Origin of the sequence: Flavobacterium soli DSM 19725 (assembly GCF_000422705.1) — a bacterium.
Taxonomy (GTDB): Bacteria; Bacteroidota; Bacteroidia; order Flavobacteriales; family Flavobacteriaceae; genus Flavobacterium; species Flavobacterium soli.
On sequence record NZ_KE383907.1, the window covers coordinates 1 to 57,671 of the forward strand.

Annotated in this window: 53 protein-coding genes (1 of these 53 running past the window's edge); 37 read left to right on the top strand and 16 right to left on the bottom strand. The window is 34.7% G+C overall.

Annotated features, from left to right (window positions below; translation table 11 throughout):
* Positions 1-455 precede the first annotated feature (455 nt).
* The 3 genes from G508_RS0115485 to G508_RS0115495 all read right to left on the bottom strand — a co-directional run bounded on the left by G508_RS0115485 (position 456) and on the right by G508_RS0115495 (position 2,586).
* Positions 456-812 carry a hypothetical protein gene (locus G508_RS0115485; protein ID WP_026706161.1) on the bottom strand — a complete coding sequence of 119 codons (357 nt, stop codon included), beginning with the start codon at positions 810-812 and terminating at the stop codon, positions 456-458.
* 113 nt (positions 813-925) lie between these two features.
* Positions 926-1,123: a YqaE/Pmp3 family membrane protein gene (locus G508_RS19880; protein ID WP_026706162.1), complete on the bottom strand. Its 198-nt coding sequence runs from the start codon at positions 1,121-1,123 to the stop codon at positions 926-928.
* Between the two features lie 29 nt (positions 1,124-1,152).
* Positions 1,153-2,586 carry a hypothetical protein gene (locus tag G508_RS0115495; RefSeq protein WP_026706163.1) on the bottom strand — a complete coding sequence of 478 codons (1,434 nt, stop codon included), beginning with the start codon at positions 2,584-2,586 and terminating at the stop codon, positions 1,153-1,155.
* Between the two features lie 812 nt (positions 2,587-3,398).
* On the opposite strand from G508_RS0115495, the gene G508_RS0115500 reads away from it, so the two are divergent.
* From G508_RS0115500 to G508_RS0115510, 3 genes are all read left to right on the top strand, one after another.
* On the top strand, positions 3,399-4,298 hold the full coding sequence (locus tag G508_RS0115500) for a carboxypeptidase-like regulatory domain-containing protein (protein ID WP_026706164.1): 900 nt from the start codon (positions 3,399-3,401) through the stop codon (positions 4,296-4,298).
* A gap of 331 nt (positions 4,299-4,629) precedes the next feature.
* On the top strand, positions 4,630-5,112 hold the full coding sequence (locus G508_RS0115505; protein WP_026706165.1) for a GNAT family N-acetyltransferase: 483 nt from the start codon (positions 4,630-4,632) through the stop codon (positions 5,110-5,112).
* Between the two features lie 64 nt (positions 5,113-5,176).
* The gene (locus G508_RS0115510; RefSeq protein WP_026706166.1) at positions 5,177-5,530 is read left to right on the top strand and encodes a bleomycin resistance protein; all 354 of its coding nucleotides are present in this window, start codon (positions 5,177-5,179) and stop codon (positions 5,528-5,530) included.
* A 40-nt stretch (positions 5,531-5,570) separates the two neighbouring features.
* Here the strand turns inward: G508_RS0115510 and G508_RS0115515 are convergent, their stop codons facing one another.
* Positions 5,571-6,563 carry an App1 family protein gene (locus G508_RS0115515; RefSeq protein ID WP_035695012.1) on the bottom strand — a complete coding sequence of 331 codons (993 nt, stop codon included), beginning with the start codon at positions 6,561-6,563 and terminating at the stop codon, positions 5,571-5,573.
* 58 nt (positions 6,564-6,621) lie between these two features.
* On the opposite strand from G508_RS0115515, the gene G508_RS0115520 reads away from it, so the two are divergent.
* Entirely contained in the window at positions 6,622-7,491 is an 870-nt protein-coding gene (locus G508_RS0115520; RefSeq protein ID WP_026706168.1) for a diacylglycerol/lipid kinase family protein, read from the top strand.
* Positions 7,492-7,566: 75 nt separating this feature from the next.
* On the opposite strand, the gene G508_RS0115525 is transcribed toward G508_RS0115520, so the two are convergent.
* Positions 7,567-8,007 (bottom strand): hypothetical protein, encoded by a 441-nt coding sequence (locus G508_RS0115525; RefSeq protein ID WP_026706169.1) that lies wholly within the window; start codon positions 8,005-8,007, stop codon positions 7,567-7,569.
* A 233-nt stretch (positions 8,008-8,240) separates the two neighbouring features.
* Between G508_RS0115525 and G508_RS0115530 the strand changes: the two genes are divergently transcribed.
* The gene (locus G508_RS0115530; protein WP_026706170.1) at positions 8,241-9,887 is read left to right on the top strand and encodes a tetratricopeptide repeat protein; all 1,647 of its coding nucleotides are present in this window, start codon (positions 8,241-8,243) and stop codon (positions 9,885-9,887) included.
* A 20-nt stretch (positions 9,888-9,907) separates the two neighbouring features.
* Here G508_RS0115530 and G508_RS0115535 read toward each other — a convergent pair whose 3' ends face one another.
* Together G508_RS0115535 and G508_RS0115540 are read right to left on the bottom strand one after the other, a co-directional pair.
* The gene (locus G508_RS0115535; protein WP_035695013.1) at positions 9,908-10,474 is read right to left on the bottom strand and encodes a hypothetical protein; all 567 of its coding nucleotides are present in this window, start codon (positions 10,472-10,474) and stop codon (positions 9,908-9,910) included.
* A 2-nt stretch (positions 10,475-10,476) separates the two neighbouring features.
* Positions 10,477-11,232 carry a DUF3667 domain-containing protein gene (locus G508_RS0115540; protein WP_026706172.1) on the bottom strand — a complete coding sequence of 252 codons (756 nt, stop codon included), beginning with the start codon at positions 11,230-11,232 and terminating at the stop codon, positions 10,477-10,479.
* A gap of 590 nt (positions 11,233-11,822) precedes the next feature.
* Here G508_RS0115540 and G508_RS0115555 point away from each other — a divergent pair.
* The 26 genes from G508_RS0115555 to G508_RS0115680 all read left to right on the top strand — a co-directional run bounded on the left by G508_RS0115555 (position 11,823) and on the right by G508_RS0115680 (position 41,337).
* Positions 11,823-12,233, top strand: a complete 411-nt coding sequence (locus G508_RS0115555) for a helix-turn-helix domain-containing protein (protein ID WP_026706173.1) — start codon at positions 11,823-11,825, stop codon at positions 12,231-12,233.
* A gap of 303 nt (positions 12,234-12,536) precedes the next feature.
* Positions 12,537-13,403: an ABC transporter permease gene (locus tag G508_RS0115560; RefSeq protein ID WP_026706174.1), complete on the top strand. Its 867-nt coding sequence runs from the start codon at positions 12,537-12,539 to the stop codon at positions 13,401-13,403.
* A gap of 74 nt (positions 13,404-13,477) precedes the next feature.
* Positions 13,478-14,749, top strand: a complete 1,272-nt coding sequence (locus G508_RS0115565) for an ABC transporter ATP-binding protein (protein WP_026706175.1) — start codon at positions 13,478-13,480, stop codon at positions 14,747-14,749.
* Positions 14,750-14,931: 182 nt separating this feature from the next.
* Entirely contained in the window at positions 14,932-15,870 is a 939-nt protein-coding gene (locus G508_RS19175) for a polysaccharide pyruvyl transferase family protein (protein WP_051197700.1), read from the top strand.
* 82 nt (positions 15,871-15,952) lie between these two features.
* Positions 15,953-16,918 carry a glycosyltransferase family 2 protein gene (locus tag G508_RS19660; protein ID WP_051197703.1) on the top strand — a complete coding sequence of 322 codons (966 nt, stop codon included), beginning with the start codon at positions 15,953-15,955 and terminating at the stop codon, positions 16,916-16,918.
* Positions 16,915-17,760 carry a glycosyltransferase family 2 protein gene (locus tag G508_RS0115580; RefSeq protein WP_026706176.1) on the top strand — a complete coding sequence of 282 codons (846 nt, stop codon included), beginning with the start codon at positions 16,915-16,917 and terminating at the stop codon, positions 17,758-17,760. The genes G508_RS19660 and G508_RS0115580 overlap by 4 nt, the downstream gene beginning before the upstream one ends.
* Positions 17,757-18,710, top strand: coding sequence for a glycosyltransferase family 2 protein (locus tag G508_RS0115585; RefSeq protein ID WP_026706177.1), 954 nt, complete (start codon positions 17,757-17,759; stop codon positions 18,708-18,710). Before G508_RS0115580 ends, G508_RS0115585 begins: the two co-directional genes overlap by 4 nt.
* 241 nt (positions 18,711-18,951) lie before the next feature.
* Complete coding sequence (locus G508_RS0115590) at positions 18,952-20,208, top strand: glycosyltransferase family protein (protein WP_157486066.1); 1,257 nt, start codon at positions 18,952-18,954, stop codon at positions 20,206-20,208.
* Positions 20,209-20,210: 2 nt separating this feature from the next.
* A complete protein-coding gene (locus G508_RS0115595) occupies positions 20,211-21,131 on the top strand; it encodes a glycosyltransferase family 2 protein (protein WP_026706179.1) in 921 nt (306 codons plus the stop codon).
* A gap of 304 nt (positions 21,132-21,435) precedes the next feature.
* The gene (locus tag G508_RS0115600; RefSeq protein WP_407918637.1) at positions 21,436-22,473 is read left to right on the top strand and encodes an N-acetylneuraminate synthase family protein; all 1,038 of its coding nucleotides are present in this window, start codon (positions 21,436-21,438) and stop codon (positions 22,471-22,473) included.
* Complete coding sequence (gene neuC / locus G508_RS0115605; protein ID WP_026706181.1) at positions 22,470-23,627, top strand: UDP-N-acetylglucosamine 2-epimerase; 1,158 nt, start codon at positions 22,470-22,472, stop codon at positions 23,625-23,627. Before G508_RS0115600 ends, neuC begins: the two co-directional genes overlap by 4 nt.
* Positions 23,627-24,328, top strand: a complete 702-nt coding sequence (locus G508_RS0115610) for an acylneuraminate cytidylyltransferase family protein (protein ID WP_026706182.1) — start codon at positions 23,627-23,629, stop codon at positions 24,326-24,328. Before neuC ends, G508_RS0115610 begins: the two co-directional genes overlap by 1 nt.
* Complete coding sequence (asnB, locus tag G508_RS0115615) at positions 24,328-26,034, top strand: asparagine synthase (glutamine-hydrolyzing) (protein ID WP_026706183.1); 1,707 nt, start codon at positions 24,328-24,330, stop codon at positions 26,032-26,034. The genes G508_RS0115610 and asnB overlap by 1 nt, the downstream gene beginning before the upstream one ends.
* Before the next feature lie 10 nt (positions 26,035-26,044).
* Entirely contained in the window at positions 26,045-27,436 is a 1,392-nt protein-coding gene (locus G508_RS0115620; RefSeq protein ID WP_026706184.1) for a hypothetical protein, read from the top strand.
* Positions 27,427-28,512, top strand: coding sequence for a glycosyltransferase family 4 protein (locus G508_RS0115625; protein ID WP_026706185.1), 1,086 nt, complete (start codon positions 27,427-27,429; stop codon positions 28,510-28,512). Before G508_RS0115620 ends, G508_RS0115625 begins: the two co-directional genes overlap by 10 nt.
* Positions 28,512-29,945, top strand: coding sequence for an MBOAT family O-acyltransferase (locus tag G508_RS0115630; protein ID WP_026706186.1), 1,434 nt, complete (start codon positions 28,512-28,514; stop codon positions 29,943-29,945). The genes G508_RS0115625 and G508_RS0115630 overlap by 1 nt, the downstream gene beginning before the upstream one ends.
* Positions 29,945-30,817 carry a hypothetical protein gene (locus tag G508_RS0115635; protein ID WP_026706187.1) on the top strand — a complete coding sequence of 291 codons (873 nt, stop codon included), beginning with the start codon at positions 29,945-29,947 and terminating at the stop codon, positions 30,815-30,817. Before G508_RS0115630 ends, G508_RS0115635 begins: the two co-directional genes overlap by 1 nt.
* On the top strand, positions 30,814-31,956 hold the full coding sequence (locus tag G508_RS0115640; protein ID WP_245569883.1) for a glycosyltransferase family 4 protein: 1,143 nt from the start codon (positions 30,814-30,816) through the stop codon (positions 31,954-31,956). The genes G508_RS0115635 and G508_RS0115640 overlap by 4 nt, the downstream gene beginning before the upstream one ends.
* Positions 31,953-33,491 carry a glycosyltransferase family 2 protein gene (locus G508_RS0115645; RefSeq protein ID WP_026706189.1) on the top strand — a complete coding sequence of 513 codons (1,539 nt, stop codon included), beginning with the start codon at positions 31,953-31,955 and terminating at the stop codon, positions 33,489-33,491. Before G508_RS0115640 ends, G508_RS0115645 begins: the two co-directional genes overlap by 4 nt.
* Before the next feature lie 151 nt (positions 33,492-33,642).
* Positions 33,643-34,650 carry a glycosyltransferase family 2 protein gene (locus G508_RS0115650; RefSeq protein ID WP_026706190.1) on the top strand — a complete coding sequence of 336 codons (1,008 nt, stop codon included), beginning with the start codon at positions 33,643-33,645 and terminating at the stop codon, positions 34,648-34,650.
* A gap of 161 nt (positions 34,651-34,811) precedes the next feature.
* Positions 34,812-35,363, top strand: coding sequence for a serine O-acetyltransferase (locus tag G508_RS0115655; protein WP_026706191.1), 552 nt, complete (start codon positions 34,812-34,814; stop codon positions 35,361-35,363).
* Positions 35,364-36,482: a glycosyltransferase gene (locus G508_RS0115660; protein WP_026706192.1), complete on the top strand. Its 1,119-nt coding sequence runs from the start codon at positions 35,364-35,366 to the stop codon at positions 36,480-36,482.
* Positions 36,479-37,552 (top strand): glycosyltransferase, encoded by a 1,074-nt coding sequence (locus tag G508_RS0115665; protein ID WP_026706193.1) that lies wholly within the window; start codon positions 36,479-36,481, stop codon positions 37,550-37,552. The genes G508_RS0115660 and G508_RS0115665 overlap by 4 nt, the downstream gene beginning before the upstream one ends.
* Entirely contained in the window at positions 37,553-38,896 is a 1,344-nt protein-coding gene (locus G508_RS0115670) for an O-antigen ligase family protein (protein ID WP_026706512.1), read from the top strand.
* Complete coding sequence (locus G508_RS0115675) at positions 38,868-39,875, top strand: glycosyltransferase family 4 protein (protein ID WP_035695016.1); 1,008 nt, start codon at positions 38,868-38,870, stop codon at positions 39,873-39,875. The genes G508_RS0115670 and G508_RS0115675 overlap by 29 nt, the downstream gene beginning before the upstream one ends.
* A gap of 85 nt (positions 39,876-39,960) precedes the next feature.
* Entirely contained in the window at positions 39,961-41,337 is a 1,377-nt protein-coding gene (locus G508_RS0115680) for an exopolysaccharide biosynthesis polyprenyl glycosylphosphotransferase (protein WP_407918638.1), read from the top strand.
* On the opposite strand, the gene G508_RS0115685 is transcribed toward G508_RS0115680, so the two are convergent.
* Positions 41,306-42,439, bottom strand: coding sequence for a lipoprotein N-acyltransferase Lnb domain-containing protein (locus G508_RS0115685; RefSeq protein ID WP_026706196.1), 1,134 nt, complete (start codon positions 42,437-42,439; stop codon positions 41,306-41,308). The two genes, G508_RS0115680 and G508_RS0115685, sit on opposite strands and share 32 nt — an antisense overlap.
* Positions 42,440-42,455: 16 nt before the next feature.
* Complete coding sequence (locus G508_RS0115690; protein WP_245569884.1) at positions 42,456-43,526, bottom strand: putative type IX sorting system protein PorV2; 1,071 nt, start codon at positions 43,524-43,526, stop codon at positions 42,456-42,458.
* Positions 43,527-43,621: 95 nt separating this feature from the next.
* Between G508_RS0115690 and G508_RS0115695 the strand changes: the two genes are divergently transcribed.
* Together G508_RS0115695 and G508_RS0115700 are read left to right on the top strand one after the other, a co-directional pair.
* Complete coding sequence (locus G508_RS0115695; protein ID WP_035695017.1) at positions 43,622-44,326, top strand: CDP-alcohol phosphatidyltransferase family protein; 705 nt, start codon at positions 43,622-43,624, stop codon at positions 44,324-44,326.
* Positions 44,327-44,664: 338 nt separating this feature from the next.
* Entirely contained in the window at positions 44,665-45,519 is an 855-nt protein-coding gene (locus G508_RS0115700; protein ID WP_026706199.1) for a glycoside hydrolase family 25 protein, read from the top strand.
* A gap of 132 nt (positions 45,520-45,651) precedes the next feature.
* Here G508_RS0115700 and lptB read toward each other — a convergent pair whose 3' ends face one another.
* The 4 genes from lptB to G508_RS0115725 all read right to left on the bottom strand — a co-directional run bounded on the left by lptB (position 45,652) and on the right by G508_RS0115725 (position 48,762).
* Positions 45,652-46,392 carry an LPS export ABC transporter ATP-binding protein gene (lptB, locus tag G508_RS0115710; protein ID WP_026706200.1) on the bottom strand — a complete coding sequence of 247 codons (741 nt, stop codon included), beginning with the start codon at positions 46,390-46,392 and terminating at the stop codon, positions 45,652-45,654.
* A 238-nt stretch (positions 46,393-46,630) separates the two neighbouring features.
* Complete coding sequence (locus G508_RS0115715) at positions 46,631-46,981, bottom strand: carboxymuconolactone decarboxylase family protein (protein WP_026706201.1); 351 nt, start codon at positions 46,979-46,981, stop codon at positions 46,631-46,633.
* A 12-nt stretch (positions 46,982-46,993) separates the two neighbouring features.
* Complete coding sequence (gene tatC, locus G508_RS0115720) at positions 46,994-47,797, bottom strand: twin-arginine translocase subunit TatC (protein WP_026706202.1); 804 nt, start codon at positions 47,795-47,797, stop codon at positions 46,994-46,996.
* Positions 47,797-48,762 (bottom strand): KpsF/GutQ family sugar-phosphate isomerase, encoded by a 966-nt coding sequence (locus G508_RS0115725; protein WP_026706203.1) that lies wholly within the window; start codon positions 48,760-48,762, stop codon positions 47,797-47,799. Before G508_RS0115725 ends, tatC begins: the two co-directional genes overlap by 1 nt.
* Positions 48,763-48,848: 86 nt before the next feature.
* Here G508_RS0115725 and recQ point away from each other — a divergent pair, with 86 nt between their 5' ends.
* Positions 48,849-51,044: a DNA helicase RecQ gene (gene recQ / locus G508_RS0115730; protein ID WP_026706204.1), complete on the top strand. Its 2,196-nt coding sequence runs from the start codon at positions 48,849-48,851 to the stop codon at positions 51,042-51,044.
* Between the two features lie 58 nt (positions 51,045-51,102).
* Here the strand turns inward: recQ and G508_RS0115735 are convergent, their stop codons facing one another.
* Complete coding sequence (locus G508_RS0115735) at positions 51,103-51,345, bottom strand: hypothetical protein (RefSeq protein ID WP_026706205.1); 243 nt, start codon at positions 51,343-51,345, stop codon at positions 51,103-51,105.
* Positions 51,346-51,473: 128 nt separating this feature from the next.
* On the opposite strand from G508_RS0115735, the gene G508_RS0115740 reads away from it, so the two are divergent.
* The 3 genes from G508_RS0115740 to G508_RS0115750 all read left to right on the top strand — a co-directional run bounded on the left by G508_RS0115740 (position 51,474) and on the right by G508_RS0115750 (position 55,774).
* Positions 51,474-52,526, top strand: coding sequence for a DUF2891 domain-containing protein (locus tag G508_RS0115740; protein WP_026706206.1), 1,053 nt, complete (start codon positions 51,474-51,476; stop codon positions 52,524-52,526).
* Between the two features lie 42 nt (positions 52,527-52,568).
* The gene (locus tag G508_RS19665; protein ID WP_026706207.1) at positions 52,569-54,113 is read left to right on the top strand and encodes a T9SS type A sorting domain-containing protein; all 1,545 of its coding nucleotides are present in this window, start codon (positions 52,569-52,571) and stop codon (positions 54,111-54,113) included.
* A gap of 101 nt (positions 54,114-54,214) precedes the next feature.
* Positions 54,215-55,774: an NAD(P)/FAD-dependent oxidoreductase gene (locus G508_RS0115750; RefSeq protein WP_026706208.1), complete on the top strand. Its 1,560-nt coding sequence runs from the start codon at positions 54,215-54,217 to the stop codon at positions 55,772-55,774.
* A gap of 3 nt (positions 55,775-55,777) precedes the next feature.
* On the opposite strand, the gene G508_RS0115755 is transcribed toward G508_RS0115750, so the two are convergent.
* Together G508_RS0115755 and G508_RS0115760 are read right to left on the bottom strand one after the other, a co-directional pair.
* A complete protein-coding gene (locus G508_RS0115755; protein WP_026706209.1) occupies positions 55,778-56,590 on the bottom strand; it encodes a hypothetical protein in 813 nt (270 codons plus the stop codon).
* Between the two features lie 45 nt (positions 56,591-56,635).
* Positions 56,636-57,671 carry the 3' portion of a hypothetical protein gene (locus G508_RS0115760; protein ID WP_026706210.1) on the bottom strand. 365 nt of this gene lie beyond the right edge of the window, so 1,036 of the gene's 1,401 nt are visible here — the last part of the coding sequence; the start codon falls outside the window, past its right edge — the gene reads right to left on this strand; its stop codon occupies positions 56,636-56,638.

Consider the following 57,671-nt stretch of genomic DNA (forward strand, 5'->3'; position numbering starts at 1 on the left):
TTTAGCGTAATTAACAGACAAACTCCATATGTAAATACATATAAATTTGCCTGTTAATTTTTAATATTTTATTTGTTTTTTATCATAGAATGCGCTAGCGGGGGAGGTAGAGGGGATATACTTTGGCGAAAGCCATTTTAAATATTCGGGTGTTTTCCATTATATTCTTAATTTAACAATTTGAAGATTGTGGTCTTGTGTGTCAAATAGTATTAAATTTCAATCGGTCAATAACTACTACAATAAATCTATACAATTCAATTTAAATATAATAGTATTTGCTTTATAATGTTTTCATATACCATTGTTAAAAAGTGAATATAAGTGTAAAAGACAAATGTAGTAGGAATATTTAAGTAACATTAATCGAAGGAAAATAAAAAGCGACAAATAAATTAATATTTGCCGCTTTTAGCATTATAACTTAAAATACTTAAACTAACAAATACTTAAAATCATGGACACAAACCAGGAATACTTGCCATTGCAATTATAGCATAGTTCCCGCCAGAAAGTGTTGAAAATGTTACAACTGATCCATTATTAGGAACATTCCATACACGACCTCCCGATCCAATTAACACACCATCAACATGCATGTAAACTGTAGATGGAATCAAAGGCTGATCATCAGTCTTTGTTATCCTAACCCTGATGTGTGTTGGCGAATAATTACAATCCATAGCTTCCACCATATACTGATCGGTAAAAGCAGTATTCTCTTTTTCAATAACCTGCTTTGTAGGTTGGTCAGCAGGACTTGTAAAAGCTAAAAACAAAAAAGGAACTGAAAACAAAAATAATTTTCTCATAATAAATAATTTTAAAAATTTAGGTGAAGCTAAAATACTACAACAGTATGAGAATTGCATATTTTTATTGTTAAAATTCTAAAGCAATACTATTATTATGTAAATACATTCTTTCACTTCCGTCTCAGTTCCCTAATCAATTCCCTGTTTCTACGTTCGGCACGAGCGTTTTGCAAAGAAAGAACCGCCCATATTGCAGCCGGAATCCATCCTATTAGCGTAATCTGCAGGATCAAACATAGAATTCCAGTCAGGATTCTGCCTCTAAGCATGAAGGAAAGGAATGGAAAGAAGATTGCAATTAGTGTCATCCTTGTTGTTTTAGTATATTAAATTCATTTTAATCCTTAAATAAAGTAACTTTATAGTAATTGTTGTTGTCGGATTCTAATAGCCATAAACCTTTTGAAGATATAAAACTATCAAAAATAACATCTTTTTTAGCTGTTACTTTATCTACATAATTTTTAACTTTTTCATTCAAGTGATAGGCCATTACAGTTATGTCACAACCATACTTGTTTTTACCGAGTTTGTTATTTTCAAAAATAGATGCATGTGACAAGGTCATGAAACCACCTCTAACATCCGATTCACTGACTTTATATACTTGCTTCTCAACTGCTCCATTTTCTTTATCCAATAAAAAATAATGATTGTAATGATCACCGCCCATCCCTCCATGGATTGTAAAATACAACGTTTTTTCATCCATGTAATTATTGGTAAATAATTCTACACTACTCCAAGTTTGTCTTTTATTATTTAACCCTTTTTTGTCTACAATTTCAAATTGTTTTTCCCAAATTTTTTCTCCTTCGTTACTATATCGAATCATATAAAAACCAGAAGGAAATTCATCAACATACAAACCATAGATGTAAATATCTTTCGTGATTGGGTCAATAAAATGCTCATTTATTCCTAAATCTAGCATAGGTCCAAATTGTCCAAACTCGCTTGATTTACTTATAGATTTATTTGGTTGCACAGAAATGGAGGTTTCTCCTTCTCGGGTAGTACATCTTACGAGTTGTCCTTTTGGAAGTTTATAGTCATATTTATAGTCATGAAGTATATTTCCTTCTAAATCATATATCGTTCGATACATAGTACTGCTAGTTAGATCTTTGCTAACACTCTTAGTGACAAGTTCAAAACTGTTGTTGTCAACCAAATTAGCATAGCACCCAATATCTTTAACCTTCAATAAATGCTCTCCTTTTAGACGTTGAACATTAGGCTTTTTTAGAGAGATTTTTTTTGATGTTTTCTTGGTAAAGTCAGTTTTATGTAGATAAAAACCGTCTTTGTCAAATTCAAATCCTGTTTTTCCACTAGCATCAAGAATTTTTAGCTGATATTGATCAGTAAATAAATGCCTATACAAATAAAAACCGCCAAAAAAGTTCTGCATTTCTCCAAAGTCATGTTTTTTAGAATTAGTATAATAGGTAATAACTCTTGGGCCTATTTTCTTTTTTAAATAGATAGTCAAAAAATCCACTCCATTTTCTGATAGTTCAAGGGAACTGAAGTTTTCTCCATCAACAATCATTTCTTTATTTCCATTCTCATCAAGCATAAAAGCTTTATTGAAAATACCTCCACCTATACTTTTTTCAAAAGCTTCACTGATAATAATTTTATTCATTTGGTGTGAATAATTATATGTGAATTTAGGTTTTTCTTTACTTAATGTTTCTTCAATAATAGTAGTTTGGGCACTCAATCCAAAGCTTGATAAAAAAAGTATTGATAAGATTTTTTTCATATTCTATGTCTTTAATTTAATGTGTTTTATTTGTTCTATTTCTCTTTTCTAGCGCCAGAATCATGTTCGTACCCACAAAGAATATACTCCTTCTATTCCCCAAACATATAAAAAATAACCCATTAAAAAATAAGGAAAACCGTGAACTCTCAAAATAATTACAAAAAAAACATAAAATCTATAATCTATAATACAACTACAATAATTAGCTTTTTTGAATGTCTCATTATGCAACCTGCATTTTTTAGTAGAAGTTATTAAACCCATTTATCCCAAAGCAATAATGGTTTCAGTCCAAAACAAACCCATTTAATCCATAATCAAACTCATTTGGTTCATAATGAAAACCATTTAACCCATACTACAAATCATTTCATCCGCAATCAATATCCAATCGTTCAAAAACAGATTCCATTTGGTTATTATAAAAGCCACTATTTTTTTTATAAATATTGATAAGTATATCGATAACGTCAATTCGTCTGTCATTAGAGTCGATTCGTTCAGCATGAGAGCCTATTCGTTCGGCATCAATGTGAATAAGCTCGTCATTAAGGCGAGAAAGTTTAACATGAGTCCTTATAAGTTAGAGTTAAATATTGATATGTTTTGAAACAATTGGAGTATGTTCAGTGATTTTATTTATAAGTACCTGTTTAATGCTATTGTTTCTATAAAAATGTTTTATAATATCATAATAATGTAAAAATAAATAATTAAATAAAAAATAATCAAAAAATTGTTTGTTTAATTAGTGTAATCTATTTAATTTGATGAAAAAATTAGCACAAAACAATTAAAACAAAATCGCTATGAACAAATTACAGGAACGAAAAGCAAGTATGCACATTGTGGTAGATAAGGGACTAGATGAAACCCCAGAAAAGATTATCGAGAAAATCCCGAAATTCAAATTCTATCATCAATCCCTTAAAGAGTGTATCGAAGAAATTGAAGATTTCCGTAAAAAACAGGAACGCAATAACACAGGTACAGCCCAGCTTAAAAACACACTAAAAGAAAAACTAGTAAACTCGTCGTTAAAAATGGGAAGGAAAATAACAGCCTTTGCAATTGATGAGGAACTTCAAGAATTACAGCAAATGGTGAACTATTCCAAAACAAAGCTTTCCGAAAGTGCTGATACAATCCTCATCGACAGGTGCAAAATCATTCACGATGCCAGCTTCACCAACTTTGAAGGTTTGGTGCCCTACGGTGTTACGGAGGTTATGATTAAAAACCTAAACATCGATATCGAAAACTTCAAGAAAATAATGCCTGAACCAAGGCTAAAAATAACCACTAAAAAAGATGCTACTGACGAGCTAGGGATGCTCTTTAAAGACACCGGAAAGCTCCTTAAAAAGATGGACAAGGTATTCGAGATGATCCGTGATGAACACCATGATTTTTACCGTAACTATAAAAATAACCGAATTCTAATCAATCCGGGTGCACATCCAGCTTCTGTAATAGGAACTGTGAAGAATGTGGCAAAGGAGGCAATGGCAAACGTAGTAATTCGTGAACCACAAACAGGATTGGAAATCACAACAGGTCCAAGAGGAATGTTTAGAATCAAGAAAATGAAACCGGGCAACTACGAAATGCTCTTTACAAAGAATGGCTTTAAAGAGGAACTTGTGAAAATTGCCATCAATGACAAGGAAATAACAGAAGTGCATGTAATCATGCAACCGATGGAATAGAAAAAGCAAGATATTTGTGAAGTTACCCGACATAGTAACTGATTGCTTTGATATTCAAAACAGTTTTTCAAATTTACATTCCATGTCCATAAACAAAAACCGTAAGCCAACTTACGGTTTTTTGTTTATATTAGCTTTGTGAATGGGTAGTGAAGTAGTGAAGAGAAAATCTTTAGTAATGGTGACCAGTTTGCAGGAAGTAAGCCATCAGCTATTGAAAATTTCCTCAACAATTTTAAATAGTATATAAATTGAATTTTTACTACTTGGAACGTTCCACTCGTAATGAGGTTAATTCCTTCAGATTATAAGCATTGCCCTGCAAACAACTATGAACAATAAAATTGAAATAATAGATTTTACCGATGCCCATAAAGAAGCAATCAAAGTGCTCAATTATGAATGGCTGAAGAAGTATTTTCGGGTGGAAGAAGGTGATGAGAAATCGCTTTCGAACCCAAAAGAATATATAATTGACAAGGGTGGCTTTATTTTTTATGCTCTGCTAGAAAGTGAAATTGTGGGAACAGCTTCACTCCTCAAGAAAAGCGATGGCATTTTCGAACTAGGAAAGATGGCGGTATCAGAGAAAGCCCGCGGACATGGAATTGGCACGATCCTACTGGAGCATTGCTTGAAAGTGGCAAAGCAAAAACAAATTGAGCGACTCGTTTTGTATTCGAACACACAGTTACTCTCGGCACTTCACCTGTATCGCAAATATGGTTTCAGGGAAATAGAACTGGAAAAGGGACTTTATGAAAGGGCGGATATTAAAATGGAGAAGGTGATGGGGGAAGTTTCTAACGGATGATGCGATTTATAAATTAAACTGAGGTTGATAAATCTTTTACATTATAACAAATACCACGTATACTATGCTAACAGCAATACACCCAAAGCTGCCAATGCGCGACAAGGCAGTTACACAAGACTATTATATAAACAAATTAGGGTTTAGTCGTGTTGGTGATCAAGACTTTGACGGTTACTTAATGTTGCAGAAAGACACTATTGAGATCCATTTCTTTGAGTTTGTAACTCTGTATCCAAAGGAAAACTATGGACAAGTTTATATTAGAACCAACGATATTGATGCCCTATATCAAACACTGTTGGACAACAAAGTACCTATACATCCCAATGGACATTTGGCAACAAAACCTTGGGGACAAAGGGAGTTCTCATTGCTAGATCCCGACCATAACTTGTTGACATTTGGGGCGAGCTAGAACGGATATTTATTTATGCTTGACATATTTTTAAAACTCGTTAAGAAAGTGTTGAACTGTCTTCATGTTTTATAAGTCCGATTCTCTTAGAATGTTCAATGGCTTCGCTGCTGTCGCGGAAATAGCATACTTGAACCCCCAGGCTTTCCATGTTTTTCATGGCTTCTTCTGTTTTTTGCTTTTTATGGTTTCCCGTCTGGCGGATGTAAACCGCTCGAACTGTTATGGGGAAAATCTTGCAGATGTTTTCATAGAGATAAGGGTCTTCCTGTGAGTCATCACCTAGAAGCGTGTATTGCAAGTTGGGATAGAATTCCAAGATATGTTTAATCTTTTCGAACTTATGGTTGTGGTCGCCACGTCCTGTGAAAAAGAAGTCGGTCAAACTGGTCTTGATGTCTTTTAGCAACATGACGGCACGTGGAAGTTGGTGCAACTCGGTGAACTGAACGATAAAACGGTAGAGGTTCCATTCGCTGCTGGAAACATAGAAGAAGGCATTTTGCTCGTCTTTTTTGTTTCGCCCAGCAGTACTCAAGGCTTGATAATGAGGAACGACTCCGTCAAATATCTTCCGGTCGTTGACATTTCGGAACAATAAGATATACATTTTCTTAAAGATATTCCGAGTATGTGATACTAGAAAAGTGTCATCGATATCCGATATAAACCCCAGATTTCCGTCATGCGGACGAACATAGCTTCCCTTGATGCTAATTTCTTCGCCTTCATGAAAGATGCTAACCCGATAGTCCATCCATCCATAGCCCAATATTTCCTGAATGGGGATGCAGAACTTGAAATAGCCATCATCGAGGGTTTTAGTATGTATCTTGATGCCTTGTCGTTCGAGATAAACGTCGGCATTGGCTTGGGTCTTGATACGAAACATTCGGATGACCGACTTGGCATTCTTAAATTTCCTCTTCTGGAAATCATAGTCTTCCTTGGTTGTAGGCTTGAAAACGTGACCCATAACGATGAGCTCCTGCTCGTTTGCATATCCGCGGTACAACTTTAAAATAGGCCTCATTTTTAATATTTTTTATACTACAAATTAGCTAAATTTACTCAATAAAAGAAATAAAGTTGTGAAAAAGAATATCTTGATGGTAGTGAACCCCATTTCGGGTGATATAGATAAAGCCGAATTGATCGACACAGCAAAGCTTTATGTAGAAAAGGAAGGTATGGATCTTTTTGTATATGAAACTACCGGACAAAACGATGGTGTCAAGATTAAAAAGGCTGTCGAGAAGCACGCTCCTTATCGAGTGTTGATTGCAGGTGGTGATGGCACAATCAAAATGGTGGCCGATGCCTTGCAGGATATTGATGTAGTGATGGGAATCTTGCCAGCGGGTTCGGCTAACGGATTGTCTGTAGATTTAAACCTGCCTTCTACTCTGGAGGAGAATCTCGCGATCGCCTTGCATCATAATTATATGGAGATGGACATGGTGGCGATCAACAATATGAAGAGCCTTCATTTGAGCGACCTCGGACTGAATGCTCAATTGGTGAAAAACTATGAAAATGGTTCTACACGTGGCATGATGGGATATGCCCTGCAAGCGATTACTACTTTGAGCGAACAAGAAGAACCTTTTGCCGCTACTATTATAGCTAATAATACTACGGTTGAAACGGTTGCCCGAATGATTGTGATTGCGAATTCACAGAAATATGGAACAGGAGTGACCATCAATCCCAATGGGAAGATGAACGACGGGAAGTTTGAGATTGTGATCCTGAAAAACTTGGATCTTATTGTTTTTGCCAAAATCATTTCGGGTAATATCCCGGTAGATTCAGAAGATGTGGAGATTATTTCTACAGATAAGGCAACAATTACGACAGGTTTTCCAGTTAGCTTTCAGATTGATGGAGAATATATTGGTACCGAGACTAAATTAGATATTCATATTTTGCATAAGCAGATGAAGGTAGCGATACCTTAGATTCGTTTTTAAAAATATAGACACAAATTGCACCAATTTTCACTAATTTATTTTAGGAAAATTGGTGCTTTCTACTTACTCCTTATTCAATCCAGTAAAGGGTCTGTATTCTTTTCCTAGTGGAACCATGCATTTCACATCCCTGTCCATATACCATTCTAGGCAATATCCATTGGGATCCACTTCGTGTTGTTCGAGTAGCAAGTCGAAGGCACGTTTGATTCCGTCCAGGTTTTCGGCATAGTTGGCGATAAAGAAGCTATTGTAAGGACCGTTTTTGATGGTGAAGGTTTCTAGATTTGAAAGTTCTGGACCATCGGTTTCCATGATATCGGCAGCAGCCTTGTAGATGATCGAACCGTCTTCGGCTTGCCATGAAACGCCATAATAGTTTCGGCGGTCATTTTGTGGCAACAAGGCATGCAATTGTTCATGTGCTGCTTGAATACCTTCGGGAAAACTGGTTGCAGTGACACAATAGGTCTGCACGTCATGCTGAAATGTAAAACTTTCCATTGGATTTTGATTTTGATTTACTCAAATTTAGTCAAATTTAAAGCGAGGAGTTATTAAAATTAAACTAAAATTGTATAGAAATTATAAAGTTGTTAGAAATATAATGCTTTCGGAAAAATTATAAGTTTAAAAACTGTTTTTACTCTCAACAATGATTAAATTCGCTACATAAAAATATTTTTTAATACGATACTCAAATTTGCAAACATTCGAAGTATAATAAGTAACATCAAATGACTGTAAAGCCCCAATCTTTTCCTTTATTTGTAATGCTGTTCCTTTTGTTAGGAACAAATGCATTAATCGCTCAAACTAAGAAATACTGCGATTCTATAATTGAGGTTGGAATTGATGCACTCTTCAAGCGGGATCACGTCAAATCGATTGAACTACTAACGGAAGCCCGAAGCCTTGCCGAACGAAACAATTGGCACGAACAATCTTTTCAGGCGATACACCATACAGGTTGGAATTATTATGTCATGCTCGACTATGGAGAGGCATTGGATTATTATCTGAAAGGGTATGAAATTGCGATTAAGCATTTGGGCTCGGAACAGGAGTTGCTAGTTTTGGCAAATATTGCTATTATTTATGCCAAAGAAAAGAAGTATATCAAAGGGGAGGAATATTTAACCAAGGCTTATGATATTGCAAAGAAGATAAATGATTCTACCAAAGTGGGGTATTGTGCCATCAATCTTGGGAGTTTTTATAATGAAACCAACAAGCTTCAACGCGCCAGAAAGTATCTGGATGAGGCAGCTCGTTATTTGAAGAACAAGCCTGAGGTTCAGGTTTTGGTTAAAATAGTGCAACTCGATAACGACTTGCTGATGGGCCATACTTTAAAGGCGAGGACAGGTGCTTTGGCTTTGGTCGAGACGGTGAAGAAGGATAAGAACAACGAAAACTTGGTGCACCTCTACAAGATGATCGGCAAAACTTTTAAAGCTGAAAAGAATCCGGAACTTGCTTTGGAATGGACGAAAAAAGCCTTGGCTGCAAAGCCCGACAAGGAAGTGAGGATGGAGATTTTCGATTTGCTATCTGGGATTTATTTCGACCTGCAGTATTATAAAGAGGCATTGCAATATAAAGATTCTGTGACGGCTGTAACCAATGAACTCAATGAGATCAAAAACATACAGTTGTTTAAAACAGGAGAAGTAAAGTTTCAAATCCAGAACTTTCAGAAGGAAATTGCGGCAAAAGATGCCAAGATCTTGTATGAACGGAAGTTCTTTTATAGTATTTTGACTCTGGGTGTGATCATTATCATTTTCCTTTCGATTACGTTTTGGAACATGCGAATCAAGAACAAGCAACAGAAACTTATTGCCGAACGGAATCAGGAGATCATCCAGTTTAAGCTGCAAAAGGAGATGGATGACAATTTGCTTTCGAAGAAAAAGGAGGAGATTGCGGTTCTAGAACAGGAACGTTTGAAGAAGGAAATTGAATTAAAGAACCAGAAAATTTCGGCGGAAGCCTTATATGTATCAGGACGGAACCAATTACTTCAGGAGATATTGGAATCACTGACCAGTGTGCCTGAGTTGTCCAAGAATAAAGTGCTGATTGACCATGTGAAAGCTTTGCAAAATCATTTGAAAACCGATAATGATTGGGATGATTTTATTCGTCATTTTGAAGAAGTAAACCAAGGATTTCTAAAAAAGCTTAAAACATTGCATCCCGAACTAACTTCTAATGATATCCGATTTATTTCCTATCTCTGCATGAATCTTACGGTCAAGGAAATTTCGATGATGCTTAATATTACCTACGAGGCTTGTCGTAAACGAAAGGAACGTATCTCGGCAAAACTCGGTTTAACTGATGATATGTCGCTCAATGATTATCTCGCCAGTATGTAGCAAAGGGCTTCTGGCTGGGGTTATTTTGCTTTAGCTATTTTTTGCAGTATCTCTTTTGCAGCAGCATGATAAGCAGGAGAATGTGAAATAAAATCTTTTGGAAGAATTTCTTTTAATTCTGTGTAAATCCATTGGTGGAGTTTTCCAAATTCGAAAAGTGTTCTCATGGCATACACCTTAGAAGCTACTTTTGTATCATTTATGAGCCAATCGAAACAGGTTTCAATAATGTATTGAACTTGCTTTTCGGTTAAAAAATCTTGATTTCTTTTTCTTAATTTTAGATGATGTTTTCCCGTGAACATGCAGATTTTCGAGATAGATCGGATGGCACCATCATGGGAAAAAGAGGGAAGCATTTTGCAAAAATCTTCCAAATAGTTTGCAAGCCAATCGATTTTTTGTTCCAAAACCAGTTCTAGAGTCCAGCAAGCTTTATAGTGGTTTTTATCAGTAGGGTCGAGTGCTTTTTTTATTAATACTATATATAATTCAGGATTTTGTAGGACTTCTGTAGATAATTGGTCGCGTACAGGTCGATGGGCAGTGCTGTTTTCTAAAGCCTTTATAAAATCCTGTGTTACCATTTTTATAAAAGATGGGGATTTGTTAGTAACATTACTATTACTGTTACCAGAATTGCGATTGCCATAAAAACACAGAGTATGAAATAGCTCAATAGTGTTTTTAGGATGTTTTTTAGTCTGGATTGTGTTTCGAAGAATTGATTGTAGGTCCAGAGAGTTAGCAAGAAGTCAATAAACATGGTGACACTAATGACGGATAACATTTCGGGAGTCTTGTTAGTAGCATAGAGGAAAGGAAATAGCAGCAAGGATACCACTAATTTCTGGGCGGTGATAAAGGAATTCATTACAAAGTGTTCTACCAAATTATAACCTGTCTTGTAAAAAGCCCAATAGGAGGAGATGGAAACAAAGGGAAGCATTAGCATTGTAGCTAAGGCATAATGTGAAGCCATCCAGTTGTTTACAAGGTTGTTTATTGCCACAGTTTTACTATCTGCATCGGCTGTAAACTGATGTGGAGTTCCGATGTCAAAGTAGTGGTAAAGTAAGCCATATATGGAACCCAAGAGGAAAACCATAGCCACTGGCTTGAAATGACTGACTCTTTTACCGTAAATGAACTCCCTGATGGCTTCGCCAGGTCTAACAAATAATTCCCTGATGGTAAAGAAAAGTCCCTTGTCGAAATGAAAGACGCCATGCTGTATATCGTGCCACAGATAATGGAAGTTTATAGGATGTGTCTCTGCTGATTGTCCGCAATTGTTGCAGAAGTTTCCACTGAAATTTGTCTTACAGTTTTTGCAAGCTGTCATGTTTGATGGGTTAGGATGGTGTAAATTTATTAAAAAAAAGTTAATTAGCGGAGTTTGTCAGATGGTGGTAGTTGGGAAAATTCCTTTCATGTCAGGATAACTATATCATATTAGCACCTCATTTTCTAGTTTTATATCCGTATTTTACACTACTTTCAGGGAATCAAGGGCGTGATTTCACTTTCATTTTTGTGTTTTTTACCACTCTATCTTGCCTAAATGTTTACTACACTTCCCATACTCTATCTATACAGTAAACCTACTTTAGATGGGGAGTATCTCGGGAGAGTGACCCGTCCTGACCCGTGCTAAAATGATATACATAAATCCTTTGACCCGTCCTTCCCATGAAATACCTGCCCTAAAGCAAGTGCTTCTTGCGACAACCTTTTTTCTCTTCCTTATCTTAGTTGTTACCCATTCTTCCTGAGAGGCTTACTCTTTGGCATGCTTTGCCATGTTGTCAATAAAAAGGGTACCATATATTTTGAGGAGCATACCCGTATTTTACAAGATATTTTTTATCTTTGGAGTGAAGACTTTTCATCTGATTGGTCTTCTTTTGATGCTTTAGAACTACATAACAAATCATGGAACAAAAAATACATCAGGGAAGAAACGTGAAGCGTTTCAGGGAAATGCTAGGCATCAAGCAGGAGGCATTGGCCTTTGACTTGGGCAGCGATTGGAACCAGAAAAAAATTTCGATGCTTGAACAGCGCGATGTGATCGAGGAAGATATGCTTCGGCAGATTTCTGCGGCTTTGCATATTCCTGTCGAGGCGTTTCAGAATTTTGATGAGGAGCAGGCAGTAAATATTATTTCGAATACTTTTACAAGTAATGATACATCAACATTAAATGCAGTTAATCCAAACTGTACCTTTAATCCAATTGATAAAATTATCCAATTGTATGATGATAAAATTGCCCTCTATGAGCGTATGCTTAAAGAGAAAGATGAAATGATGGCCCGGTTGGAAAAGCTGATTGCGAAGTAGGAAACTCCGGTTTTTACTATCTCTACGAGGCTCAACTGGAAGGTTGCGCCTTTTTTAGTGCATATGAATTCACATCGCTATTGAAGATGTCTATTTTTTACCGCATTGTCCTTTGGTCACCTCCCTACTGCAGTGAGGGACTTTCCAATATTGGGTGAATTTGTAAAAAAGTTCTTTACTTTCCTCTTGTTTGGCTGTATTCACATGAAATAGCAATTTAATAAAGTATCAAAAAAGCTAAAATGTGGCATAAATTATTATATTTGAGGCTTTGTAAAATGTTAAGCTATAGAAGGTATACTAATGAAGAGTGGGAATAACGATCAGGATTGGCTATTTGAAATTAAGCCTAAAAACCAATTTTTCAGGCTTCATTTGAGGGAAGTCTGGCAATACAGGGATTTGCTTTTTCTTTTTGTGAGAAGGGATGTTGTTACGGTTTATAAGCAAACCATTTTGGGGCCTTTGTGGTATTTGATACAGCCGTTGTTTACTTCCGTAATCTTTACCATCATCTTTAATACTGTTGCTGGAATTTCTACTGGAAATGTTCCTCCATTTTTGTTCAATCTCGGGGGGATAATGGTTTGGAATTATTTTACCTCCTGCCTGAATGATACTTCTGATACTTTTAAGAAGAATGCTTCTATTTTTGGAAAAGTTTATTTTCCTAGATTGATCGTACCGCTGTCAATCGTGATTTCTAACCTTGTGAAATTTGGCATACAGTTTTTTATCTTTATTGCCTTTTATATTTTCTACGCCTTTCAGGGAATGGAAGTGAAATTAGGCACTGCCACGTTATTTTTTCCTTTACTGATTGTATTGATGGGGATACTCGGATTGGGATTAGGAATGATAATTTCTTCGATGGTGACAAAATATAGGGATCTTACTTTTCTAGTAGGATTTGGAGTGCAACTGCTGATGTATGTTTCGGCGGTTATGTATCCTATGGCGTTATTGAAAGAAAAATTGCCTCAATTTGGTTGGCTGATTGAATACAATCCTTTGGCTTATGTTATTGAAACTGCTCGATATATGTTGTTGCATGAAGGATTAATTTCGATTGGAGGTATGTTTTATACGGTTGGAGTAACGATTGCTTTGTTCTTTATAGGGTTATTGATTTTTAACAAGACGGAGAAGAGTTTTATTGATACGGTTTAGGAGGGGAAGTTGGTATATCGAAGATATAGAGTATTAAGTAGTTCAAGCAATTGCTTTTGTGTTAAAAAATAAAAATGAGTACAGACGATATCATATTAAAAGCTGAAAATATTTCCAAACAATACCGTTTAGGGACTGTTGGCACCGGGACGTTGAGCCACGATTTAAATCGTTGGTGGCATCGTATTCGTGGCAAGGAAGATCCTTATTTGAAAGTTGGCGAAACTAACGATCGGAGTACCAAAGGAACGAGTGATTATGTTTGGGCTTTGCAGGATATTAACTTTGAGGTAAAGCGTGGCGAAGTGCTGGGGATTATTGGGAAGAATGGTGCGGGAAAATCCACTTTGTTAAAGATATTATCTAAAGTGACGGCTCCCACGACAGGAACTATTAAATCCAGAGGAAGGATTGCCTCACTGTTAGAAGTTGGAACGGGTTTTAATCCTGAATTGACTGGACGAGAAAATATTTTTCTAAATGGAGCCATTCTAGGTATGACGAAGAAAGAGATTAGCTCCAAGCTTGATGAAATTATTGCCTTTAGCGGCTGTGAACGTTATATCGATACTCCCACAAAAAGATACAGTTCGGGAATGACCGTTCGATTGGCTTTTGCTGTTGCCGCCTTTCTTGAGCCTGAAATTTTGGTAGTAGATGAGGTTTTGGCTGTTGGTGATGCTGAATTTCAGAAGAAGGCAATTGGGAAGATGCAGGATATTTCGCGAGAAGGAGGGAGGACTGTGCTTTTTGTGAGTCATAATATGGCGGCTGTGCAAAGTTTGTGCACTCGGGGAATTGTACTTCAAAATGGCTCTATACAGTTTGAGGGAGCCACAGAAGAAGCAGTGCAGTTTTATTTAAAGGAAAATTCTACCGCGCTATCTTTTCAAGATATTAAAGATCGAAAAGGTAGTGGAGTTGTACGGTTGAATCATGTATCTGTTTTTGGAAATGCACGTGATGTTCTACCTCAAACAGGGAAGAAGTTTGTAATGGAGTTTGAATTTGACAATCCACAAAATATTGATAATAGTAAATTAAAATTTGATTTAGGAATAGACGATTATGCTGGACAAAGAATTGTCTGGTTGAGTACTACTGTTTTTAAGCAATCTTTGAAAGGAAGCGGAAAAATAATCCGATTTGAAATAGAAAAGCTGAATTTAAATAAAGGAACCTACTATGTGACAACACATTTGGTCGCAAATCAAGAACTGAGTGATTGGATACAAAATGCTTTTAGTTTTGATGTTGCAGAGGGTGATTATTATGGAACAGGGAAGCTAGTGTCGTCAGTTCAAAGTAAAGTCTTAATGGATTATAATGTTTTAATAAAGGATTAAAAGTAAAATCTAGAAAAAAAATACTATTGTCAAAAGTAGAAATCAATAAGGAGAATGCAGATGTTGTATGTTTCTGTTTTTATGAGTATAGAATATACAAAAATGAATGATTTAGTTTTAAAGATTTGACGGAAACTAATTTTCATAAAGATTGAATAATCAAGAGTAGTGGAATTGGACAGATGAAGAAATTATTAAAAACAGCGATTTTTTTTTTAAGAAACCAAACAGTTAGAGGTAAAGATTTTTGGTGTAAACTTTTACAATATAAATTAACATCAAAACCATTAATCTATTGGTATTCTAGAGTAGATTTTGAGAATGAAGCTTTAGAAAATTTTGGCGACATTGTTACTCCGTATATCGTAAAGAAACTAACAGGTTTATCACCTGTTTTATTTAGACCATCCGATAAACTTTCCAAATATTGTAAACATTATATCATGGTTGGTAGTATTATAGGTGATGCTAGAACAAAGTCAACCGTTTGGGGAAGTGGTATAATAAAGCAAGATCAATATATAAGAGGAGGTAATTTTTTAGCAGTAAGAGGACCTAGAACTGCACTGAGAATAAGAGAATTAGGATTTAAAGAACCAAATGTTTACGGAGATCCTGCATTGTTGTTGCCGCTTCTATACAAGCCCAATTCTAGTTCGAAACGTTACAAAATAGGGATTATACCTCATTATATTGACTATATAGAGGTCCAAAATCTTTTAAGTAGGTCAAGTTTTAATGATATGAAGGTAATCAATTTGCTTAATAACAATGTTGAAAATGTAATTGAGCAAATAATTCTTTGTGACAAGATTATATCTACCTCCTTACACGGTATTATAGTTGCAAATGCATATGAAATTCCAGCAATGTGGTGGAAGTTTTCTGATAAACTAAGTGGGGATGATATAAAATTTCATGATTACTTTGAGTCCGTCGAGAAGTTTGATCTTACACCCATATATGGTAAAAACATTGAAGATGTAATTTATTCAAGTGATTATTTTATTCCGAAAAAAGAGCTAGTACTGAAATTACAAAAGGGACTATTAGCCTCTTTTCCGATTAAAAATGCTACTTATAAAGAGAATATTTTAAAATACGAATCCCTTAGAATGTAATTATTATATAATTTTGGTTGTCATGATATGCAATGAAGACAGCAATAGAAGTCAACATATGTTTCTAATAATTTAATTGAGAATGGTCACACCTAAAGTTTCGATAATTATACCAACTTATAATAGGGCTGAAATTATAACAGCAACTTTAAAAAGTGTAAAAGAACAAACCTTTGAGGATTGGGAATGTATTATTGTTGATGATGGAAGTAGTGATGATACTGCAAAAGTTGTTAATGTTTTTGTTAACGGGGACAAGAGATTTTTTTATTTTCCTAGACCTAGTAATTTTTTAAAAGGTCCATCAAGCTGCAGAAATATTGGTATTTCAAAAGCAAAAGGTCAATTTATTCAATTTTTGGACTCAGATGATTTATTAGCTTCATACTGTTTAGAAAAAAGGTTAGGATTGTCAATCAAAATGCCACACTTTGATCTGTATATTTTTAAGACTCAAATTTTTTATGGTAATATTAAAAATTTAGGACCAATTTTCAATCTAATACTAGATGATTATTCCGAAAAAAAATATCTAGATTTATTCATCAAGGATAATTACCCGTTTTGTGTAATGAGTGTCTTATGGGTAACTGAAAAAATAAGAAGTATTGGCGGCTTCGATGAAAATTTACAGGTTCTAGAAGATCCAGATCTACACATAAATGCATTTCTTAAGGGATTACAATCTTTCACTGAGACTGAATGCTTACCTGATAGTTTTTATAGAAAAGAAATCAATAAGTCCTCACCTACTCTTGATGATAAGTTGAAACATATAAGGTCGAAATTATTCTTTTATAAAAAATATTTACCCTTATTCAAAAAGGAAATTGGAAATCTTCCACTAACTTTTTTTAGAGTGCATGTTTTAGATTATGGTAGTTTTTTTGACCTATATAGGTACTATTGGGTATTTTTGCAAAATAATATATTTTCTATACGACAGGCTATTTCGGTTCCCATTTTACTGCTTTATAAATTGTTACGTTTAGATAAAATCCGTGGTTTGGGTTTCTATAAACTTTCGCTAATACTTATAAAAAAATGATGGTGCCTCTTGTATCCATAATTGTTCCCTGCTATAATCATTCTCGTTATTTGAAAGAATGTGTAAAATCAGTTTTATTACAGACTTACAACAATTGGGAGTGTTTAATTGTTGACGATGGAAGTACTGATGATACTTACAATATATCAAAAGAATTACAAGAAATCGACAATCGAATACGATATTTAAACAAAGAGAATGGCGGTTTGAGTAGTGCCAGAAATTTTGGAATAAGACAGTCAAGAGGGACACTAATTCTAACATTAGATGCTGATGATATGTTTCAAAAAACTTTTCTTCAAAAAGCTACAACTATTTTAGAAAAAAATCCACTAGTTGGCGTGGTCAGCTGTTGGGGACAAAGGTTTTATGATAGCGACTATAAGTTAGATGTTTTTAAACCTAAAGGAGGTACTATTGAAGACTTTTTGTTTGAAAACTCAGCTATTGGTAATTCTCTTTTCAGAAAAAAATGTTGGGAAGATGCTGGTGGTTACGATGAAAATATGAGACAAGGTTATGAAGATTGGGAATTTTACATAAGTGTTTCCAAAAATGGGTGGAAAGTTGAAGTAATAAACGAAGTTTTGTTTTACTATCGGCAGCATAAAACATCCATGCGAACGGTTGCACTTAATGAATATGATACTACAATTCGGAATAATATCATGACAAAGCACAAGGATTTATATCAAGATTATTTTCTAGAAACGCTCCATTATTATGTGCAGAAAGGGAATAATTATAGAAAAGATATGTTAAAACATCAAAACAAGTTGGAGTATAAAATAGGTTCTTTAATTTTAAAACCCATTCGTTTTATCAAATCTATTTTCAAATGACTCCAACAATAACCATCATCATGGCGACCTACAATAGAGCACATCTCATTCAAGAAACTCTACACTCCATACAGCAACAAACCTTCTTTGATTGGGAATGCTTGATTATTGATGATGGCGGAACCGATACCACCCAAGAAGTTATAACTCCGATTCTAGAAAAGGACAACAGAATGCAATTTTTAAAACGTCCAGACAGCTATCAAAAAGGATTACCAGGTTCAAGAAATTATGGCTTGGATGTAGCCCAAGGTGAATATATTATCTTTTTTGATGATGATGATATCGTACATCCTGATAATTTACAAATTAGCTTGGCAATTCTCAAAACTAATAATGTTGATTTCTGTCACTATCAAAAACAATCTTTTGGAAATAAGGTTCCTGATTATGAATTTTGTGAACCTAAATTGAAGCAGTTTCTAAACATATCTCATCTCTATGAAATCGTAACCCATAAGATTGGACTAGCTTCTTGCACGATTTTGTGGAACAAAAAATGTTTTGAAACCATCCGATTTAAAGAAGAGCTGCTCTATGCAGAAGAATGGGAGTGTTATTCCCGAATTATTGCAGAAGGTTTTGAGGGTCTTAGTATTCAAAATGTTCTTTATTATAACAGAAAGCATCCCAATTCAAATACAGGTGAGTTTTATTCCAATAATCCCATTCGTAAAAAGTCTAAAAGTGAAGCAACGGTATATATTGTTTCAAATTTAATAGAGAAAAATTTATTAACGGATAATTTGATGCGTTTTTTTGTTCAATTTTCCTTAAATTATAAGGACTATTTTTTATTTGAACACATTCTTGGACTAACAAAATTTCAAAGGCTAAAAAAAATTAGGTGGATAGTTTTCTTTACCTTGCTACCTGTAAAATTATATGTCCATAGATTTGTAAAGCAACTTAAAAAAAATATGTTAATTGATATTATTGCAGGAGCGTGACCAAATTTTATAAAAATTGCTCCAATAATAGTTGCTAATCGGAGTATCACATTCAGCAACCCTAAAAGAAGAACAGAAACTTTAATTAAAGAGACTGATTTATTGATTGAAAGAGTTTCACATTCATTTATAGCAGTTTTTAAGAGGCTATTTAATGGTGATTAAAAAAAGGTGAAATCCAGAAGTTATGGATTGATTTTGCCAGGATAAGAATTATTAATATCTGGAAAGTAATAATATAATGAAACGCATAATGGTAATTGTTGAGTCTTTAGACATAAACGACAGTAGTGGTACAAAAGGCAGAATTTCACTCATTAACAACTTGGATAAGTGTGGATTTCAACTTCTAGTATGTCATTATACTCAAAAACATGTCGATTTAAATTCAATAAACTTGGCTCATATAAATTGTATTCCAATTCCTGAAAAGAAATGGACTTTACTTTATTTCTTAAGCAGAACAGAGCGGATTTTTACAAGGATAACGAAGCTTAATCTAAATCCCTATTTGGAAAACTGGTTTGGATTTTCCTTCACCTTTTTTAATGATTCTAATAGCATCGCTACAGCTGTTAAAAAACAATTTGATTTCAGCCCTGATTTTGTTATTACCTTAAGCAAAGGAGCAAGTTTTCGACCGCATCATGCTTTATTAAAATTACCTGAATTACACGATAAGTGGATTGCTTATATTCATGATCCATTTCCCTATCATTTTTATCCACGACCCTATAATTGGATACAGCCCGGTTATGCCCAAAAGGAATTTTTTTTCAATAATGTATCAAAAAAAGCAAAGTATAGTGCTTTTCCAAGCTTGTTACTAAAAGATTGGATGGGGAGTTATTTTATTAATTTTGATAAAACGGGGATCGTAATACCACACCAAATAAAAAATATGAACGTAGTTTCTACAAATTTACCATCTTATTTTAAGTCTGACAAATTTACTTTGCTCCATGCAGGTAATTTGATGAGACAAAGGAACCCTGTCGCCCTTATTGAAGCTTATAAAAATTTTATAAATAGCAATCCTGAGGCAGCAGCTGAAAGTCAGTTATTGATTCTCGGTAAAAGTTCTTACTTTGAGAAAGAATTGAAATCATATCAGAAAGAACTAGAAAATTTAATAGTTATAAATAAAAATATAGCATTCGATGAGGTTTTGCAATTACAATTTGCGGTTAGTGTTAATATAATTCTAGAATCTATATCTGAAATTAGCCCTTTTTTACCTGGAAAATTCCCACACTGCATTGCTGCAAACAAACCAATACTACTATTGAGCCCCTATTATAGCGAAACAAAACGCTTGCTTGGTGATAATTATGAGTTTTGGTCTGAAGCTAGTGATGTCAAAAAAATAACGAAGCACATTCAAATAATGTTTCAAAATTGGAAAAACAATTCAAATATTAAACTCAATAGGCCTGACTTAGAGTATTATCTAGATATTGATAATCTTAAAATTATTATTCAAAACTTGAGTGCGTAATTATGAAAGATAAAATATTTACGATCATTATCCCTACAAAAAATAGACAAAAGGATTTAGAGTTTACTTTAAAAAAAATGAACGTTTTATTAGTTAATGAAAATGTACATTGTATAATCTGCGATGATGGTTCTACGGATGGAACGTTTGAGTTTATTAAAAACAATTATCCAAATATTGACATAATTAGAAATGAGAAAACAAAAGGTATTCATTATACGCGAAATATTCTCTTAGATAGGGTGAATACGCCATATGTGTTGTGTGTTGATGATGATGTGCATTTTATTACCTTAGATATTTTAAATATTATAGAAGATTATTTTAACGAAAACAAACGTTGTGCGGTTATTGGGTTTAGAATTTTTTGGAGTTTATTAAATCCTGATTCAATCATTTCTGATGAAAGTAAGCAAAAGGTAAAAAGTTTTGGAGCTGGTGCATGTGCTTTTAGAATGCTGGCTATAAGAGAAATTCCAAAATTTCCAGAATGGTTTGTTTTTTATGGGGAAGAAGATTTCGCATCAATTCATTTAATAAAAAGAAAATGGGAAATACATTATAATCCGTCAATTTTAGTACATCATAGAGTAGATAATAAAGCTAGAAAAGCACATTCTGACTATACTACACGTTTAAGACGTTCTTTACGTTCGGGTTGGTACCTATATTTTCTTTTTTTTCCATTGTCAAAAATCTCAAGGAGATTTTTATACACATTAAGCATACAGATGAAAAATAAAGTTTTTAAAGGAGATTTAAGAGCGGTCATTGCTATATCATTGGCAATCTTTGATTTAATTGTCAATATGCCAAGGTTAATAAAATATTCAAATAGATTAACAAGTAAAGAATTTGAAAATTATATAAATTTACCCAATGCGAAATTGTATTGGAAACCTAAGAAACCTAATATAGAATGAATAAAATATCTCTATATCGATAGATTAGCTGTTAATGAGTTACATGATAGATAAATATTTTGAATTTTGTTTTTATAAAATTATAATTGATTAGGGATGGTCATATGCAGAAAAGAGTAGAGAAATCTGTAGTTACATAACAACCTTTTGATTATGTTAGAAAATTGATAGATTATCTGGAGCCTCAATAATCATTGTCAGAATTACTATTTTGATACTTAATAGAGGTTTTAGAATAGTATTTTTCAAGATGTTTGTAAAAAGCAAAGTGGAAGATTTTTATAGAATGTAAACAATTAAAGGAATGAGTCAAGGAATTGTTGCCAAAAAAAATATGAAATCAAACCCATATATAATTGCAGAAATAGGTCAGGCTCATGATGGAAGCCTAGGGATGGTTCATTCCTACATAGATGCTTTAGCTTCAACTGGAATAAATGCAATCAAGTTTCAAATGCATATTCCCGAAGCCGAAAGTAGCGAGTTTGAACCCTTTAGGGTTAATTTTTCTTATGAAGATAAGACCCGTTTCGATTATTGGAAACGCATGAGCTTCACATTACAGCAATGGGCTGAAATCAAAACCCATTGTGATGAAGTTGGGTTAGAATTTTTATGTTCACCTTTTAGTAATTTGGCTGTAGATTGGTTGGAAGAAATAGGGGTGAAACGCTATAAAATTGGTTCAGGTGAAGTCAATAACTTTCTGATATTAGAAAAAATTGCTACAACAGGAAAGCCTATTATTCTATCTTCAGGCATGAGTAGTTTTGATGAATTAGATAAAACGGTTGCTTTTTTAAAAGCAAAAAATGCCACTTATTCTATTTTGCAATGCACTACATCCTATCCTACTCAACCAGAACAATTTGGATTGAATGTTATTCAAGAACTAAAAGACAGATATAATGTAACTGTAGGTTTTTCAGATCATTCTGCTAAAATTGAAACTTGTATTGCAGCAACAGCTCTTGGTGCAGAGATTTTAGAATTTCACGTAGTTTTTGACAGAAAACAATTTGGCCCCGATTCTAAATCTTCATTAACTATTGACGAAACAGCACAATTAGTTACCGCTGTAAGAACTATTAAAACATCACTTGGCCATCCAATTGACAAATCCAACAATGAAAATTTTACAACTTTAAAGCAAATTTTTGAAAAATCATTGGCTATAAATAAACCCTTGGCCAGAGGCCATATTTTAACTTTTGAAGATTTAGAGGCCAAAAAACCTAAAGGATACGGAATTGATGCCTCGAAATTCAATGATGTTATTGGTAAAACACTTATTTTTGACAAAAATCAATGGGATTTTTTAAATGATGAAGATCTAGAATGAATAAAAGAAAAATAGCAGTTGTCATAACGGCACGGCCCTCTTACAGTCGCGTGAAAACTGTATTGTCAGCGATACAAGATCATCAAGATTTGGAGTTGCAATTAATTATTGCAGCATCGGCATTGTTAGACCGATATGGTTCTGCAATAAGTTTTATAGAGAAAGACGGCTTCACAATAGCTGCAAAAGTCTTTAATGTTCTTGAAGGTGAAAATTTGACTGCTGCTGCAAAAACTACAGGAATAGGAATTCTCGAACTGTCTACTGTTTTTGATAACCTGAAACCTGATCTAGTTGTTACTGTTGCCGACCGATTTGAAACCATGGCAACAGCCATTTCTGCTTCCTATATGAATATTCCTCTAGCACATATACAAGGAGGGGAGGTTACAGGAAATATAGACGAGAAAGTGCGTCATTCTATAACTAAATTGTCTGATTATCATTTTGTTGCATCTGAAAGTGCTAAAAAGCGTGTCATTAAATTAGGCGAGAATCCGCAGTTTGTTTTCAATACGGGGTGTCCTTCCATTGATATTGCTTCTGAAGTTGCAAAAATAGAAGGCTTGAATTTTGATCCGTATCAAAAATATGGCGGTGTTGGAGCAGAACCTGATTTGTCCAATGGTTATTTAGTTGTGATGCAACATCCTGTTACAACAGAATATCAAGATTCTAGAAAACATATTGAAGAAACTTTATATGCTATCAATGAGTTGAAAATTCCAACACTCTGGTTTTGGCCGAATGTAGATGCAGGAGCCGATGGGACATCAACAGGAATAAGAAGTTTTAGAGAAAAAAACAAACTGGAAAACGTTCATTTTTTCAAAAACATGGAGGGTAGTGATTTTCTTATTTTATTGAATAATTCACAAGGGCTGATTGGAAATTCAAGTGTTGGAATCAGAGAATGTGCCTATTTGGGTGTTCCTGTAATCAATATTGGTTCACGTCAAAACAGAAGGGATAGAGGAACAAATGTAGTAGATGTTGACTATGATAAGCAAGAAATAGTTAAAGCTATTCAAACTGTCATTTCTAACGGAAAATCAAATCAATCAACGATTTATGGTGGTGGAAATGCAGGAAAAGATATAGCCAATTTACTTTCAAAAGTGACGTTACAATTTCATAAAACCATAATGTATTAATGAGAATTCTTGCAATTATTCCAGCCCGTGGCGGATCAAAAGGAGTTCCTGGGAAGAACATAAAAATTCTTGGAGACAAACCTTTAATTGCATATTCTATTCTACAAGCAAAAAAAAGCCAGTTGATAACCAAAACCATTGTTTCTACTGATGATGATGCTATTATTAAAGTTTCAAAAGAATTTAATGCCGAAGTTCCCTTTGTCAGGCCAAGTGAGTTAGCTTCAGATACAGCTTCAAGTATAGCTGTTGTACAACATGCAATTACGTTTTTTGAAAATCAAAACGAATTTTTTGATGCTATCTGTTTACTTCAACCAACTTCACTTTTTAGAGAAAATGGATTTATAGACCTAGCCATTTCAACTTTCATAAATAACGATTGTGATGCCTTAGTAAGTGTTTTAAAGGTGCCAGATGAATATAATCCACACTGGGTTTTTGAATCCAATGAGAATGGATTTCTTGAAATTGCCACAGGCGAAAAAGAAATTATTAAAAGAAGACAAGATTTGCCCAACGCTTTTTTTAGAGATGGGTCTATTTATTTGACCAAAGTTGAAACCATTAAAAAAGGTTCTTTCTATGGTGAAAAATTAACTTATATCGAAAGTAATCCTGATCTATATATCAATATTGATACCCAAGAAGATTGGGAAAAGGCGGAACAGAAATTACCAACCCTTTTATCTAAAATCTAATGTGTGGCATTGCAGGAATTTTAGGTTCAAATCCAAAAAACAAAATGGATTTAGAAAAAATGCTTTTGGCACAGAAACATCGTGGACCAGATGCTACACAAATTTGGAACGATGAAAAAATAATTCTTGGACACAATCGTTTGAGCATTATTGATCTTTCTAATGATGCAAATCAGCCGATGTTGAGCAATTGTGGAAATTATATAATTGTGTTCAATGGAGAAATTTACAACTATCTGGAAATCAAATCGCAATTGCTTTCAGAATATAAATTTAAAACATCTTCCGATACCGAAGTCCTTCTTGCGGCTTATGTCATTTGGGGAAAACAAATGTTAGAAAAACTCAACGGAATGTTCAGTTTTGCCATTTGGAATAGAAAGGAAAATACTTTTTTTGCAGCAAGGGATCGATTTGGTGTAAAACCATTTTATTATACTTTTTATCAAAATCAATTTTATTTTTCAAGTGAAATAAAAACACTTTTTGCAGCCGAAATTCCAAAAATAAAAAGCAATAAAGTTTGGGCTAATTACTATTCTTTTGGAACGTATGGTTTACCCCACGAAACTTTCTATGAAAACATATATCAGCTAAAAGCAGGGCATTTTTTAGAAATAATTTTTTCTGAAACGATAAACTCCTATTCGATTAAAATTCAGAAATGGTATAATTTTTCAGAAAGAATTGCCCAAATAAAGCAATTGTCTAAATCAGAATTAAAAGAGCAATACGAATCACTTTTAATAGAGGCTGTCAAGCTTCGTTTTAGAGCCGATGTTCCATTGGGTATGAATGTTAGTGGTGGTTTAGATTCTTCGACCTTAATTAGTTTGGTATATCATAATTTGCCTTCTCAGAAAATAATAGAAGCCTTTACGTTTTATTCTAATAATGAAAATTATGATGAATTGCTATGGGTAAGTCAATTGATGCAAAAAACACCTTACCATTTGAATAAAGTGTTGCTAGATTATAACGAAATTCCAAAATTGATTGAAGAAGTTGGTTATTACCAAGACGAACCTTATGGCGGATTTCCCACTATTGCCTACAGTTTACTCTTCAAATCGGCACGTCAAAAAGGAATTAAAGTACTTCTAGATGGTCAAGGAATGGATGAAGCATGGGCGGGTTATGATTATTATCAGAACAACAGCAACAGTATCATTCAAGGAACAAATTCTTCTCCTGTTCGACCAGAGGCAATTGATTCGAAATTTTTGAAGTTTGCCTTAAAAGAAGAGTATGAACAGCCATTTGACAATGATCTTCAAAATTTGCAGTTTCGCGATTTGTTTTATACTAAAATCCCACGAGCTTTACGCTTCAATGATCGAGTTAGTATGATGCATAGTACCGAATTACGCGAACCTTTTTTAGATTACAGATTGGTTGAACTGGCTTTTGCACAATCAAAGGAAATGAAACTGCAAAACGGTCAAACGAAATGGATGTTACGTGATTTGGTTAAAAATCAATTAGGAACTACAATTGCTTTTGCACCAAAAAGACCTTTGCAAACACCCCAGAGGGAATGGATTTCAAATGAACTGAAGGATTACTTTTCAGACCAAGTAGAAGCGTTTTCCAAATTTGATTATGTGAATAAAGAAAAAGTTCAAACTATATGGAGCGAATATAAAAATGGAAAACAAGATAATAGTTTTTATATTTGGCAATGGATAAACAGTGTGGTTTTGTAACGATTTTAGCATGAAAAAATTAGGCGTTGTGATTACTGACGGAGTAGGTTTCAGAAACTTTATATTGAGTGATTTTTTGGCGGAAGCCGAAAAAACATTTGATGAGGTTGTTGTACTTTCCTGTTTGCCAGCCGAGGTTTATTCTGAATTTGTAAAAAAATCAAGAATAATTGAGTTAGATGTTTTTGAAGAAAATTTTAAGACTTGGTTTTTTAGGAAAGCCAAAGAAGTAGCCCATTTGCAGCTTCACCAAAAAAACAATTTTGGGATACTTGATAATTTAGAAACAAACCATTCTAAATCTAAAACAGCTAGGGGGTATGCAACGCGTTTTATTTTTAAAGTTACTACTTTATTACATTCGGAAAAATGGATTCAACGATACAATTCCTGGCAACAAAGGACCTTTAAGCACGATTCAATTACAGTTGGATATAAAACCATTTTAGAAAAAGAGAAGTTTGATTTATTATTTTTTACGCACCAACGTCCACCCTTTATTGCACCATTAGTTTATCAAGCTGAACAATTGAAGGTCAAAACAGCTTCCTTCATCTTTTCCTGGGATAATTTAGCTTCTAAAGGCAGAATGGCAGCCAACTTTGATTATTATTTGGTGTGGAGTGATTTAATGAAGACCGAGCTGCAACAATTTTATTCATCTGTAAAAATAGAAAATATAAGGGTGGTTGGAACACCACAATTCGAACCTTATGTATTGGATCGATATAAAGTTTCTAAAGAACAGTTTGTAGAGAAGTTTAATTTGAACAATTCCCTAAAAACCATTTGCTTTAGCTGTGGCGATATCTCCACCAGTAAGAATGATGAATTATATATTGAAACCATTGCCAATGCTATTTTGGAAGGCAAGATAGACCCCGTAAATGTTATTGTTAGAACTTCTCCAGCCGAGGATCCAGTTCGTTTTGCTTCATTCGTTGAGCGATTCTCTTTTTTAAAGTGGAACTATCCCCGATGGACCCTATCAAGGCAGGGCCATCAAGAAACGTGGTCACAACGAATACCTTCTATCGAAGATGTCAAAGACTTGAGGAGTTTATTAGAATATTCGGATTTGAATATCAATATGCTTTCTACCATGAGTCTGGATTTTATCCAATTCGACAAACCAGTAATTAATACTGTTTTTGGGAATCGTGAAAACGGTTTGTATGATGATCAGCGTTTCTTGAATTATGCCCATATTGTAAATGTTGTGAATAGCCATGCCACTAAAATTGTAAAGAATAAAGAGGAACTGATTACAGCCATAAATATATATCTGGAACATCCAAATTCGGATTCTGAAAACAGAAAGCAATTATTAGAATTGCAAGTCAGCAAACCCTTATCTGAAACTGGAAAAAGAATCGCACAAACCTTGGTACAATGGACCTAAAAAAAAAGAAAATAGCCGTCATCTGCAATTATGAATTGTTACCAACACGAGTAGGCGGAATGGACTATTTCTTTTGGGAATTTGACAAGCAATGCAAATTACAGGGTTTTGAAATCGATTGGTTTTTCCCTAATAGTTCAAATCATGGTGAATATTCTCAACTCCATATTTTTTCCAGTACTACATTATCGCTAGAACACTTTTTTCTTAATCATCTTATAAACGTTGCTAACGATTATACGCATGTGTTCACTCATTTTCTAGAATTGTGTACTTCCTTTTTCTCTAAAGTCAAGCAAAAATCAACTGCAACCGTCATAGCTGTTGATCATAATCCAAGACCACTCGATGGTTATAAGGGGCACAAGAAAATAAAAAAAAGAGTCAAGGGATTGCTTTTTAGCCGATATATTGATTTGTTTGTTGGTGTTTCAAATTATACAGTGCAAGAACTTATCAATGATTTTGGTTCGCAATTAAAAAATAAAACCATGACACTCTATAATGGAATTGACATAGAGGATATTCAAGTTAGGCAAGATAGAAACAAACGTCATCCTACATTTCTAACAGCCTCTCACTTGCGTTATTCCAAAGGTATCCAAGATTTGATTGATGCCGTTTATTTATTGCCTGATTCAATTAAAAGTGAAATAAGGATTGATGTTTATGGCGATGGGCCTTATCGCACAGGGCTTGAAATGCAAGTAAAACGATTAGCATTGGAGAAATGTTTTCAATTTATGGGAAGCAGTCCGAAACTAAAATCTATTTATTGCCATTATGATTATATGTTGCAACCCACCCATATGGAATGTTTCAGTTTATCTATTCTTGAAAGCTTGGCAGCAAATGTACCTGTGGTTACTACTAATGTTGGTGGTAATGAGGAAGCTATCGCAAACGATGAAAATGGATTTATTTTCCAGCCAAAAAATGTTGAGGTACTTAAAGATGTTTTATTGAGTTTATGGAAAGGTGAAATGAAGATTGAAAGGAACACCCGAATTTTAATTGAAGAAAAATTTACAATAAATAAAATGGTGTCTAATTATATGCAAATAATAAAAAAATAATGTTTTTTAATTCAACACCATTTGCTATATTTCTTCCAATAGTGTTTGTGCTGTATTGGTTTGTTTTTAATAGAAACAAAACTTCCCAAAACTCTTTATTAATAATTGCAAGTTATTTTTTTTATGCTTGTTGGGATTGGCGATTTTTATTTCTATTGTTATTTTCTACAGGGCTTGACTATATAACGGGTTTAAAAATGTATCAAGTTCAAACAATATCTCAAAAGAAGTTTTGGTTTTGGTTGTCGATCAGTATAAATCTAGGATTTTTAGGATTCTTTAAATATTATAATTTTTTTGTTTCCTCTTTTGCAGATTTTGTTCGGAATTTTGGTTTAACACCTCATTACGCTACCTTGCAGATCATTCTTCCAGTGGGAATTTCTTTTTATACCTTTCATGGGCTATCATATGTAATTGATATTTACAAGAACAGAATAACACCTGAAAAAAACATAATAGATTATTCTCTTTTTGTTAGTTATTTTCCCCTATTAGTTGCTGGTCCAATAGAAAGAGCTACCCATTTATTGCCTCAAGTGAAAATCCAGCGAAGGTTTAATTTTAAACAAGCAAAGGAAAGTGTATATCAAATATTGTGGGGACTTATAAAGAAAGTTGTAATTGCTGATAGTTGTGCACAATATGCAAACGCTATTTTTGATGACTACGAAAACATGAATACTTTTTCATTGATTCTGGGAGCTGTTTACTTCGCTTTTCAGATTTATGGTGATTTTTCCGGGTATTCTGATATTGCTTTGGGAACTTCTAAACTTTTTGGAATTAATCTTCTTAAGAATTTTGACTATCCTTATTTTTCAAGAGACATTGCTGAGTTTTGGAGACGATGGCATATTTCACTTTCCTCTTGGTTCAAAGATTATTTATATATTCCATTGGGCGGTAGTAAGGGCGGAGTTTGGATAAAAGTGAGGAATACATTTATCATTTTTTTAGTGAGTGGATTTTGGCATGGTTCTAATTGGACTTTTATAGTTTGGGGATTTTTGAATGCTCTTTACTTTTTACCTTTGCTTTTGAGTAATAAAAATAAATTGAATACTGAGAATATAGGAAAACTGTCTTTAAGAGCTGGAGTTAAAGTTTTTCTACAAATTATAGCTACTTTTTTACTGACATCTTTTGCTTGGATTTTTTTTAGATCTCGTTCGCTTTCTGAAGCTTTTGGGTACATAAAACGAATGCTTTTAAATATGAAATTTGATTTACAGTATTTAAATATAGAACGTTATAATTATGAATTATTAGTTTTACTGCTATTTTTTATCTTTGTAGAATGGATTCATCGTTACAAGAAAGAGCCTTTTACAGGCAAGTATTCCTATACTAAGGTCGTTATTGGGATTTTAGTTTTGATTCTTTTTGGAGTTTACACCGAATATAAAAGTTTTATTTACTTTCAATTTTAATGAAAAAGTTTCTATTTCATATAGCAGTTATTTGTATTACTATTATTGGTGTGCTTTTTCTTGCTGATTATTCTTATACGGAAATCTATAATAATTCTAAACCAAGAAATAAAATTGCATTAGCTTATTTAGGAGAGGCAAAAAAATATGATGTTATTTTTTTAGGTTCTTCAAGAGCTAATAATCATTTTGTGCCAAATATATTTATAGAAAGAGGATTTAAAGCCTACAATTATGGAATGAGCGGTTCTAGATTGGAGGAAAGTGCGTTATTGTTAGAACTCTTACTTGAAAAAGGAACAAAGATTAAGAATTTAGTTGTGGAAGTTGATTTAAATATTAATTCAAATGGTTATTCCGAAGGAACAAGAATACTTTTTTACCCTTTTTTGAGAAAGTCAAACACTATTAGAAGTTATTATAAAAATATACCAGAATTTGATCAACTATATTATTTTCCTTTTTACAAGTATATAAAAAATGATGCAAAAATAGGTGCTAGAGAATTATTTTTTACAGCAACCCAAAAACCCTCCCATAACATGGAGCTGTTTGGTTTTTCACCATTGGAAAAAACGGGTAAAAAAATGCAGTATGATCTGTCCCGATATCACCCAAAACGGAATAAAGGATATGAAAAAATAAAAGAACTTTGTAAAATATATAATGTCAATATTATAGCAGTTACCACTCCTATGTGTGAAAACACAAAGAATATAAAGTATTTTGATGATGTTGTCAAATTATATCCAGAAATCTATAATTTAGAAGATGTTATAACAGATGAAAGCTGTTTTTCTTCTTGTGGGCACATGAATGAAAAAGGGGCGAAAAAATTCACACTGTACTTATTAAATCGATTTTTTAAATGATAAAAATAGCCTTTCTTACCCCCGAATATCCCCATACAAAGTTTGGACCCTCAGGAGGTATCGGAACTAGTATTAAGAATCTTGCGAGTGGATTAATTTCTGCCGAGAATAAAGTTGTAATAGTTATTTATGGTCAAAAGCAAGATGAGGTATTTGAAGAAAATGGGATTGTTTTTTATTGTGTGAAAAACATAAAAATCAAAGGTTTGTCTTGGTATTTTACCCGTAAAAAAATAGAAAACTTAATCAATACACTTTATAGCGAAAAAAAAATCGACTTGGTTGAAGCTCCCGATTGGACAGGTATAACCTCTTTTATACAGCCCAAATGTCCAATAGTAATCAGACAACATGGAACGGACACTTATTTCTGTCATCTGGATAGAAGAAATGTGAGATATTTTAATCGCTTTCATGAAAAAAGGGCTCTTAAAAAAGCAGACGCTGTCATTTCGGTTAGTCAGTTTACGGGAAATCTCACTAATATATTATTTGAGCTAGATATTGAATTTACCGTAATTCCAAATTCTGTCGATACAGATTTCTTTAAAGACTTTAAAATAGATGCAACTAATGGATCCGAAATTCTGTATTTTGGAAGTCTTATCCGAAAGAAAGGATTACTTGAGTTACCTTATATCTTCAATAAAGTTATTGAACACTGTCCTGATGCAAAATTGACATTGATTGGCCAAGATGTCCCAGATGTTATATCAGTCAATTCCTCAACATGGAAAATGATGCAAGAAACCTTTACAGAAAAAACACTAGAAAGCGTTATTTATCTTGGTAGTGTGAATTATGATGTCATAAAAGAACACATTCTTAAAGCAGATGTTTGTGTTTTTCCATCCTTTGCCGAAGCCCTTCCGGTATCCTGGCTTGAAGCAATGGCAATGAAAAAGGCAATTGTAGCTTCCAATATAGGTTGGGCAAGCGAGATCATTGAGGATGGAACAGAAGGTTTTTTGGTAGATCCAAAAAGCCATGAACAATACGCAAATAAGATTGTTGAGCTTTTGGAATACCCAGGATTACGAAAACAATTTGGAGAAAAGGCGAGAGAAAAAGTTGCTAATAAATTTGCAGTGAAGAACGTAACACAAAGCAATATTGATTTTTATAACCACTATTTATGATTATTATCTATCATCAAAACAATGTAGTTGATGCTATATGGAATAATGCTGATCAACATCCGATTAATGTAGTTAATTTATCAATTGTTGATACTCTTTTTACACTAGCTAAGATGTATCCTTCAAGTATAATTATTTGGTGTCATATTTCATTAAAAAAATATCTTTGTTTAGAAGAAGTTATTGCCATTTTTCATCACAAGAAAATTATGGCTTCCTACAATCCATCAGCGAATTTTTATCTGCCAAATAGTATTGGTTATATTGAAGATTCACCTTTTATAAAAATTAATAAAAAAATACAATTCGCAACTTGGCAGATGAGTAGTTTCGTTGGAGGTATCTCCAGTGAAGTTTTACAAGCATCAGAACATGTGATTCCAAAATATAAAAAGTTTGATTTTTTTTTAGTTTCCTTGGCGAAAGTAATGATGCCTTTGGGACTTTTATGCTACTCAGCTCCATCTTTAATTAAGCCTAATTCGACTTTCCAAGCAAAAGATAAAGAGATTGACTCCTTAGAAATGTTTTATTTTGTTAAAAAACATTACAGAGCAAGATGGGTTTTTATTTTGTTCTTAAATTATATGCTATATGAAAGAAAATTTAAACTGTTGCCTCTTTTGAATTCTCTTTTTCATAGGCAGATAAAAGTTTGTGATTCTGTTTTAGATGCTATTATAATCAATTCCTCCAAAAACCTGATTGATATTAAAACAGTTGATGTCATCATCCCAACAATTGGTAGGAAAAAATATTTATATGATGTATTATGTGATTTTCGACAACAAACCCACCTACCCAATAAAATTATCATAGTTGAACAAAATCCATCAGCAGGAAGTGAAAGCGAATTGGATTATCTTGAGAATGAAATTTGGCCTTTTGAAATATTGCACACCTTTACACGTCAGGCGGGAGCTTGTAATGCAAGAAATATTGCTTTAAATAAAACGGATAGCAGATGGATATTTTTAGCAGATGATGATAACCGTTTTTCAGCCAACTTGATTGAAGATATGTTTGAGAAGATTAGATTAACTGGTAATGAAGTTGTAACAACAAATTATATACAGCCCCATGAAAAATTATTTCACAAGAAAGTAATTCAGTGGCCAACATTTGGCGCGGGAAATAGTTTTGTCAGTAGTAATTCCATAAACAAAATTAGATTTAATATGGCGTTTGAATTTGGATATGGAGAGGATGCGGATTTTGGTATGCAATTGCGTCATAAAGGATTTGACATATTATATTTGCCACAACCTGAAATTTTGCACTTGAAAGCACCAATAGGAGGGTTTCGAACAAAACCTCAGTTGGCATGGCATAACGATCCCATACAACCTAAACCTTCCCCCACAGTAATGCTTTTTAAAATTATGTACAATACTCCTCAACAGTTATTGGGATATAAAGTGATCCTATTCTTTAAGTTTTATAGACATCAACCCATAAAAAATCCATTTGCTTATTATAAAAAATTCCAACAACAATGGAACCAGAGTGTTTATTGGGCTAATAAATTAATATAAGGAGGAGTGTTGATAATGATCTATATAGTTTCATGAATTAAAGTATCTTTCAAAATTTAATTTTTAAAAGAATTGTAAACTTTTCTAATTCAATGTTTAGGCACAGTACTATTGAATACTAATTTCTATATTTGTTCTGTTAAAATAGCGTATGGAATTCTCCTTAATAATATGTACTTATAAAAGAGCTCAGCCGCTTTTACGACTTTTAGAATCGGTAGCCTTGCAAACCGTATATCCATTCGAAATTCTAATTATTGACGGAAGCCCAGACCACGATACTTACCTAATGCTTAGTCAGCATACTTTTCGAAATATCAAGTATCACAAAGTTGAACCTAAAGATAGAGGACTCACCAAACAACGAAATTTTGGAATCAGTAAGGTTGATGGAAAAGCAGCAATAGTCTGTTTTCTAGATGATGACACCGTTTTGGATGCCCATTATTTTCAAGAAATTCTTGCGACCTATGCGAAGTATCCAGAATCGCTTGGTGTGGGAGGATATATTACAAATGAAGTACAATGGACTTTCGTTGGTGAAAAATTTGTTCCTAAAATCGAGGAGTTTTATTTTGACGGATACATTAGAAAGGAGGGCTCACGATTTGTGGTACGAAAAAAATTAGGGCTAGATTCAGATGTTCCGCCGGGATACAGTTCTGAGTTTTCACATGGAAGAAGCATCGGTTTTTTACCGCCATCTGGCAAGATTTATGCAACCCAACAGCTAATGGGGGGTGTTGCTTCATTTAAAAAAGAAGTTTTTGAAACCCTACAGTTTTCAACCTATTTTGAAGGATATGGATTATATGAAGATGCTGACTTTACACTCCGACTCTCCAATCTCGGAAAATTATTTGTAAACACAAATGCCAAATTAGCTCATTATCACGATGCTTCAGGCCGTCCTAATCAATACGAATACGGTAAAATGGTAGTGCGAAACGGTTACTATGTTTGGCGTGTAAAATATCCAAAACCTTCATTTATATCCAAAACAAAGTGGCATTCCATTACGCTTCTGCTCACGCTAATCCGCATGACAAATGTACTTGACAGGTCGAGTGTCAGAAGAAAAGAAGCCTTTACAGAGGCCTTGGGCAGAATTGTAGGGTGGTGGAGTTTGTTTTTCTCAAATCCGCTAAAGAATACATAATTATTCTAAAAATGATATTATGAATTGTTGTAAATATCTATAAAACAAACTTTTAAAGTGAATATTATTTGTCATATTTAGAATAAAAAAGTATTTAGGGTAAAAAGTATAGCCATTTTAAGCCTTAATTGTATATTTACTTTTTAAAACTATTAATACGTATGAATACTTTTAATCTTATTGTAACAGATTATAGAAAGTATAAAAAATACGGAGGTAATTTTTTTACGATTGTATTTTTTACCCAAGGTTTTTGGGCTATTTTTCAATATCGTATTGCACATTCCGTTTATAAAATGAATATACCTATTTTGAAGCAATGTTTTCAGTTACTATGCTTGTTTTGGCAAAAAGTAATTGAAATTTTAACTGGAATTTCCATTCCTGCATCTGCGAAAATTGGAAAATCATTTTATATTGGACATTTTGGAGGAATTATTCTAAATGCCAACGCTTCAATAGGGGATAATTGTAATTTGTCTCAAGGAGTGACGATAGGGATTTCAGGACAGGGAGAAAATAGAGGGGTTCCGATAATAAGAAACAATGTGTACATAGGTGCCAATAGTGTAGTTGCTGGTAAAATTGTTGTGGAAGATGATGTTTTAATTGCGGCTTGCTCCTTAGTAAATAAAAATGTGATGTTCAGAAGTGTTATGATGGGAGTCCCGGCCATTAAAGTTTCAGAAAAAAGTTCGGAGGGGTATATCTAAATGAAGCTATTAATTATATCATCTGCACCAATTGTAACAATCAAAGGTTGCAATTATTTATATTCACCTTATGAAAAAGAAATTCGCTTATGGATTAAATATGCTAATCAAACTCAATTTTGTTGTCCTGTTTGGAGAGAAGATAGAGGCTTATTAGTGCACCCTATTTCCTTTGACATTGAGTCAACAGTTGAATTAAAAGAGTTTGATATAACTAAATTTAAAAATATACTAAAAGCTATTCCTCTTATTTTTATTAATGCTTACAGTGTGTTTAAAGCCATGCAAAAAGCTGATCATATTCACTTGAGGTGTCCCGGAAATATGGGTTTAATTGGAGCAGTGATGCAGGTTTTGTTTCCAAAAAAAACAAAAACGGCAAAATATGCTGGAAATTGGGATCCAAAAGCCCAACAACCTTTTACTTATAAGCTCCAACGCTGGATTTTAGCCAATACTTTTTTAACTCAAAACATGCAAGTTCTTGTATATGGAGAATGGGAAAATCAATCCAAAAACATCAAGCCTTTTTTTACCGCAACCTATAGTGAAAAGGATAAACTGCCAATAGTAGAACGAGGCTTTGAAAATACAATAGAACTGCTCTTTGTTGGTGCCTTAGCGAAAGGGAAACAACCTTTATATGCTGTGCAAATGGCAGAAGGTTTACACGAGTTAGGTTGTAAGGTACGACTTAAAATATACGGAGAAGGAAAAGAGAGAGGACAATTAGAGGAGTATATCAAGCAAAAACAATTAACCAATGTTGTTTTTTTAATGGGAAATCAAGCAAAAAATAATGTGAAAGCAGCCTATCAAAACAGTCATTTTCTTATCTTGGCTTCCAAAAGTGAAGGATGGCCAAAAGTAGTTGCGGAAGCGATGTTTTGGGGGTGTGTTCCAGTTGCAAGTTCTGTTTCTTGTGTTTCGACTATGCTAGGAAACGAAGAGAGAGGTATGCTTTTGACAATGGATTTGGCTATTGATGTGACGAAGATTAAAAATTTAATTCATAATGAAACTGCCTTTTTTGAAAAAAGCAATAAGGCAGCAGAATGGTCTCGGAATTATACACTTGATTATTTTGAAAGTGCTTTACAACAACTCTTAAAAGCATGAGAACACTACAACTTATTGATGCCCTTGATGCTGGTGGTGCAGAACGTATGGCAGTCAATTATGCAAATGCCCTTTTGGGCAAGGTTGCATTTTCTGGACTTGTTGCTACCCGAAAAGAGGGGCCTTTGAAAGATCAGTTGGAACCCGGTGTTTCGTATCTGTATTTAAACAAGGAAAAAACATTAGATTTGAATGCAATTGCACGTTTACGAGAATTTGTACAACTTCATCAAGTTTCAATTGTCCATGCTCATGGCACTACTTTTTTTATAGCTATTTTACTCAAATTTGTTGTTCCTAGATTGAAGATTGTATGGCATGATCATAATGGAGCCAGAAGTAATCAAAAAAAAGGGCATAATAAAGTTTTAATTTTCTGTTCTTATTTTTTTAGTAGCATTATAGTAGTTAATCAACAATTAGAGGAATGGGCAACGAGAAATCTTTTTACCCGAAAAATTATATATCTGCCTAATTTTACCTTACCCAATCCTAATGAGGAGAAGCAAACAATCTTGAAAGGTCAAACAGAGAAGAGAATTGTTTGTCTTTCGAATTTACGTCACCCTAAAAATCATTTAACTCTGACAAAGGCTTTTTCCAATACAGGTCTGGCTAAAAAAGGATGGACGTTGCATTTTGTCGGGAAAGATTATAAGGATGAATATGCTAACACATTAAAAGAGTGTATTTTTGAACTTCAAGTTGAGCAGTATGTGTTTCTTTATGATAGTTGTTCTGATGTTGACTTTATTCTAAGTCAAGCCGAAATTGGTGTTCTGGCTTCTTATTATGAAGGTTTCCCCGTAACTTTATTAGAGTATGGGATTGCTGGTTTGGCTGTAATTTCCACCAATGTTGGTTATTGTGGATCAATCATACAGCATAATACAAATGGGTTGTTGTTTGATCCCACAGTTATTGGAGAATTAGAACAGCATTTCTTATCCTTATGCAATGATGCCACATGGAGATATGCTCTAGGGCAACAATTAAAAAAAGATGTAGCTGAACTTTACTCCACTGATGTTCTGATTACAAAAGTGTTACAACATTATCAATCTTTGTAGATGCAGCAAAAACAACTTACTTATATTACATTACTTCTAATACATTTAGGATTAGGATTTTTCCTTTTTCTATTTCCTTTTCTTTCTAAACTTTTTGGTCTCGTTATTATCGGTATAGGAGTTTTGGTAATAATTAAAAATAAAAATCAAAATAATGAAGCACTTTATGCTTCAGCTTACATGATCGGTGTGGAGGTGTTATTAAGAATGACAGATGGTGTTTTTCTTAACGAACAAGGAAAGTATGGAGTGATATCATTTCTTTTCTTAGGAATGCTGTATCGTGGTTTTTCAAAATATGCTTTTGTGTATTGGATCTTCTTACTCTTGCTTATTCCAGGAGTTGTGTTATCAACCACCGAGTTGTCCTTAGAAGCAGATATTAAGAAAGCTATTTTTTTCAATATTACTGGTCCTGTTTGTCTTGGGGTTGCCTCGATTTACTGCTATCGAAGAAGAATTACTTTTGAACAGTTAAATAATATAGTAATAGCTATGGCGTTACCCATAGTTTCTATCTTAACTTATTTATTCTTATATACACCTAGCATCGAAGAATCCGTTACAGGAACCAGCAGTAACTTTGAAACCTCTGGAGGATTTGGCCCAAACCAGATGTCAACCATACTAGGTTTGGGAACCTTCCTTTTTTTTGCACTATTGCTTTTAAATTCCAAATCAAAAAAAATCATTTTAATTCACACCTTTCTATTGTGTCTAGTTGCCTTTAGAGGGGTCGTAACCTTTTCTCGTGGAGGGGTTTATACAGGTTTGGTTATGGTAATTATACTTCTACTAATGGTCTATAAATTTGCTAAATCAGGGACAAAAGTAAAACTAGTATTTATTGCCATTGGAGCCTTACTTTTAGGTTTGGGAGTTTGGGCTTATAGTTCTGTACAGACTAGTGGACTTATTGATAGACGGTATGCCAATGAAGATGCAAGAGGTAGACAAAAAGAAAGTGAGTTGTCTGGAAGAGAAACATTGATAGCAACTGAACTGCAAATGTTTGTTGAAAATCCAATTTTAGGGATTGGGGTGGGAAGAAATAAAGAGTATCGTAAAGAATTAACTGGTATTGAAGCGGCTTCCCACAATGAATTGTCAAGGATGTTGGCTGAACATGGCTCATTAGGAATTTTAGGGTTATTGATTCTAATCTTAACCCCTTTATTCTTATCGTTAGATAACAAGCAAAATCTCTATTTGTTTTCGTTTTTTGCCTTTTGGCTCCTCACCATCAATCATGCTGCCATGCGAATTGCTGCACCTGCCTTTGTCTATGCACTATCACTCTTAAAAGTTGTATCCATTGAAAAGCCTCCTCTACATAGGGAATAAACTCTCCCAACATGGTGTTTCTGTTACTACAATTGAAACCTTGGGGCCTTTGTTAGAAAGCGAAGGTTATAGGGTTTATTATGTTTCATCTGAGAAAAATATGGTGTTGCGAATGCTAGATATGCTGTGGCAGATGTTTCGATTGCGAAAGATGTTAGATATGGTTTTGATAGATACTTACAGTACCTCCAGTTTTTGGTATGCCTTTTTGGTCAGTCAGTTGGCAAGGATTTTAAAGCTTCGATATCTTCCGCTATTGCATGGAGGAAATCTTCCAGAACGTTTGAAAAACAACCCAAAACTTTGCAGCCTGTTATTTGGAAATGCCGCAATCAATGTTGCTCCTTCTCGCTATTTGTTGCATCATTTTACGGTAAGCGGTTTTAGCAATACGGTATTTATTCCCAACACGCTTGAAATTGCAAACTATACCTTTAAGGAACGTGAAGCAATTGTCCCACAGTTACTTTGGGTACGAGCGTTTGCCGAAATCTACAATCCCAGTATGGCCGTTGAGGTGCTGCGAAAGCTGAAGACTCAATTCCCCGATGCTACATTGTGTATGGTTGGACCCGATAAGGATGGTTCGCTTGTTACCACTAAAGCTTTGGCGAAAGCCTATGAATTGGATGTAACTTTTACCGGAAAACTCTCCAAAAAGGAATGGGTAAACTTGTCTGCAAATTATAGTATTTTTATTAACACTACCAATTTTGATAATACTCCAGTGAGTGTCATGGAAGCGATGGCATTGGGCTTGCCTGTTGTGAGTACGAATGTTGGAGGGATTCCCTATCTGCTTGAAGACGGAGTGGATGCATTGCTTGTCGAAGCTAATTCAGTATCGCAAATGGTTACAGCGGTTGAACGTTTGTGTAGTGATCCTCATCTTGCTACAAGCATAACCAGAGCTGCAAGAGCTAAAGTGGAGGCTTTCGATTGGACGAATGTGCGAAATGCTTGGAAAAATGTTATTTAATTAATATGCAACAAGTAACAGTTTCTATAAAAAATGTTAAATTGCAAATCTTATCAAAGGCTTAATACAGATGTTTTCTAAAAAAATGCATTTTGAAATTTCCGAAAGGAAAATACTCTTACGACTTTTTGACGTGCTTACAGTAATTGGTGCACTTTCATTGGTAGGGAATATTTTTGCCTTCGATTATTTTAAAATTACACACGTCAGCTTCTACTGGACTTTGGTTCTTGCCTTGTATTTAAATATACTGGGAACCGTTTTTGAAATGTATAACCTTCAAGTCGCCAGTAACCAGTTCCAGATTATCAAAAGCATCTTGTTGACTTCCTCAGCAACGGTTCTGTTCTTTTTGCTTACCCCAATTTTTACTCCCGTTTTGCCATCAAACCGATTGCAGATTGTCTATTTCTTTTTATCCATCACGCTCTCCTTGTTTGTCTGGAGAATATTTTACCAACGCTTTCTGGCTTCACATCGCTTTTTGAAACGTGTGATCATGGTTTGTGACCAAAACCAGTTGCAACAGCTCGTTGATTCTTTGGAACAAGCCGATCCGCATTATAAGATTATTGGTTTTGTAGATACGGATTTAAGCAACAGTATTGATAAAGGCATTTTTGGGATACCATCCGTGTCAATTTCAAATATTGAAAGTTTTGTCAAGCAAAACAGTATTTCGGAGATTGTGATCGCTTCTCAAAAAACAGATGGCATCACAGTCGATTTGTATAATAATTTACTGCTTTTATTGGAATCGGGATTTGTAATTCGAGAATATACCCAAGTATATGAAGCCATTACGAATCGTATTCCCATACAACATTTTGACAAGGATTTCTACCGCTATTTCCCATTTAGCAGAAGCAATCAAAACAGGCTTTATTTATTGATCGTGAAGTTTTTAGAAGTTCTCTTCTCGCTTCTAGGATTGTTGATTGGGTTGGCAATTTTACCCCTTGTCTTGATTGGCAATTTAATTGGAAACCGAGGCCCTCTTTTTTATACCCAAACCCGAGTGGGACAAAACGGTATTCCTTTTGAAATCTATAAATACAGAACCATGATTCGAAATGCTGAAAGTGGTGGTGTTCTTTTTGCTACTGCTGGAGACATACGAATTACACCTTTCGGTAAATTTTTAAGAAAGACCAGAATAGACGAAATCCCCCAATTTATTAACATCCTTAAAGGCGATATGGGATTTATTGGGCCACGACCAGAACGTCCATTTTTTGTAAAGGAGCTTGCTGCTATCATGCCGTTCTATGAAACACGACACGTCATCAAACCCGGACTGACCGGATGGGCTCAAGTGAATTATTCCTATGGTGAAACGATAGAGGAAAGCCTAGTTAAACTGCAATATGATTTATATTATATCAAGCACCGAAGCGTTTTCCTCGATTTGAACATCATCATCAAGACCTTTAGTACGGTTTTGTTTTACCGAGGCCAATAATATCTTTTTCAGGATAAATCAATCGCAATAACAGGATTGCCGTTGTGATGACAATAGGCAAAACAATGAACAAATGAATCTTGTTGAGCATATAGACTACATAGATCCCCAAAAAAGCCAGGCATATCCATGAAAATTTTTTAATCCATTTCAAATTATTGGTTGCCAGGAAAAAAATCAAAACCAAAAAAAGCGGATTAAATAGCAAAACATTGTAGTTCCACAAAACTTCTTGGTGCAACGAATACAATCCAATCAAAGAAAATAATAGCCCGATTGCTCCAAGAATCAGAAAGTAAGTTACTTGCATTGTTTTTTTCTTAATCAGGACAAAAAGTAGCAACACAACAATCAACGAATAAATACTATCCAGAAAAGAAAAAGCAGAAGGTCTATTGGCTTCAAAAATAACATTGGTTTCTTTTACCAGCGGTTGATTTTTATAAGCAGTAACTTTTAAATTATCAAACAAATCTAAAGGCAAAAACATAATCCTTGCTTGGTCATCAACCCTATGTCCGAAAATAATATTGATCCCCAGTTTTTGATAAAAATGATTTTCAACATAAGGGAACAAAACATCCCTGTAAGTTTTCGAATCGATGTTGTGCTTCACAATTGGTTGGTCTTCCAACACTCCGTTTACAACATCAATCACTTTAGTCGTGCAATTTCTATCGATGAATTTATAGGTATAAAACTTGTCATTCGATGATAAGGAAACATTTAATTTATTAATCAAGGACTCCTTTTCAGTAACAGATAAATTCAAAACCTGCTCATAAATAGACCTGTTTTCTACCCTGTAGCTGTATTCAAAATCATCATAAGGATAGGCTGCAGCATAATATTGAAGATCACCTTTTACAAATTTGAACATAAAATTTGGTGTACTAAAATCGAACATCCCGTAATTATACACCAAGTCGATGTTTTTGGTTTCGTCTTTTATACGTAAAGCGGTATGTCCGTATAAAGAATGAGAAGCATCAGCAGTTCCAACGGTCAAGATACTCACGATAGTATTATCTGAAACCAATGATTGTGAAAAACCTATATGAAAGCTGATAAAGCAGAAGAAAAAAAGTAATTTTTTAATCATTGGAAATACTATATAGTTATCTGAAAATACCCAAATCCACTTTCACAGAAAAAACATTCGAATACAAAGCAGCACTTTGGTCGCCCAAATCTGTCAAGGCATAATCAATCTGGATGCCTTTATACTTAAATCCAAGTCCGATGTTGGGTTGAAAATTTACCTTTTCGCTTCCATCAAGCTGCATTACATTCTGGAAATTTCCAACACCAGCACGAAGAAAAACCAAGTCCGTGTAGCCAAATTCAAAACCCAGTGCAGGGTCGATACTCACAGCTTTTGTAGAAATGATATCGTTGGTTTGTTCAAAACGCATATTTAGGTTAGTTGCAGCCAAAAGACTAGTGTCATTATGAAATTCAAATTTCTTAGAAATTCCCAGTTGGGCTTTAGGTAAAGTAATCTCAGTACTCTCTGGAGGTTCCTGATTTTCACCCGGAATCGCATTGGCTATTTTTTCATATTCCTCCTCGTCAATATTCCAAATGTTGTAAGTAGTCGTAATGTCGCGAAGCATCAAGCCGAAGCGCCAATCATTACGTTCAAATTGCAATCCGAAATCAAAACCAAATCCCCAGGAATTAGCAAAATCGCCAATCACCCTTCGAATCACTTTCGCATTCACACCATATTGAAATCCAGGTACAGGCAATTTTCTAGCATACGAAAAAGTAAACCCATAATCAGCAGTAGAAAACAAGCTAATCCTGTTGTAATCTATGTTTCCCTCACCATCAATCAATTCAGTCGTGTTCATAATATCATCAACACCAAAACGAATCATAGAAATTCCCCAAGCACTTCGGTCGTCAATTGGTTTTGCATAGGCAGCATAATCATATTGGGCAATATTTGCAAAATAACTGGCATGCATCAATGCCACCTGACCGTCTTCAAGGTTCACCAATCCCGCCGGATTCCAATACCCCGAATTCACATCGGTAGTACTTGCCACAACAGCATTCGACATACCCAAAGCCGCAGCATCCACGCCAATGTTCATGAATTCATTAGAATATTTTCTAACTGCCTGACTGTAAGTGAGTGAATAGGTTAAAAGGAAAGCAATGAATGCGGTTTTTTTCAACATCTTTAATTTTTGCAAATATCAAATAAAAATCTCTAATAAAAAACGCACATCTCTTTAAGTTATTGTACTAAATTTGTTTTTCAAAAATTATTCAGATGAACATCAAATCGCACGTTCCCAATATCATAACCCTTCTCAACCTTTTTTGTGGCTGTATCGCTGTAGTTTTTGCCTTCAACAAGCAATTCGAAATGGCGTTTCTATTCGTTTCTCTGGGAATTTTTCTTGATTTCTTCGATGGTTTTTTTGCACGTCTCTTCAATGTTTCCAGTGAGCTAGGCCTGCAACTCGATTCCCTTGCCGACATTGTCACAAGTGGTCTGGTTCCAGGGCTCATCATGTTTCAAATGATGTCGGCTTCCACAGTCGGACCAGTTTGGTTTCCTTATCTAGGATTTATCATCACCTTAGGATCCTGTTACCGTCTCGCCAATTTCAATATCGATACCCGTCAAACCGATTCGTTCATCGGACTTCCAACACCTGCAAACGCATTGGTAATCTTGAGTTTGCCACTCGTTTTGAAAGACACCACTTCCTTGATTATGGTGGAATTACTCACCAATCAATGGTTTCTATTAGTCATCACCCTTTGTAGTGCTTACATCCTCAATGCCGAAATCCCACTCTTTTCACTCAAAATAAAACAATTCAGCTTCGCCAAATACAAGCTCCAAATCGTGTTTTTACTACTTTCCATTTTACTACTCATTTTCTTCAAGTTTCTAGGAATTCCGTTGTTGATTATGATGTATATTTTACTTTCCATCATCAACAACAAACAAAAAAAGAACCTTTAATTTTTTTAGCAACGAATCGCTCGGGCCAAAAATAAAACCATTTTCCCGCTGCAGCAACTCGCTTTAAAACTGTTAGTCACAGTTTTAAGAGCTCAAACAATTGCAGCATCGGGGTTAGAGAAGAAATCCATTTACACAACTAGATGAAATAATTCAACACCAATTCCGCAAATTAACACCAATTCAAAAGTCAATAACCCATTGTCTTAATTTTTAGTTGCCAAAGGCAAATTTGTGTAATTTTACAAATCAAGTTTTCGTGTAAATCCGTGCAATTCGTGTAGAAAGTATTTTTATAAATCTTTACATTTTTCAATTTTTAAATCTTTCAATCCTGTATGAAGAAACCAACACCAAGAAAGAAACCAGCTCCAAAACGAAAAACCAAAAAGAAATCTTCTTGGCTACGAAACCTGCTTCTAACACTTGGCGTTTTGTTTGTCATTTTTGCAATCGGATATCATTATCGTGACGGTTTGACCTATTATCTCGGCTTCAAAACCGATAAAATCATCAAAGAAGAAACGGAACAAAAGCGACTTTCCGATGTCCGAAACTTCCAAATTCTTTCCAAATATAAAGACAAAATTGTAGGCATCGATGTTTCAGAATACCAAGGCAACATCCTCTGGGATTCAGTAAAAAATATCGAAGGCACTTTTCCTATACAATTTGTAATTCTCCGTTCAACAGCCGGAAACAATAGAGTAGATGCCAAATTTCATCAAAACTGGAAAGCCCTCAAAAATCAAAACATGATCCGAGGGGCCTATCACTATTATCGTCCTAATGAGAATTCCCTTGAGCAAGCCGAGCTCTTCATCAAGACTGTCAAACTCAAGAAAGGCGATTTACCACCGATTTTAGATATCGAAAAACTACCTAAAAACCAATCTATCGACAGCTTGAAAGTAGGGCTAAAGCGTTGGCTCAAAAGGGTGGAACAACATTATGGAGAAAAACCCATCATCTATTCCGGAGAAAGTTATTATACTGATTTTCTCGAAGAAGAATTCGCCGACTATAATTTCTGGATTGCCAACTATAATTTCTTCGTAGAAAACATCAAGGACGATTGGCTCATGTGGCAATTCACCGAAAAAGGGAGCGTTTCAGGAATAGAAGGCAATGTCGATGTGAATATTTTTAACGGGAATCTTCAAGAGTTGAAGTTTCAGACGATAGGGAATTAGTTGGGAGATGGAAGATGGAAGTCAGAAGATGGAGAAGTTCGGAGAGTTTGGGAAGAAAAAAAACCTAAAAAGTACTTTCTAAGTAACTTTTTAGGTTTGGTTTTATATTTTTTCTCTAAACTTCCCTCTCAATTAAAACTCTAGCTTCTTCTTCCTCAACTCAAAATTCTGACCAAGATACACCCTTCTTACCATTTCATCCTGTACCAATTCCTCAGGAATACCTGCTTTTAGAATTCCCCCTTCAAACATCAAATAGGTTTTATCCGTTATCGCCAATGTTTCCTGAACGTTGTGATCCGTAATCAAGATCCCGATATTTTTATTTTTCAATTGGGCTACAATTCGTTGGATATCTTCAACCGCAACTGGGTCAACTCCAGCAAAAGGCTCATCCAGAAGGATAAACTTTGGGTCGGTTGCTAAGGCACGTGCAATTTCTGTTCGACGTCTTTCTCCTCCAGAAAGCAAATCGCCCCTGTTGGTTCGGATGTGTTGCAAACTAAATTCATCAATCAACGATTCCATTTTGGCTTCTTGTTCGGCTTTAGAAAGTTTCGTCAATTGCAAAACACTCAAAATATTATCTTCAATACTCAATTTCCTAAAAACAGAAGCTTCCTGAGCCAAATAACCAATCCCATGTTGTGCTCTTTTGTACATAGGAAAATCCGTAATGTTCATGTCATCCAAATATATATTTCCAGAATTTGGCTTTACCAAACCCACAATCATATAAAAGGAAGTGGTTTTTCCGGCACCATTCGGTCCCAAAAGCCCAACAATTTCGCCTTGGTTCACTTCTACAGAAATTCCCTTAACGACACTTCGGCCTTTATAGGTTTTGATTAAATTGTCGGCTCTTAATATCATTTTAATTAGATGTTTTGAAAATTAGATAATTAGATAATGCCAATTCTAAGGCAAAACTATTTTTTAGAAAAAAACAAGCTACAAAATTAAATAAGAATAGGAGAATAAGTTCATTCATTAACAAATTGTTGCGGTTTAAGTGACAACAATTTTCAAATTATCTCCTTTTCAAATTAATTAATTTCCTCTTGCATCCACAAACTGAAACTGAAAACTGGGACTGAACACAGAATCCTGATTACTGACCACTTTCCTCCAATGCTTCCCAAAACTCGTAAGCTCTTCTTAAATGTGGGACTACAATCGTACCTCCAACTAAAGTAGCAATTCCCATTGCTTCCATCATTTCTTCTTTGGTAACGCCTTCTTTGTAGCTGGTTTCCAAGTGGTATTTCACGCAGTCATCACATCTCAAAACAGCAGATGCAACCAAGCCTAGAAGCTCTTTGGTTTTTACATCCAAAGCGCCTTCCGCATAAGCGTTTGTATCTAAATTGAAAATCCTCTTGATGATTTTGTTATTATCAGCAAGCAATTTCTCATTCATCTTCCCGCGATAATCATTAAATTCTTTTACTAAATCTGACATAATTTGGGTATTTTATTTGTTCTTTTTATAAACGAATTGGGCAATAAAAATACTGATCTCATAGAGAATCCATAACGGAATGGTTACAATAACCTGACTGATCACATCTGGTGGTGTCACAATTGCGGCAATAATTAGGATAATTACAATAGCATATTTTCTATAATCCCTTAAAAATTGAGCACTCACAAGTCCGAGCCTTGCTAGGAAGAAAATAACAATTGGCAGTTCGAACACTAATCCTGTTGCAAGTGAGGTTGTTTTTACTAATCCAATATACGAATCGACATCAATTTGATTTTCAACTTGCGAACTGATGGTTAGATTTGCCAAAAAATTAATGGAAAGCGGTGTTAGGATAAAATAACCAAAGGCAACCCCAATAAAAAATAAAAGAGAAGCAATTGAAATGAAATATTTGATGTTCTTTCGTTCCTTTTCATACAAGGCCGGACTCACAAATTTCCATAATTCCCATAAGATAAAAGGGAAAGCAATGATGAATCCAGCTGTAATAGAAGTCCATAGAAGCATGGAAAATTGTCCTTCCATCGTACGATTCTGTAATTCAAAAGGTAGTTCCTGAATGCAAAAACTTTTGTCAAGGTCATAGGTGTTTGCCAATTCACAAAACCATCGATAGGTTATGAAATTGCCGTCTTTTGGTCCGAAGATAATAGTGTCGAAAATGAAATCGCTAAAATTGTAAGCAACAGCAGCACCAATTAATATTGCGATTGTACTTCGGATAAGCATCCATCTTAAAACTTCAAGATGGTCTAAAAAAGACATTTCACTTGGATTCTTTTTTGCCATTATACGATGCCTTCTTTTAAAATATCATGCAAATGCAGCACGCCTTTGTAGTCATCTCCATCAACCACAATGAGTTGTGTGATCGAAAAATCTTCCAAGATGTTCAAGGCATCCACCACCATATCGGTTGATTTTATCACTTTTGGATTCTTGGTCATAATATCTTTAGCTGTCAAATCTGAGAAAGTATCACGCTCGTTCAGCATTCTTCGGATATCGCCATCGGTTATAATTCCGATAACTTTATTGTCTTCCACCACTGCTGTTACACCAAGGCGTTTTTCTGATATTTCAAAAATAGCTTGCTTGATCGAAGCATCGGCACTCACCATTGGTTTTAATGAGTTTTCGAGCATGTCTTTTACGCGAAGTAATAATTTTTTACCCAATGCACCACCTGGGTGATACTTTGCAAAATCGTCACTTTTGAAATCCCTCATTTCCATCAGGCAAACCGCTAATGCATCACCCATAACAAGTTGTGCGGTTGTGCTATTTGTTGGAGCAAGATTTATTGGACAAGCTTCCATATCGACGGTAGTATTCAAAACATAATCAGAACCTTTTGCTAAAAAAGAAGTGATGTTTCCAGTCATACCTATTAATGTGTTTCCAAAACGCTTTAAAATGGGAACCAAGACTTTGATTTCTGGGCTATTGCCACTTTTTGAAATACATATTACAACATCTCCGGGTTGTACCATTCCTAGATCCCCGTGAATCGCTTCCGAAGCATGCAAAAACATAGAAGGCGTTCCAGTAGAATTCATTGTAGCTACAATTTTTTGAGCAATTATAGCGCTTTTGCCGATTCCAGTCACAATCAAACGGCCTTTTGCTTGGAAGATGATTTCGGCAGTTGCTACAAAATGGTCGTCTAGAAAATCAATCAGTTTTATAATGGCTTCACTTTCAGAGAGAATGGTCTTTTTGGCAATCGCCAATATATTTTCTTTTGTTATCAAAACAGAAATTGTATAAAATTTGTTGGTATAAAAGAAAGTTGTATCTTTATGTGGTGCAAATTTATGTAAAATACCCTAAATAAAGAATGAATTCAAACGAAATTGACATCCACAAAGAGTTAAAAAAGTATTTCGGTTTTAGCCAATTCAAAGGATTGCAAGAGCAGGTTGTAAAAAGCATCATCACAAACAATAATTCGTTTGTCATAATGCCAACAGGTGGTGGGAAATCACTTTGTTATCAATTGCCTGCTTTAATAAAGGATGGAACGGCAATTGTTGTGTCACCTTTAATTGCCTTGATGAAAAATCAGGTTGATGCGATACGAAGTTTATCTTCGGAAAACGGAATTGCACATGTTTTGAATTCCTCTTTAACCAAAACTGAAATCAATCAGGTAAAAAAAGATATTACATCTGGAATCACCAAATTATTATATGTAGCCCCAGAGTCACTTACAAAGGAAGAGTATGTGCAATTTTTAAAGAATGTGCCAATTTCTTTTGTAGCCATAGATGAGGCACACTGTATCTCTGAATGGGGTCATGATTTTAGACCAGAATATAGAAATTTAAGACATATTATAAAGCAGTTGGGTGATGTTCCAATCATCGGCTTGACTGCAACTGCAACGCCAAAAGTTCAGGAAGATATCTTGAAAAACTTGGATATGTCGGATGCAAATACCTTCAAAGCTTCTTTCAATAGACCTAATTTATACTATGAAGTTCGAACCAAGACTAAAAATGTGGAGTCGGACATCATTCGTTTCATCAAACAACACAAAGGAAAATCGGGGATTATTTATTGCTTGAGCCGTAAAAAGGTGGAAGCGATTGCTCAGGTTTTACAAGTAAACGGCATCAGTGCTGTTCCTTATCATGCAGGTTTGGATGCCAAAACCAGAGCCAAACATCAAGACATGTTTTTGATGGAAGATGTCGAAGTGGTTGTGGCTACAATTGCATTCGGAATGGGAATTGACAAGCCGGACGTTCGTTTTGTAATTCACCACGATATTCCAAAATCGTTGGAAAGTTATTATCAAGAAACAGGTAGGGCAGGACGAGATGGAGGAGAAGGTCATTGCCTTGCTTATTATTCCTATAAAGATGTAGAAAAACTCGAAAAATTCATGTCGGGTAAGCCGGTTGCCGAACAGGAAATTGGTTTTGCCTTGTTGCAGGAAGTTGTTGCTTATGCCGAAACTTCAATGTCGAGAAGAAAGTTCCTGCTGCATTATTTTGGTGAAGAATTTGACAGTGAAACAGGCGAAGGTGCTGATATGGATGACAACGTTCGGAATCCAAAGGCGAAAGTCGAAGCTAAAGACCAAGTCGTGAAATTGCTTCAAGTGGTTCGCGATACCAAACATTTATATAAGTCAAAAGAAATTGTATATACCTTAATAGGTAAGGTAAATGCGACGATAAAAGCCCATAGGACCGATTCTCAAAAGTTTTTTGGTTCTGGAGCTTCCTTCGAAGAAAGACATTGGATGGCCTTGATCCGCCAAGTTTTAGTGGAAGGATACTTGTCTAAAGATATTGAAACCTACGGAATTTTAAAGGTCACTGATAAAGGGTTGGATTATATTCAAAATCCGACTTCCTTTATGATGTCTGAAGATCATGAATATAACGAAACCGAAGACGAAGCGATTGTAACGGCTGCAAAATCTTCTGGAACCGCCGATGAAGTCTTGATGGGAATGTTGAAAGATTTGCGAAAGAAAGTGGCCAAAAAATTAGGCGTTCCACCATTTGTGGTATTCCAAGATCCTTCGCTTGAAGATATGGCGTTGAAATATCCAATTTCTCTCTCAGAATTGGGAAATATTCACGGAGTTGGAGAAGGAAAAGCGAAGAAATACGGTAAAGATTTTGTGGATTTGATCAGTCGCTATGTAGGTGATAATGATATCATCCGCCCAGACGATTTGGTGGTAAAATCTACAGGAGCTAATTCAGCGAATAAACTATACATCATACAAAACATTGATCGAAAATTATCCTTGAAAGATATCGCTTCCGCAAAAGGCTTAGATATGGATGCCTTACTGAAGGAGATGGAAATGATCGTGTATGCAGGAACGAAACTCAATATTAAATATTGGATTGATGATATCCTGGATGACGACCAACAAGAAGAAATCTTTGATTATTTCATGGAAGCCGAATCGGATAATATAAAAGATGCCTTAAAAGAATTTGATGGTGATTATGATACCGAAGAACTCCGATTGATGCGAATTAAATTTATCAGCGAAGTAGCGAATTAGTGATAAGTATTCAGTGGTCAGTATCTAGTAATGAGTATCTTCTTTTCAATGAATACTGTTACTGACCACTATAAATTTCCCCTCGATGCGGTTTCAAGGCATCACGAACAGAAACCATAAAATCATCAGTTACTACCATAAAAGCGATGGCATGCATTTCGCTGAAAATTTCGAAACCAGTTATGTTTAAAGGTAATTTCTCAATCTGGATATATTCTTTAAGATGAATCTCGTGGTGTTCGGCAGTTTTGGCGGAAGCTGGACCTCTAAAATCCCAAATGAGTTTGATTTGTCTTGACATTGTTTTTTTGCAAAGATAATTAAGGACTTGTGAACTGTATTTATTAAAAATTAAAAATTACGAATTAAAAATTACTACTTCGGTGAAACTGGGCTAATTTTAGTATTTTTGAAGGTAAATATATCTTTATGAAGATTCTAAACTACACTTTTCTGCTTTTTTCATCATTCGTTTTTTCGCAAGATCTCACACTCGAAAAAGCCAATCATCTCGCAACGCTACCTATAAAATGCCTTCAACAGGAATATCCGAATAAATTAAGTCAGTTGTTGATTGATAGTACTGAAATTCAATCGCCAAAAGTATTGCATCCCGCTTTTTATGGATGTTTCGATTGGCATTCGTCCGTTCATGGTCACTGGAGTTTAATGTATTTGCTGAATCATTATCCAAATCTTGACAAGAAAGAGGAGATTATCCAAAAGCTAAAAATCAATCTTTCAAAAGAAAATATCCAGGCAGAAATTGACTATCTTTCTAAAGCTCACGAAAAGTCTTTTGAGAGAACTTATGGCTGGGTCTGGTTATTAAAATTGCAATTAGAATTAGAAACTTCAAAAGAGCCTTTTGCAATAGAATTGTCACAGAATTTAAAACCTCTATCCGATTTGGTTATCGAAAGGTATATTGAATTCCTTCCAAAATTATTATATCCGATAAGAGTTGGGACTCATTCCAATACCGCATTTGGCTTGACCTTTGCTTGGGATTATGCTCTTCATTCTAACAATGTGTTATTTCAAAAAAGCATAAAGGAAAATGCTATTCGGTTGTTTCAAAAGGATGAAAATTGTCCGTTTACATGGGAGCCAAGCGGCACGGATTTTCTTTCGCCTTGCATGGAAGAAATCGGAATCATGCAAAGGGTTTTGCCTGAAAAAGAATTTTTAATTTGGTTGAAAGAATTTACCCCATCGCTTTTCAAAAAAGATTTTACTTGGGAAGTTGCAAAAGTTTCTGATCGAACCGATGGACATTTGGTGCATCTCGATGGATTGAATTTTAGTCGGGCTTGGAATTTGTATTTTCTGATCAACCAATATCCTAAACAATTTTCACACTTGAAACCATTGGCTGATACGCATTTGAATTTTTCATTGCCTTCGGTCGTCGATGGAAATTATGAAGGCGAACATTGGTTGGCTTCATTTGCTTTAAGGGCTTATGAGACTAAAAGGTGATTTTGTATTTAAAAAAATCTTACATTTGATAAAACAATCTATATGAAACACAATTACTTGACCCAAAAAAAAATTTTTTTTCTGACACTTCTTACTGCTTTCTGTTTGCAATCAAATGCTCAAACAGATTATACAGTAACGGCTATTCCGCATCAGGTTTATGTTGCATCTGTACCTGTTGAGTTTACATCTGATGATTTGTACACTCCTGCCATAACGCTTCCTTTTACTTTTAATTATTTTGGAATTGACTATGATCAAGTGCTCATCTCTACCAATGGATACATTGATTTTAGGACAGAACTTGCTGGACAGGGTTCTCCGTGGTCGTTTAATACAGCGATTCCAAATGCTAGTTTCCCGGTTAAGAATTCGATTTTAGCTTGCTACCATGATACGAATAATCAGGTTGGTGCTGGCTCAATAACCTATTCTGTTACGGGAGTTGCTCCTTACCGAAAATTTGTTGTTATTTTTAATAATCAACCACAATTTCAGTGCAATACGGCTGCAATAAGTACCTTTCAGGCCGTTTTATACGAAACCTTAAATACTATTGATGTTCAAATTGTGGAACGTCAAGTTTGTGCAACTTGGAATGGTGGTAGGGCTGTGATCGGTGTAATCAATAACGCTGGGACCGTTGCTGCTGTTCCGCCTGGAAGAAATACGGGAACTTGGACAGCACAGGAAGAAGGGTGGCGTTTTGCAACTTCAAATGTGTCAAATGCCTATAATTATACCAAATGTGATGATGATACGGATGGTTTGGTTGAATTTGATTTGCAATTGGTGGAAGATGAATTAGGTGAAGGAACAGTATCGTTCTATCCTACCTTATTGGATGCCCAATCCGTTACAAATGAAATTACAACAGCAACTTATACCAATGAAACAGCTTCTTTTCAAACGATTTATGCAACTGGAAATGGTGTTGTTACAGAGGTTGTTCTTAGAGTGGTTGATTGTGATAATGACTATGATTCGGATAGTGTTCCTACAGCAAATGAGGATTTTAATAACGATGGAAATCTCGCAAACGACGATACAGATGAGGATGGAATCCCAAATTTTATTGATAATGATGATGATGGCGACATGATTCTTACAAGTTATGAATATGCTTTCACTACTACAGAAAGCAGCCAGCAAAGTCCTCTGGATTCGCAAGATACAGATGATGATGGCATCCCAAACTATTTAGATAATGATGATGATGGTGACGGTGTTTTGACAATAAATGAAGATTATAATGGCAATAATGATCCATCCGATGATGATACAAATTTTAATGGATTGCCGGATTATTTGGAACAAGCCGTGGCTTTAGGTGTTGCAACTCCAACTTTGAATCATTTGATTTCACTGTATCCAAACCCAGCTGCTGATACTTTCACTGTCCTCAATAAAACGGATGTTGAAATTTCTACAATCTCAATTTTTGCAGTCAATGGAGCATTGGTCAAAGAAATTAAAAATGCACAAGAAGTGAATGCAGTTTCGATTTCGGATTTGCAAAGTGGTGTTTATTTCGTGAAGTTAACCACCGAAAATCAAGTTGTCAATTGCAAATTGATTAAAAAGTAAAAAATCATATTTAAAATAGGAAAGAAGGTTTAGTGTATGCTAAACCTTTTTTTATACCACTATATTTGAGGAAATTATTTTAAGTTTGCAAAAATTTCAATATGTCAAAAGAACTCCTTATTCAAGTTTCGCCGGAAGTAGCTGCTAATCCAATACTGCTAAAGGAACATATTGGAAAATTGGTTCAAACTTCTGTCAAGGAAATACAACACATTACCATATTGAAACGCTCGATTGATGCCCGACAAAAGGCTATCAAGATCAATCTGAAAGTGGTAATTTTTTTTGAAGGCGAACCTATCGTAGAGCGAAAAATAGAGCTTCCAGATTATAAAAATGTTTCAAATGCCCAAGAAGTTTTGGTTGTTGGAGCAGGACCTGCCGGACTTTTTGCCGCACTTCAATTGATAGAATTAGGTTTAAAGCCAATAGTACTCGAACGAGGAAAAGATGTGCAAGAACGACGACGCGACTTGAAAGCTATCAACCGCGATCATATTGTGCATGAAGATTCCAATTATTGTTATGGTGAAGGTGGGGCTGGGACCTATTCGGATGGAAAACTCTACACCCGTTCTAAAAAGCGTGGAGATGTAGATCGCATTCTTGAATTGTTTGTCGCTTTTGGAGCTTCAGACGATATTTTGATTGAAGCGCATCCCCATATCGGAACCAATAAATTACCTAAAATCATCAAATCCATTCGAGAAAAGATAATTGAGTTTGGTGGTCAGGTTTTGTTCGAAACTCGGGTAGTTGATATTTTGGTGAAAAACAATGAAATTCAGGGTGTTGTTACTCAAAAAGGAGCGACAATCAATGCAAATAAATTGATTCTTGCTACAGGGCATTCGGCTCGTGATATTTTTGAATTATTGGACCGAAAAAAAATATTTATAGAAGCAAAGCCTTTCGCTCTGGGAGTTCGGGCAGAACATTCTCAAGAGCTGATTGATAAAATTCAATACTCTTGTGATTATCGAGGAGAATATCTTCCGCCAGCACCTTACTCAATTGTAAAGCAGGTGAATGGGAGAGGAATGTATTCATTTTGTATGTGTCCTGGCGGTGTAATTGCTCCTTGTGCTACAAGTCCAGGTGAGGTTGTAACCAACGGCTGGTCGCCTTCTAAGAGAGATCAAATTACAGCCAATTCTGGAATTGTGGTCGAATTGAAATTGGAAGATTTCAAAGCTTTTTCAAGATTTGGACCTTTAGCTGGAATGGAATTCCAAAAAAGTATCGAACAAAAAGCTTGGCATCTTGCAGGTGAAACACAAAGAGTTCCTGCTCAACGAATGGTTGATTTTACACAATCGAAAGTTTCGGCTGACATTCCTAAAACTTCCTATGTACCCGGAACAACTTCGGTAGAATTAGGCCAGGTTTTTCCAGGATTTCTAACTCAAATTTTACGTCAAGGATTTACAGAATTTGGCAAATCCATGCGAGGTTATCTAACCAATGAGGCCATTCTTCATGCTCCAGAATCACGAACTTCGTCACCAGTTCGAATTCCGAGGGATTCAATATCTTTAGAGCATGTTCAAATCAAGGGTTTATATCCTTGTGCAGAAGGTGCAGGATATGCAGGCGGAATTATTTCTGCTGCAATTGATGGCGAAAAATGTGCTTTGAAGATAGGGGAAAGTTTGCTTTAGAATTTAATTGCAGTTTTCATATTCAGCTATAAAATCTTCAAAAGGGGTCATGTTATATTGATGAAAAAGAAGTAAATCACCTCTTCTTTGATCTTTTGGAATGTCCTTATATTCTTTCTGCAAGGCTTTAAATGTTGCTTTGCTTTGTTCTTTCATTTTCTTTTTTTCTTCTTTAGAAAGATTTTTATCACCATAGAAAGAATTATGAACTTTTTCTACGAGTTCTGGACAATCTTTGAATAACTCTTTTAAAGGATTGGCCAGGCGGTCACGTAAACTGAAAACATCTTGTAATTCTACCTCATAATAGTCAATAGCGTAGTTTTCATTTGCATTCTGCAAATAAAATTTTTCGGTTACTGTAGTTGTTGAAGATGGCATTCTTCTATCATGGTTGTATTGCGTTTCCCTGTGATAAAATCCATACAGATTTATTTTTCCGCTTCTTAAAAGAGGCAAGAATATTCGTGCTTTGCTTTCTTCAAGCATTCCTTTCCTGTTGATGCTTCGAATAAATAAAGCTTTATACTCCTTGTCAAAACCTTCATAATGAAGTATTATTTTATCGATGTCATCAATTGAAATCCTTTTGCTGTCAGCCTCTTCTGTGAGTTTAAATTTGATAGACTTGTCATTGTAAATCAATCCTTTTTCAAATGTTCCAAAGAAATTAAAATCAAAGAAATTGTTTTCAAGAAATGAATTGATCAATCCTTTTTCAGATTGTCCATCGGTATAATAAATTGTAGCATTGGTGTATTTTGCTTGTGCAAAAAAGCTAATAAAAAGAAGCAGTAAAGTAAAGTTAAGTTTCATTGTTTTTGGAATTTGAGAGGGCTATAATAACGCTTTAAAAATTGACTATGCTTGTCTGAAATATTTTTTTCGGAGTATTACAATCAATATGATTATCAAAAATAGTACTCCAGCTGTTAAAACGATATATGCAGCAATCTTGTTTTTTGTTCCTTCATGGAAATAAAGTTCATTTTCTTTTTCGATAAATTGAATGGAATTATTTAAAGAAATATTGCCGTATTGCTTTTGTGTTGAAGTGCTGCTGTAATAAAGCGTCACTTCATCATTCAGTTTCAATTCGTCGGTTTTGTCTAGCTCCGGACTAAAATCCCCACTTTCCTTACCTACAAAAATGTCGAACATAGTTGGGCTATTTTCGATTTTGATATATTTCGTAGCACGAGGTTTATAGGTTCCGATAGTGTTTTCAAGATAGCTTATTTTTCCCTTAAGTATATAATACTCTTCTTTTAGACGTGTAGTTCGATACATTAAAAAGCTCCCAATCAAAAGGATGATAAAAGGAATAATTAGTAACCACCATGGATTGTCTTCATCAACAACGGGTTTCTTGGAGAAATCATAATCTGCTGAAATTTGTCCTGATTTTACCCCTCTCTGTTTGTAAATACTAATAGCATATTCAATTTCATCAGTATCCTTATTCAGGTCAGCAACATTAAATTTTTGAGTTAAGTTTTTTGTTTCCATTCCAGAAAGAGCATTGAAAACTATTATGAGATAAGACAAACGCTGTCCTTGATGGTCAGTTTCAAAGTCCAGATAAATTGATTCAACAGCTTTCCATTTCTGAAAATTACTTTTCTTAGTCCAAATTCCAGAACTTGATAAGCTTAAGATTACAGTAGGGGAAATGATTTTATACAAAAAGTAAAAACCTGCCAGAAGCAAAATAGTGACAAATGCATAATCATTTTCAGGATGCTTGCTGGTTTCTGAATACAACCTGCTGAAAGGCATGTATACCATGCAAAAACATGCGACAGCAATCATTAAACTGTTTTTCTTGCCATCTTCAATTTTAAACGTGTGCGGAATGGCATTGTTATCTGCCAAATCAACTACAGTAGTATTAGAA

What these genes read in the sequence shown, in the direction of transcription:
- G508_RS0115485 (WP_026706161.1), bottom strand. Translation starts at nt 812, where the DNA reads ATGAGAAAATTATTTTTGTTTTCAGTTCCTTTTTTGTTTTTAGCTTTT.
- G508_RS19880 (WP_026706162.1), bottom strand. Translation starts at nt 1,123, where the DNA reads ATGACACTAATTGCAATCTTCTTTCCATTCCTTTCCTTCATGCTTAGA.
- G508_RS0115495 (WP_026706163.1), bottom strand. Translation starts at nt 2,586, where the DNA reads ATGAAAAAAATCTTATCAATACTTTTTTTATCAAGCTTTGGATTGAGT.
- G508_RS0115500 (WP_026706164.1), top strand. Translation starts at nt 3,399, where the DNA reads ATGAACAAATTACAGGAACGAAAAGCAAGTATGCACATTGTGGTAGAT.
- G508_RS0115505 (WP_026706165.1), top strand. Translation starts at nt 4,630, where the DNA reads ATGAACAATAAAATTGAAATAATAGATTTTACCGATGCCCATAAAGAA.
- G508_RS0115510 (WP_026706166.1), top strand. Translation starts at nt 5,177, where the DNA reads ATGCTAACAGCAATACACCCAAAGCTGCCAATGCGCGACAAGGCAGTT.
- G508_RS0115515 (WP_035695012.1), bottom strand. Translation starts at nt 6,563, where the DNA reads ATGAGGCCTATTTTAAAGTTGTACCGCGGATATGCAAACGAGCAGGAG.
- G508_RS0115525 (WP_026706169.1), bottom strand. Translation starts at nt 8,007, where the DNA reads ATGGAAAGTTTTACATTTCAGCATGACGTGCAGACCTATTGTGTCACT.
- G508_RS0115530 (WP_026706170.1), top strand. Translation starts at nt 8,241, where the DNA reads ATGACTGTAAAGCCCCAATCTTTTCCTTTATTTGTAATGCTGTTCCTT.
- G508_RS0115535 (WP_035695013.1), bottom strand. Translation starts at nt 10,474, where the DNA reads ATGGTAACACAGGATTTTATAAAGGCTTTAGAAAACAGCACTGCCCAT.
- G508_RS0115540 (WP_026706172.1), bottom strand. Translation starts at nt 11,232, where the DNA reads ATGACAGCTTGCAAAAACTGTAAGACAAATTTCAGTGGAAACTTCTGC.
- G508_RS0115555 (WP_026706173.1), top strand. Translation starts at nt 11,823, where the DNA reads ATGGAACAAAAAATACATCAGGGAAGAAACGTGAAGCGTTTCAGGGAA.
- G508_RS0115560 (WP_026706174.1), top strand. Translation starts at nt 12,537, where the DNA reads ATGAAGAGTGGGAATAACGATCAGGATTGGCTATTTGAAATTAAGCCT.
- G508_RS0115565 (WP_026706175.1), top strand. Translation starts at nt 13,478, where the DNA reads ATGAGTACAGACGATATCATATTAAAAGCTGAAAATATTTCCAAACAA.
- G508_RS19175 (WP_051197700.1), top strand. Translation starts at nt 14,932, where the DNA reads ATGAAGAAATTATTAAAAACAGCGATTTTTTTTTTAAGAAACCAAACA.
- G508_RS19660 (WP_051197703.1), top strand. Translation starts at nt 15,953, where the DNA reads ATGGTCACACCTAAAGTTTCGATAATTATACCAACTTATAATAGGGCT.
- G508_RS0115580 (WP_026706176.1), top strand. Translation starts at nt 16,915, where the DNA reads ATGATGGTGCCTCTTGTATCCATAATTGTTCCCTGCTATAATCATTCT.
- G508_RS0115585 (WP_026706177.1), top strand. Translation starts at nt 17,757, where the DNA reads ATGACTCCAACAATAACCATCATCATGGCGACCTACAATAGAGCACAT.
- G508_RS0115590 (WP_157486066.1), top strand. Translation starts at nt 18,952, where the DNA reads ATGAAACGCATAATGGTAATTGTTGAGTCTTTAGACATAAACGACAGT.
- G508_RS0115595 (WP_026706179.1), top strand. Translation starts at nt 20,211, where the DNA reads ATGAAAGATAAAATATTTACGATCATTATCCCTACAAAAAATAGACAA.
- G508_RS0115600 (WP_407918637.1), top strand. Translation starts at nt 21,436, where the DNA reads ATGAGTCAAGGAATTGTTGCCAAAAAAAATATGAAATCAAACCCATAT.
- neuC (WP_026706181.1), top strand. Translation starts at nt 22,470, where the DNA reads ATGAATAAAAGAAAAATAGCAGTTGTCATAACGGCACGGCCCTCTTAC.
- G508_RS0115610 (WP_026706182.1), top strand. Translation starts at nt 23,627, where the DNA reads ATGAGAATTCTTGCAATTATTCCAGCCCGTGGCGGATCAAAAGGAGTT.
- asnB (WP_026706183.1), top strand. Translation starts at nt 24,328, where the DNA reads ATGTGTGGCATTGCAGGAATTTTAGGTTCAAATCCAAAAAACAAAATG.
- G508_RS0115620 (WP_026706184.1), top strand. Translation starts at nt 26,045, where the DNA reads ATGAAAAAATTAGGCGTTGTGATTACTGACGGAGTAGGTTTCAGAAAC.
- G508_RS0115625 (WP_026706185.1), top strand. Translation starts at nt 27,427, where the DNA reads ATGGACCTAAAAAAAAAGAAAATAGCCGTCATCTGCAATTATGAATTG.
- G508_RS0115630 (WP_026706186.1), top strand. Translation starts at nt 28,512, where the DNA reads ATGTTTTTTAATTCAACACCATTTGCTATATTTCTTCCAATAGTGTTT.
- G508_RS0115635 (WP_026706187.1), top strand. Translation starts at nt 29,945, where the DNA reads ATGAAAAAGTTTCTATTTCATATAGCAGTTATTTGTATTACTATTATT.
- G508_RS0115640 (WP_245569883.1), top strand. Translation starts at nt 30,814, where the DNA reads ATGATAAAAATAGCCTTTCTTACCCCCGAATATCCCCATACAAAGTTT.
- G508_RS0115645 (WP_026706189.1), top strand. Translation starts at nt 31,953, where the DNA reads ATGATTATTATCTATCATCAAAACAATGTAGTTGATGCTATATGGAAT.
- G508_RS0115650 (WP_026706190.1), top strand. Translation starts at nt 33,643, where the DNA reads ATGGAATTCTCCTTAATAATATGTACTTATAAAAGAGCTCAGCCGCTT.
- G508_RS0115655 (WP_026706191.1), top strand. Translation starts at nt 34,812, where the DNA reads ATGAATACTTTTAATCTTATTGTAACAGATTATAGAAAGTATAAAAAA.
- G508_RS0115660 (WP_026706192.1), top strand. Translation starts at nt 35,364, where the DNA reads ATGAAGCTATTAATTATATCATCTGCACCAATTGTAACAATCAAAGGT.
- G508_RS0115665 (WP_026706193.1), top strand. Translation starts at nt 36,479, where the DNA reads ATGAGAACACTACAACTTATTGATGCCCTTGATGCTGGTGGTGCAGAA.
- G508_RS0115670 (WP_026706512.1), top strand. Translation starts at nt 37,553, where the DNA reads ATGCAGCAAAAACAACTTACTTATATTACATTACTTCTAATACATTTA.
- G508_RS0115680 (WP_407918638.1), top strand. Translation starts at nt 39,961, where the DNA reads ATGCATTTTGAAATTTCCGAAAGGAAAATACTCTTACGACTTTTTGAC.
- G508_RS0115685 (WP_026706196.1), bottom strand. Translation starts at nt 42,439, where the DNA reads ATGATTAAAAAATTACTTTTTTTCTTCTGCTTTATCAGCTTTCATATA.
- G508_RS0115690 (WP_245569884.1), bottom strand. Translation starts at nt 43,526, where the DNA reads ATGTTGAAAAAAACCGCATTCATTGCTTTCCTTTTAACCTATTCACTC.
- G508_RS0115695 (WP_035695017.1), top strand. Translation starts at nt 43,622, where the DNA reads ATGAACATCAAATCGCACGTTCCCAATATCATAACCCTTCTCAACCTT.
- G508_RS0115700 (WP_026706199.1), top strand. Translation starts at nt 44,665, where the DNA reads ATGAAGAAACCAACACCAAGAAAGAAACCAGCTCCAAAACGAAAAACC.
- lptB (WP_026706200.1), bottom strand. Translation starts at nt 46,392, where the DNA reads ATGATATTAAGAGCCGACAATTTAATCAAAACCTATAAAGGCCGAAGT.
- G508_RS0115715 (WP_026706201.1), bottom strand. Translation starts at nt 46,981, where the DNA reads ATGTCAGATTTAGTAAAAGAATTTAATGATTATCGCGGGAAGATGAAT.
- tatC (WP_026706202.1), bottom strand. Translation starts at nt 47,797, where the DNA reads ATGGCAAAAAAGAATCCAAGTGAAATGTCTTTTTTAGACCATCTTGAA.
- recQ (WP_026706204.1), top strand. Translation starts at nt 48,849, where the DNA reads ATGAATTCAAACGAAATTGACATCCACAAAGAGTTAAAAAAGTATTTC.
- G508_RS0115735 (WP_026706205.1), bottom strand. Translation starts at nt 51,345, where the DNA reads ATGTCAAGACAAATCAAACTCATTTGGGATTTTAGAGGTCCAGCTTCC.
- G508_RS0115740 (WP_026706206.1), top strand. Translation starts at nt 51,474, where the DNA reads ATGAAGATTCTAAACTACACTTTTCTGCTTTTTTCATCATTCGTTTTT.
- G508_RS19665 (WP_026706207.1), top strand. Translation starts at nt 52,569, where the DNA reads ATGAAACACAATTACTTGACCCAAAAAAAAATTTTTTTTCTGACACTT.
- G508_RS0115750 (WP_026706208.1), top strand. Translation starts at nt 54,215, where the DNA reads ATGTCAAAAGAACTCCTTATTCAAGTTTCGCCGGAAGTAGCTGCTAAT.
- G508_RS0115755 (WP_026706209.1), bottom strand. Translation starts at nt 56,590, where the DNA reads ATGAAACTTAACTTTACTTTACTGCTTCTTTTTATTAGCTTTTTTGCA.